The 57,671-nt window shown below is 52.3% G+C and carries 47 protein-coding genes and 1 tRNA gene (1 of these 48 only partly in view); 22 read left to right on the forward strand and 26 right to left on the reverse strand.

Annotation, left to right across the window (positions count from 1 at the left end; all coding sequences use genetic code 11):
• From ABSH60_RS13715 to ABSH60_RS13730, 4 genes are all read left to right on the forward strand, one after another.
• On the forward strand, positions 1-415 hold the end of the coding sequence (locus ABSH60_RS13715; RefSeq protein WP_390974388.1) for a mannose-1-phosphate guanylyltransferase/mannose-6-phosphate isomerase. It extends 1,007 nt beyond the left edge of the window; only the last 415 of its 1,422 coding nucleotides appear in the window; its start codon lies off the left edge, out of view; its stop codon occupies positions 413-415.
• A gap of 14 nt (positions 416-429) precedes the next feature.
• A complete protein-coding gene (gene cpsG, locus ABSH60_RS13720; RefSeq protein WP_056773333.1) occupies positions 430-1,809 on the forward strand; it encodes a phosphomannomutase CpsG in 1,380 nt (459 codons plus the stop codon).
• Positions 1,810-1,830: 21 nt separating this feature from the next.
• A complete protein-coding gene (locus ABSH60_RS13725; protein ID WP_390974390.1) occupies positions 1,831-2,985 on the forward strand; it encodes a glycosyltransferase in 1,155 nt (384 codons plus the stop codon).
• Positions 2,986-3,118: 133 nt separating this feature from the next.
• Entirely contained in the window at positions 3,119-4,213 is a 1,095-nt protein-coding gene (locus ABSH60_RS13730; protein WP_390974392.1) for a GDP-mannose 4,6-dehydratase, read from the forward strand.
• A gap of 101 nt (positions 4,214-4,314) precedes the next feature.
• Here the strand turns inward: ABSH60_RS13730 and ABSH60_RS13735 are convergent, their stop codons facing one another.
• From ABSH60_RS13735 to ABSH60_RS13745, 3 genes are read right to left on the reverse strand one after another with little or no spacing between them, the layout of a single operon-like run.
• Entirely contained in the window at positions 4,315-5,289 is a 975-nt protein-coding gene (locus ABSH60_RS13735; RefSeq protein ID WP_390974394.1) for an acyltransferase family protein, read from the reverse strand.
• The gene (locus tag ABSH60_RS13740; protein WP_390974396.1) at positions 5,286-8,351 is read right to left on the reverse strand and encodes an efflux RND transporter permease subunit; all 3,066 of its coding nucleotides are present in this window, start codon (positions 8,349-8,351) and stop codon (positions 5,286-5,288) included. Before ABSH60_RS13740 ends, ABSH60_RS13735 begins: the two co-directional genes overlap by 4 nt.
• Positions 8,351-9,436 carry an efflux RND transporter periplasmic adaptor subunit gene (locus ABSH60_RS13745; protein ID WP_122096358.1) on the reverse strand — a complete coding sequence of 362 codons (1,086 nt, stop codon included), beginning with the start codon at positions 9,434-9,436 and terminating at the stop codon, positions 8,351-8,353. Before ABSH60_RS13745 ends, ABSH60_RS13740 begins: the two co-directional genes overlap by 1 nt.
• A 281-nt stretch (positions 9,437-9,717) precedes the next feature.
• On the opposite strand from ABSH60_RS13745, the gene ABSH60_RS13750 reads away from it, so the two are divergent.
• Positions 9,718-12,429, forward strand: a complete 2,712-nt coding sequence (locus ABSH60_RS13750; RefSeq protein ID WP_056773314.1) for a cation-transporting P-type ATPase — start codon at positions 9,718-9,720, stop codon at positions 12,427-12,429.
• A 379-nt stretch (positions 12,430-12,808) separates the two neighbouring features.
• Here ABSH60_RS13750 and ABSH60_RS13755 read toward each other — a convergent pair.
• A tRNA-Phe gene (locus tag ABSH60_RS13755) sits at positions 12,809-12,884 on the reverse strand.
• Positions 12,885-13,571: 687 nt separating this feature from the next.
• Between ABSH60_RS13755 and speF the strand changes: the two genes are divergently transcribed.
• From speF to ABSH60_RS13780, 5 genes are all read left to right on the forward strand, one after another.
• A complete protein-coding gene (speF, locus tag ABSH60_RS13760; RefSeq protein WP_136377455.1) occupies positions 13,572-15,734 on the forward strand; it encodes an ornithine decarboxylase SpeF in 2,163 nt (720 codons plus the stop codon).
• Positions 15,735-16,335: 601 nt separating this feature from the next.
• Positions 16,336-17,484: a polysaccharide export protein gene (locus ABSH60_RS13765; RefSeq protein ID WP_136374744.1), complete on the forward strand. Its 1,149-nt coding sequence runs from the start codon at positions 16,336-16,338 to the stop codon at positions 17,482-17,484.
• Entirely contained in the window at positions 17,472-17,927 is a 456-nt protein-coding gene (locus ABSH60_RS13770; RefSeq protein ID WP_238485289.1) for a protein tyrosine phosphatase, read from the forward strand. Before ABSH60_RS13765 ends, ABSH60_RS13770 begins: the two co-directional genes overlap by 13 nt.
• Positions 17,928-17,946: 19 nt before the next feature.
• Positions 17,947-20,085, forward strand: coding sequence for a polysaccharide biosynthesis tyrosine autokinase (locus tag ABSH60_RS13775; RefSeq protein WP_390974399.1), 2,139 nt, complete (start codon positions 17,947-17,949; stop codon positions 20,083-20,085).
• A gap of 12 nt (positions 20,086-20,097) precedes the next feature.
• Positions 20,098-21,150, forward strand: a complete 1,053-nt coding sequence (locus ABSH60_RS13780) for a hypothetical protein (RefSeq protein WP_390974401.1) — start codon at positions 20,098-20,100, stop codon at positions 21,148-21,150.
• Here ABSH60_RS13780 and ABSH60_RS13785 read toward each other — a convergent pair.
• Positions 21,136-22,353, reverse strand: a complete 1,218-nt coding sequence (locus ABSH60_RS13785) for an oligosaccharide flippase family protein (RefSeq protein WP_390974403.1) — start codon at positions 22,351-22,353, stop codon at positions 21,136-21,138. The genes ABSH60_RS13780 and ABSH60_RS13785 overlap by 15 nt on opposite strands.
• 232 nt (positions 22,354-22,585) lie before the next feature.
• On the opposite strand from ABSH60_RS13785, the gene ABSH60_RS13790 reads away from it, so the two are divergent.
• Positions 22,586-23,815, forward strand: coding sequence for an asparagine synthase-related protein (locus ABSH60_RS13790; RefSeq protein ID WP_390974405.1), 1,230 nt, complete (start codon positions 22,586-22,588; stop codon positions 23,813-23,815).
• A gap of 22 nt (positions 23,816-23,837) precedes the next feature.
• Positions 23,838-24,995 (forward strand): glycosyltransferase, encoded by a 1,158-nt coding sequence (locus ABSH60_RS13795; protein WP_390974407.1) that lies wholly within the window; start codon positions 23,838-23,840, stop codon positions 24,993-24,995.
• A 51-nt stretch (positions 24,996-25,046) separates the two neighbouring features.
• On the opposite strand, the gene mltC is transcribed toward ABSH60_RS13795, so the two are convergent.
• The 3 genes from mltC to mutY all read right to left on the reverse strand — a co-directional run bounded on the left by mltC (position 25,047) and on the right by mutY (position 27,564).
• Positions 25,047-26,126 carry a membrane-bound lytic murein transglycosylase MltC gene (gene mltC, locus ABSH60_RS13800; protein WP_056773294.1) on the reverse strand — a complete coding sequence of 360 codons (1,080 nt, stop codon included), beginning with the start codon at positions 26,124-26,126 and terminating at the stop codon, positions 25,047-25,049.
• A gap of 74 nt (positions 26,127-26,200) precedes the next feature.
• Positions 26,201-26,473 (reverse strand): oxidative damage protection protein, encoded by a 273-nt coding sequence (locus ABSH60_RS13805; RefSeq protein WP_056773291.1) that lies wholly within the window; start codon positions 26,471-26,473, stop codon positions 26,201-26,203.
• On the reverse strand, positions 26,470-27,564 hold the full coding sequence (gene mutY, locus ABSH60_RS13810) for an A/G-specific adenine glycosylase (protein ID WP_390975768.1): 1,095 nt from the start codon (positions 27,562-27,564) through the stop codon (positions 26,470-26,472). The genes ABSH60_RS13805 and mutY overlap by 4 nt, the downstream gene beginning before the upstream one ends.
• A gap of 222 nt (positions 27,565-27,786) precedes the next feature.
• Between mutY and trmB the strand changes: the two genes are divergently transcribed.
• From trmB to ABSH60_RS13830, 4 genes are all read left to right on the forward strand, one after another.
• Positions 27,787-28,506, forward strand: coding sequence for a tRNA (guanosine(46)-N7)-methyltransferase TrmB (gene trmB / locus ABSH60_RS13815; RefSeq protein ID WP_390974409.1), 720 nt, complete (start codon positions 27,787-27,789; stop codon positions 28,504-28,506).
• The gene (locus ABSH60_RS13820) at positions 28,506-28,832 is read left to right on the forward strand and encodes a YggL family protein (protein ID WP_056773283.1); all 327 of its coding nucleotides are present in this window, start codon (positions 28,506-28,508) and stop codon (positions 28,830-28,832) included. The genes trmB and ABSH60_RS13820 overlap by 1 nt, the downstream gene beginning before the upstream one ends.
• Positions 28,833-28,906: 74 nt before the next feature.
• Entirely contained in the window at positions 28,907-29,833 is a 927-nt protein-coding gene (gene glsB, locus ABSH60_RS13825; RefSeq protein WP_056773280.1) for a glutaminase B, read from the forward strand.
• 23 nt (positions 29,834-29,856) lie between these two features.
• Positions 29,857-30,588: a DUF2884 domain-containing protein gene (locus tag ABSH60_RS13830; RefSeq protein ID WP_183848716.1), complete on the forward strand. Its 732-nt coding sequence runs from the start codon at positions 29,857-29,859 to the stop codon at positions 30,586-30,588.
• Positions 30,589-30,716: 128 nt separating this feature from the next.
• Here the strand turns inward: ABSH60_RS13830 and ABSH60_RS13835 are convergent, their stop codons facing one another.
• The 8 genes from ABSH60_RS13835 to ABSH60_RS13870 all read right to left on the reverse strand — a co-directional run bounded on the left by ABSH60_RS13835 (position 30,717) and on the right by ABSH60_RS13870 (position 38,410).
• Complete coding sequence (locus ABSH60_RS13835) at positions 30,717-31,628, reverse strand: transporter (RefSeq protein WP_183848718.1); 912 nt, start codon at positions 31,626-31,628, stop codon at positions 30,717-30,719.
• Between the two features lie 54 nt (positions 31,629-31,682).
• Positions 31,683-33,638 carry an alkyl sulfatase dimerization domain-containing protein gene (locus ABSH60_RS13840; RefSeq protein ID WP_390974411.1) on the reverse strand — a complete coding sequence of 652 codons (1,956 nt, stop codon included), beginning with the start codon at positions 33,636-33,638 and terminating at the stop codon, positions 31,683-31,685.
• Positions 33,639-34,131: 493 nt separating this feature from the next.
• Positions 34,132-35,268 carry a radical SAM family heme chaperone HemW gene (gene hemW / locus ABSH60_RS13845; protein WP_217205045.1) on the reverse strand — a complete coding sequence of 379 codons (1,137 nt, stop codon included), beginning with the start codon at positions 35,266-35,268 and terminating at the stop codon, positions 34,132-34,134.
• On the reverse strand, positions 35,261-35,869 hold the full coding sequence (locus tag ABSH60_RS13850; protein WP_390974413.1) for an XTP/dITP diphosphatase: 609 nt from the start codon (positions 35,867-35,869) through the stop codon (positions 35,261-35,263). The genes hemW and ABSH60_RS13850 overlap by 8 nt, the downstream gene beginning before the upstream one ends.
• Positions 35,870-35,890: 21 nt before the next feature.
• On the reverse strand, positions 35,891-36,196 hold the full coding sequence (gene yggU, locus ABSH60_RS13855) for a DUF167 family protein YggU (RefSeq protein ID WP_122096079.1): 306 nt from the start codon (positions 36,194-36,196) through the stop codon (positions 35,891-35,893).
• Positions 36,193-36,777, reverse strand: a complete 585-nt coding sequence (locus ABSH60_RS13860) for a YggT family protein (protein ID WP_390974415.1) — start codon at positions 36,775-36,777, stop codon at positions 36,193-36,195. Before ABSH60_RS13860 ends, yggU begins: the two co-directional genes overlap by 4 nt.
• 21 nt (positions 36,778-36,798) lie before the next feature.
• Entirely contained in the window at positions 36,799-37,620 is an 822-nt protein-coding gene (gene proC, locus ABSH60_RS13865; RefSeq protein ID WP_056773253.1) for a pyrroline-5-carboxylate reductase, read from the reverse strand.
• Between the two features lie 61 nt (positions 37,621-37,681).
• A complete protein-coding gene (locus ABSH60_RS13870) occupies positions 37,682-38,410 on the reverse strand; it encodes a YggS family pyridoxal phosphate-dependent enzyme (protein ID WP_390974417.1) in 729 nt (242 codons plus the stop codon).
• 22 nt (positions 38,411-38,432) lie between these two features.
• Here ABSH60_RS13870 and ABSH60_RS13875 point away from each other — a divergent pair, with 22 nt between their 5' ends.
• The gene (locus ABSH60_RS13875) at positions 38,433-39,455 is read left to right on the forward strand and encodes a PilT/PilU family type 4a pilus ATPase (protein ID WP_390974419.1); all 1,023 of its coding nucleotides are present in this window, start codon (positions 38,433-38,435) and stop codon (positions 39,453-39,455) included.
• On the opposite strand, the gene ruvX is transcribed toward ABSH60_RS13875, so the two are convergent.
• The 8 genes from ruvX to metK form a co-directional block, all read right to left on the reverse strand.
• On the reverse strand, positions 39,446-39,874 hold the full coding sequence (gene ruvX / locus ABSH60_RS13880; RefSeq protein WP_056773242.1) for a Holliday junction resolvase RuvX: 429 nt from the start codon (positions 39,872-39,874) through the stop codon (positions 39,446-39,448). The genes ABSH60_RS13875 and ruvX overlap by 10 nt on opposite strands.
• A complete protein-coding gene (locus ABSH60_RS13885; protein ID WP_056773239.1) occupies positions 39,874-40,437 on the reverse strand; it encodes a YqgE/AlgH family protein in 564 nt (187 codons plus the stop codon). Before ABSH60_RS13885 ends, ruvX begins: the two co-directional genes overlap by 1 nt.
• Positions 40,438-40,506: 69 nt before the next feature.
• Positions 40,507-41,457 (reverse strand): glutathione synthase, encoded by a 951-nt coding sequence (gshB, locus tag ABSH60_RS13890; protein ID WP_390974422.1) that lies wholly within the window; start codon positions 41,455-41,457, stop codon positions 40,507-40,509.
• Between the two features lie 11 nt (positions 41,458-41,468).
• Positions 41,469-42,200: a 16S rRNA (uracil(1498)-N(3))-methyltransferase gene (gene rsmE, locus ABSH60_RS13895; protein ID WP_056773235.1), complete on the reverse strand. Its 732-nt coding sequence runs from the start codon at positions 42,198-42,200 to the stop codon at positions 41,469-41,471.
• 100 nt (positions 42,201-42,300) lie between these two features.
• Complete coding sequence (endA, locus tag ABSH60_RS13900; protein ID WP_136376674.1) at positions 42,301-43,014, reverse strand: deoxyribonuclease I; 714 nt, start codon at positions 43,012-43,014, stop codon at positions 42,301-42,303.
• A gap of 93 nt (positions 43,015-43,107) precedes the next feature.
• Positions 43,108-43,629, reverse strand: coding sequence for a SprT family zinc-dependent metalloprotease (locus ABSH60_RS13905; RefSeq protein WP_056773229.1), 522 nt, complete (start codon positions 43,627-43,629; stop codon positions 43,108-43,110).
• A 75-nt stretch (positions 43,630-43,704) separates the two neighbouring features.
• Complete coding sequence (locus ABSH60_RS13910) at positions 43,705-45,099, reverse strand: sugar porter family MFS transporter (RefSeq protein WP_056773228.1); 1,395 nt, start codon at positions 45,097-45,099, stop codon at positions 43,705-43,707.
• A gap of 406 nt (positions 45,100-45,505) precedes the next feature.
• Complete coding sequence (metK, locus tag ABSH60_RS13915) at positions 45,506-46,657, reverse strand: methionine adenosyltransferase (protein ID WP_136375437.1); 1,152 nt, start codon at positions 46,655-46,657, stop codon at positions 45,506-45,508.
• Positions 46,658-47,567: 910 nt separating this feature from the next.
• Here metK and speA point away from each other — a divergent pair.
• Positions 47,568-49,550: a biosynthetic arginine decarboxylase gene (gene speA, locus ABSH60_RS13920; protein ID WP_056773221.1), complete on the forward strand. Its 1,983-nt coding sequence runs from the start codon at positions 47,568-47,570 to the stop codon at positions 49,548-49,550.
• 227 nt (positions 49,551-49,777) lie between these two features.
• The gene (speB, locus tag ABSH60_RS13925) at positions 49,778-50,701 is read left to right on the forward strand and encodes an agmatinase (protein WP_056773366.1); all 924 of its coding nucleotides are present in this window, start codon (positions 49,778-49,780) and stop codon (positions 50,699-50,701) included.
• A 246-nt stretch (positions 50,702-50,947) separates the two neighbouring features.
• On the opposite strand, the gene ABSH60_RS13930 is transcribed toward speB, so the two are convergent.
• Both ABSH60_RS13930 and ABSH60_RS13935 read right to left on the reverse strand, forming a co-directional pair.
• Positions 50,948-51,706: a M48 family metallopeptidase gene (locus ABSH60_RS13930; RefSeq protein WP_136375438.1), complete on the reverse strand. Its 759-nt coding sequence runs from the start codon at positions 51,704-51,706 to the stop codon at positions 50,948-50,950.
• Between the two features lie 208 nt (positions 51,707-51,914).
• Positions 51,915-52,667: a M48 family metallopeptidase gene (locus tag ABSH60_RS13935; protein ID WP_056773215.1), complete on the reverse strand. Its 753-nt coding sequence runs from the start codon at positions 52,665-52,667 to the stop codon at positions 51,915-51,917.
• A 248-nt stretch (positions 52,668-52,915) separates the two neighbouring features.
• Between ABSH60_RS13935 and tkt the strand changes: the two genes are divergently transcribed.
• The 3 genes from tkt to pgk all read left to right on the forward strand — a co-directional run bounded on the left by tkt (position 52,916) and on the right by pgk (position 57,661).
• Positions 52,916-54,910 (forward strand): transketolase, encoded by a 1,995-nt coding sequence (tkt, locus tag ABSH60_RS13940; RefSeq protein WP_056773212.1) that lies wholly within the window; start codon positions 52,916-52,918, stop codon positions 54,908-54,910.
• Between the two features lie 497 nt (positions 54,911-55,407).
• Entirely contained in the window at positions 55,408-56,424 is a 1,017-nt protein-coding gene (gene epd / locus ABSH60_RS13945; RefSeq protein WP_122096071.1) for an erythrose-4-phosphate dehydrogenase, read from the forward strand.
• A 73-nt stretch (positions 56,425-56,497) separates the two neighbouring features.
• Positions 56,498-57,661 carry a phosphoglycerate kinase gene (gene pgk / locus ABSH60_RS13950; protein ID WP_056773202.1) on the forward strand — a complete coding sequence of 388 codons (1,164 nt, stop codon included), beginning with the start codon at positions 56,498-56,500 and terminating at the stop codon, positions 57,659-57,661.
• Positions 57,662-57,671: the final 10 nt, after the last annotated feature.

Genomic DNA, 57,671 nt, shown 5'->3' on the forward strand with positions numbered 1-57,671 from the left:
TAAATCTCAGGTGCAGGACGTTAAAAAAGTCGTTGAGTTTTTAAAAAATCAGGAGCGCAGGGAATATCGTGTGCATCGCGAGTCATATCGCCCGTGGGGACGAAATGACAATGTGGTGAATACGGTTCGATATCACGTAAACCGTTTAACCGTAAAACCCGGCGGCAAATCCTCTTTGCAAATGCATCACCATCGCGCTGAACATTGGGTCATTCTTTCCGGAACAGCAAAAGTCTCGCTGGATGATAAAACATATTTACTGACCGAAAACCAGTCCACGTTTATTCCTATCGGTTCGCAACATATGCTGGAAAATCCCGGAAAGATCCCTCTGGAAATATTAGAAATACAGTCCGGCGCCTATCTGGAAGACGACGATATTATTCGTATCAAAGACCATTATGGCCGTTGTTAATTTGAGGGTTAATTATGTCTGGGAAATTGACGTGTTTTAAAGCGTATGACATCAGGGGCGAACTGGGTACTGAATTAAATGAAGATATCGCTTACCGCATCGGACGGGCTTACGGGCAATATTTAAAGCCGACCAAAATGGTAGTAGGGGGCGATGTCCGTTTAACCAGCGAAGCATTAAAACTGGCACTGGCAAGGGGATTACAAGATTCAGGCACGGACGTGGTGGATATTGGCGTCACGGGGACGGAAGAGATTTATTTCGCAACGTCATACCTCAGTCTTGATGGCGGCATTGAAGTGACCGCCAGCCATAATCCGATGAACTATAACGGCATGAAACTGGTGCGCGAAGAATCAAAACCCGTCAGCGGCGATACCGGGCTTCACGAAATACAGCGTCTTGCCGAGGTGAATCAGTTTACTGATATCGCCCCTGAAAAACGCGGCACTTATGAGCAGGCATCGGTACTTGATGCTTATGTCGATAAACTGATCGGCTACATCGATTTTTCACATTTTCGCCGCCCGCTCAAATTAGTGCTTAATTCAGGCAATGGTGCTGCCGGGCATGTGGTGGATGCGATTGAACAGCGTTTTATCGCGGCGGGTGTGCCGGTTGAGTTTATAAAGGTTCATCATAACCCTGATGGCAATTTCCCCAACGGCATTCCTAACCCGTTATTGCCGGAGTGCCGTCAGGATACCACGGATGCCATTATCAAATATCAGGCTGATATGGGCATCGCTTTTGATGGTGATTTTGACCGGTGTTTTTTGTTTGACCACACCGGCGAATTTATTGAAGGTTATTATATCGTCGGCCTGCTCGCCGATGCATTTTTGGAAAAACACCCGGGTTCGCGCATTATTCATGATCCGCGCTTAAGCTGGAATACCATTGATATTGTCACTCAGGCGGGCGGTGTGCCGGTGATGTCTAAAACCGGACATGCTTTTATTAAAGAGCGTATGCGCCTTGAAAATGCTGTCTACGGCGGTGAAATGAGTGCCCATCATTATTTCAGGGATTTTTATTACTGCGACAGCGGCATGGTTCCGTGGCTGCTGGTGGCTGAATTATTGTTAGTGAAAGGCCAGTCATTAAGAACCCTGATTCATGACCGGATCAAGGCCTATCCTGCCTCCGGGGAAATCAACAGCGTTATCCTTCAGCCGAAAGAAGCCATTGGCCGGGTACTGGCCGTGTATGAAAGCGACGCACTGCACGTCGATTATACCGACGGTATCAGCCTTGAATTTGAAGAGTGGCGTTTTAATCTTCGCAGTTCAAACACTGAACCCGTGGTGCGTCTGAATGTGGAGTCGCGCGGCAATATCGCCCTGATGCAAAAGCAGACACAAAGTATTCTGGCTATTTTGTGCAAAGAATAATAAAAATTCTGAGGTTTGATTATGTCAAATGATGTAAGTGTTGGAATTGTCGCCGACTGGCTGGTGACATTTGCCGGGGCAGAGAAAGTTATCGCGGAATTTATTAAAATATACCCGGAGTCTGAACTCTATTCCGTGGTGGATTTTTTATCAGATGAGTCGAGAAAGTTTTTTTATGGCAAAGACTCCACCACCTCTTTTATTCAGCGTCTACCCTTCGCCAAAACAAAGTATCAACACTATCTGCCCTTAATGCCTCTGGCCATTGAACAACTCGACGTGACTAAACATGACATTATTTTGTCCAGCAGCCATGCGGTGGCAAAAGGGGTATTAACCGGCCCTGACCAGTTGCACATCAGCTACGTGCATTCTCCGATACGTTACGCATGGGATTTTCAGCATCAGTATTTACGTGAGGCGGGATTAAACAAGGGGCTGAAAGGTAAACTGGCCCGCTGGTTTTTACACAAGATAAGGATCTGGGATTACCGCACGGCGAACGGCGTTGATCACTTTCTGGCGAACTCACAGTTCATTGCCCGCCGGATAAAAAAAGTCTACGGGCGTGATGCGGATGTTATTTATCCGCCGGTAGATGTGACGCGTTTTCTGTTGCAGGAAGAGAAAGAGGACTTTTATTTTACCGCGTCCCGCATGGTGCCTTATAAGCGTATTGATCTGATTGTTGAGGCGTTCAGCCAGATGCCGGATAAAAAGCTGGTGGTGATCGGTGATGGCCCGGAAATGGCAAAAATTAAGGCTAAGGCCGAAAAGAATGTCGAGATTTTAGGGTATCAGCCCGATGCCGTTATGCAGGATCATATGCGGCGCGCCAAGGCATTTGTCTTTGCTGCGGAAGAAGATTTTGGCATTACGCCGGTGGAAGCCCAGGCCTGTGGCACACCGGTTATTGCCTTTGGCAAAGGCGGCGTACTCGAAACCATCAGACCTTACGGCGAAACGAAGGCGACCGGGCTGTTTTATGCCGAACAGAGTGTGACCTCGGTGATACAGGCCGTGCGGCAGTTCGAGATGATTGGAAATTCTATTCTTGCGCAAGACTGCCGGGACAATGCAATGCGATTTTCTGCAGAACGTTTTCACCGCGAGCTGGAGGAATATATAAAAGGGAAATGGAATGAATTTAGCGAGAGCAAAAAAATAATCTACTAGGTTTTTTATTACGTTCACCTTGTCTTATTTCACCTCTTACGTCTGGTTTGTATTTGTTATTTTTAAGACCTTACAATTCTAATCGTGCATCCAAAAAGATGTGTTCTTTTTAATTGTAATCCAAGGATCCTGTATGTCTAAAGTTGCACTTATTACCAGTATAGCTGGACAAGATGGTTCTTATTTGGCTGAGCTTTTATTAAAAAAAGGCTATACAGTCCATGGTATTAATCGACATATTCCTGTAGTGGCGGGAGAGCAAAATGAATTTCCCGCTGACGGACTGATGCTTCAGTCCCCGGATTTTCATCTTCACGATGAAAATTTTTCTGATGATGCCAGTCTGAATGATTTGTTAGCCACCCTGCGGCCAGATGAAATTTATAATCTGGGCAGTCTGCGCCAGACCACCGCTGAATGCCTGCGCGCCTGTTATCCTCCCATGAGGGCGAATATCAGTGCGCTGCGCATGCTGGAAGGGATCCGTTCTCAGGGGCTGGCGAATAAAACCCGTTATTATCATGCCTCGCCCTCCGAACTGTGCGGCCTGGTTAACGCCATGACCATCAATGAAATGGTGACCTCCGGCCTTTGTGCGTCACAAACCATTGCGTTGATTTCTGATTTCTGGACCGTGGTGAATTACCGGGAAACGTTCGGTATGTATGCCTGCAACGGCATTCTTTTTAATCATGAATCCCCGCGCCGCAGCGAACATTTTGTCACCCGTAAAATCTCCATCGGGCTGGCGAACATTACGCAGGGGCTGGAGCAGTGTTTGTATCTCGGTAATCTCAATGCGTTGCGTGACTGGGGCCATGCCAGAGATTACGTCAAAATGCAGTGGTCGATGTTGCAGCAGGACAGCCCGGAGGACTTTGTGATCGCCACCGGCGTTCAGTATACGGTGCGTCAGTTCGTTACCTTCGCGGCGCTGGAGCTGGGTATTAAACTGCGTTTTGTCGGGAAAGGTACCGAGGAGAAAGGGGTGATTGCGGCCATTATCAGCCCGATTGCCGCGGCGTTAAAAGTCGGGGATGTGGTCGTGGCCGTTGACCCCCGTTATATCCGCCCGGCGGAAAAGTGCAAAGCTTCCGCCAACCCTGTGAAAGCGCGCCACAAGCTGGGCTGGGGGCCGGAAACCTCATTGCAGGATCTGGTGATTGAGATGGTACAGGCCGATCTGGCCTCTGCCAAAGCCACGGCCCGGCTTAAACTCTATGGATGAAGCACGCTGACTGCTCAGCGAATCGGGTCAAAAGCCGAAGAATGCACCTACATTCTTCGGCTTTTTTTATGCCCGTTCAGCCGGTTTCACGGCGGATATTGTCAGAAGGTAATCAGCTTTTTCGTCAGGCTATTTTTCAGCAGCAAGGTGGAAGACACTACCGAGAGCAGGAACGTCAGCAGGATGACGAAGAGTTTCGCGGTCAGTGAGTGAATCGGGATCCACTGGATCAGGATGTTGAAAAAGGTGTAGTGGAGGATATACACGCCGGTCATGGTTTTGCCGAGCGCGCCGACCATTTCGCCGACCGGCCTTTTCACCGCGTCTGCTTTCACGCCGTTGGCCGCAATGATGATCAGCACCACCAGCAGATACACCTGCGAGCCGGTCAGGATGAAGCTGTTGCGCTCGAGCCTGAACAGCGAGAAGAAAAAGTGCTTCTCATACAGCCAGGTGAAGATATACACGAAAGGAATGGCCATTGCGGCGAAGGTCGCCACGCGCGGGCGGCCATAAAGCCTGGAAACCGCCGGGTCGAAGAGCAGCTGGCCGGTCAGGTAATAAAGGATCCACGTCCAGATGCGGAACTGCGCGGGCACGGATAACGCCTGATGCGCCGGATAATAGAGCGCCAGCAGATCGTAAGCGAAAGAGAAAATCAGTAAGACGGCAATCACGCACGCCAGCACGCGCGTGCGCTGAGCCAGCCAGTCCACCAGCGTGTGGAAGGTGTAAATGATCACCAGCGAAAAGATAAACCATGGCTGGATCAGATACCCTTTCTGATACGGCTCCCACAGGTAATAGAGGGAGAACCAGAAAATAAACAGGGTTAATATCCCGCGGATCTTTCTCATCTGCCATTCAGAGGTGGTGTCCTCAGAGCAGGAACCGGCGTCCATGTAGCCGTTGACCACAAAAAATAACGGTGTGGCGATGGTGGAGATAAAGGTCAGAAAGGCCAATACGGTGTCGTAGTTATAGTTGTAATCGTCGTAAGTGTTGTACACGGTGAAAAAGGTGACGGCGGTCAGGCAGCCGAGGGTTTTAATAATGTTGAGTCCCGTGGTGTTCATTGTTGGCTGCGTTGTCCTTCACGATGAAAACAGTTGTAAATCACAGGCAGAACCAGAAGTGTCAGCACTGTAGCGAATCCCAGCCCGAACATGATAACAACTGCCATGCTTTGGAAAAATACATCAAGTAACAACGGCGCCAGCCCCAGCACGGTGGTAAAGGCGGTCAGCAGAATAGGGCGCAGGCGCGAGGTGGCTGCGTAAACAATGGCTTCGGCCTGACTCTTCACTTTTTTCTGCTGATTGATCTCCTCGACCAGCACGATCCCATTGCGGATCAACATGCCGCTCAGACTGAGCAAACCAATCAGCGCCATAAATCCAAACGGAATGCCGGTCAGCAGGAAACCAAAGGTGACGCCGATCAGCGCCAGCGGAACCGTAAGCCAGATAGCGATGGCGTTTTTCAGCGAGCTGAACATCAGTACGGTAATGATAAACATCATCAGGAAGCCGATCGGCAGCGTGGTGAATAACCCCTGTTGCGCCTCGGCGGAGTTCTCCGCATCACCTCCCCACTCAATGCTGTAGCCGTGCGGCAGTTTCAGGGCCTCGACGCTCGGTTTGATGCGCGCCAGCATGTCGCCGGAGGTTTCCCCGGTGGCCGCATCCGGGTCTGTCTGCACCGTCAGCATGCGCATACGGTCGCGGCGCATGATCAGCGGATCTTCCCACTCCACGCGGAACTCACTCACCACATTGCTCAGCGGAATAAACTGCTGACGCGTCTGGCTCCACACCATGATATTGGCCATGTGATCCACATCCAGCCGTTCATCCGCCGGCGGGCGTAACACCACGGGCATCAGCGTGGAGCCGTCGCGGTAAATCCCCGCCGTGCTGCCGCTGAAATTCAACTGCAACGCACTGTCGACTTCCGCTCTGTCAACGCCCAGCTCGCGGCCAAGGTACGGTGAGAACGTCGGGCGAACCATTTTGCTGCGATCCTGCCAGTCGTTACGCACGCCGTCGGCTGCGCCGTCATCCAGGATTATCTGATCCACCTGGCTGGCGATATTGCGCAAGGTGTCGGGATCAGAACCTTTGATCCGCACTTCTATCGCGCTGTCGCCGGAAGGGCCAAACATGATGCGTTTCAGACGGGCATTCACTTCAGGGAAATTCTGGTGGATCTCCTGCTCGGTGCGCTGGACAAGCCCGGCGATTTTGCGCTGATCGTCCATCCGCACCATGATTTGCGCGTAATTAGAGTACTGGCGCTGGCCGTTGTAGGTCAGAATAAACCGCATTCCTCCCTGGCCGACGGTGGTCACGGTGTTTTCTACGCCTTCCTGCCCGTTGATGTTTTTTTCGATTTCACCGGCGATTTTGGCGGTGTAGTTGATATCGGTGCCGTAAGGCAGCCAGAGGTCGACGAAGAAAATCGGCGTGTTCGAGGAAGGGAAGAAGTTCTGCCTGACGAAGCTAAAGCCCCAGACGGAAGCCACCAGCAGCGCCGCCAGCACCACCAGCGTCACGGTCTGGCGGATCAGCAACGCATTGAGCAGGCGGCGGTAAACGCGAAATATCCAGCCGCCGTAAGGGTCTGCCTGTTCATCGGGTTTTTTCTGCGCCACCGGCATATTGGCAAACGCCCATTTCACCAGCACCGGCGTGAGGGTCAGGGCGGTCACCCAGCTGAGCATCAGCGAAATGAGCAGCACCTGGAACAGCGATTTACAGTATTCGCCGGTGGAATCCTGCGAGAGCCCGATGGGCGCGAAGGCCAGAATGGCGATCACTGTCGCCCCGAGCAACGGCAGGGCGGAGCGCTTAATGATGTGTGAGATGGCGTTGAGCAGCGGATTGCCCTGCTGACGGGAAATCAGCACGCCTTCCACCACCACAATCGCATTATCCACCAGCATACTCAGCGCAATGATCAGCGCCCCGAGGGAAATACGCTGAAGTTCGATACCAAACAAATACATGATAAGTAAGGTGCCGAGCACATTGAGCGCCAGTGACACCGCAATAATTATCCCGCTGCGCAGCCCCATAAAAATCAGCAGCGTACCGACCACAATCGCCAGCGCCATCAGGAAGTTAATGATAAATCCGTCAACGGATTTTTTGACTTCGGCAGCCTGATCGTAGAAGACTTTCAGCTGGATCCCGGCGGGTTTTTCGGCCTGCAAAGCCTTCATTTTGGCTTCGATGGCGTGACCGATGTTCATGACATTGACGCCGGGAATGTAAGAGACGCCGAGGGTCAGCGCGTTACGGCCATTAGCATGATAAATATTGCCCGGATGATCGCTGACACCCTGAGAAATGACGGCGATATCGCGCAGATAAATGCTGTGCGTCGACCCCGCCGGGCTGATGAGGACATTATTCAGCTCATCAATGTTTTGAAATCCGCCGGTGGGATGCAGGCGTATCGACTCACTGCCGACGGTCATACTGCCGGCATCCGACACCCTGTTCTGCTGGTTAAGCACGGTCGAAAGGCGCGCCAGCGTGACGCCGTACGCCGCCATTTTTGCGCGGGAAATCTCAATCGTGACCTGTTCAGGAAGGATGCCACCGATGGCGACCTTGCCGACGCCCGGCACCAGCACCAGTTCCCTGCGCAGCTGTTCGGCATATTTGCGCAGCTCAGGATTGGTAAAACTGTCGCCGTAAATCGAGAAAAAATAGCCGTACACGTCGCCAAAATCATCATTCACAAAGGGCGCACTGACGCCCGGCGGAAATTGCAGCGTGGCGTCATTCACCCGGCGGCGCAGTTCATCCCAAATCTGCGGAAGTTCGGAGGAGTGATAGCGGGAGTCAATGTTGACGGTGATTTGCGATAAACCGACGGCGGAAATTGACGTGATGTTATCGACGTAAGGCAGGCGTTGCAGGGCGTTCTCCAGCGGCAAGGTCACTTCTTCTTCCACCTGCTGCGAGGAGGCGCCGGGATACTGCACCGAAACGACGGCGGTTTTGATGGTAAACGCCGGATCTTCCAGCCGCCCGATGTTGAATAATGCCATCAACCCGCCCACGCCGAGCAGCAGGATCACCAGCCATACGCGCGTCGGATTATTGATAAAGCTGTCGTTGATGCCCATTACAGACCCCGTTCCCGCGTCCAGATGCGTACCGGTTGCTGCGCGTGTAATTCACCCACGCCGGCGGCTACCACCCTGTCTCCTTTCTCAAGCCCGGCGGTGATTTCAATCCCCCGCGACGTCATCTCACCCACCGTCACTTTTCGGTCTTCGACGTGCAGTTTGTCGCCTTCTCCGGCAATCAGCCAGACGTGTGCCTGATTGCGCTGCTGGCTGTCCGGGTTAAAGACCGCCTCCACCGGAACAACCAGCGTGTTGTCAGGCGTTGCGGTGGCGAGGTTTGCCGGATTGACGGTCACCGTGCCGCTCAGCCCGGCCACCGCCGGGAAGTTTTCCGGGCGCGGCATGGTCAGCGTGACCTGCCACGTTAAAGTATTGGCCTCGCTGCTGGCGGTGTGTTCTTTGTAACTGGCGGTGAAATCGCGGCCGGGAAGGGTGTTGATGCGCACTAACGGGCGATACTGCGCGTTACGGATATCCAGACTGGTGAACAGGTTTTCCGGCACGCTGAAAATGACATCCAGCACATCGGCGCGGCTGAGCGTGGCGACCGGTTGCCCGGCCGCAATCACCTGATGATTACGTACGTTCAGCCGGGCGATAACGCCGCTGAACGGGGCGACCAGATTCAAATCGTTCAGTTCTTCCTGGGCAATTTTCAACGCGGCGAGGGCAGAATCCCGGCTGGCTTTGTGAACTTCCAGTTCGGCCTGTGACACCACGTGCCGGCGGGCCAGCGTCTGGTAACGTTCGAACTGGCGCTGGGCCAGCGTGGACGCACTCCGGCGATCGTTGAGCCGCTGGCGGGCATCATTATTGGAGAGACGGGCGAGAATTTGCCCCTGTTTTACCGCCTGGCCTTCGCGTACGTCTAAGGCATCGAGCTGGCCGGGGCGTTTGAAGGCGATGTCGGTGTTATCACCGGCCAGGATCCGTGCCGGAAAGACCCGCGTACTGGCCAGGCTTACGGCGTCTGCCGTTGCCACTTTGACCTGGCGCGGTAAGACCGGCGCATCCGGGGTTTTCTGATCGCAGGCGCTTATCAGTAAAGCGATGACCAGCGTGAGAGAAAAACGAGTTTTCAAAATACTTCCCCTCATTGAACAACGCGCGAAATAATAAATACAAACAATATATGCAGGGATTTACATGTAATCTTACTGACTTATTTCATCATGTCTGCATTCCCTTATGACGGGTGTGAGCTGTTGTTTTTATTTGTTTATTCGTTTTTCCGGGCAGGTAATTAACACTATTTAACACGGTATATTATAGTTTATACAGCTTTACGTATCTTGCCAGAAACCTGCACGATAATTCGTTTGTTATTCTCTTATTCGTGAACCATTTCAGGGGTCAAAGGATTATGGATAATACAACGCCACAGGCTGCACAACCGTCGTCATCGGATAAACTTTGGTATCAGCTGAGCGTAGAAGAAAGCCTCGCCGGCCTGCAATCCGGGCTCTCAGGGCTGACTGCCGAGGAAGCACAAAATAAACTCAGGCAATATGGCCCGAATGTGTTGCCTCAAAAAGAAGGTAAGTCTTTATTTATAAAGTTTATCTCTCACTTCAAAGATATCCTTATTTATATATTACTGGCCGCCGCCGTGGTGACCGGGATCATGGGACACTGGGTAGACACGCTGGTGATATTAGGCGTGGCAGTCATTAATGCCCTGATCGGTTTTATTCAGGAAAATAATGCTGAGAAATCATTGAAGAGCATTCAGAATATGCTTTCCAGTGAAGCGCTGGTATTACGCAGCGGACAACAAGTTACCGTGGGGACCGATGAAATTGTGCCGGGAGATATTGTTCTGCTGCGTCCCGGTGACAAAATCCCTGCCGATTTGCGCCTGATCGACGTCCATAACCTGCGTGTTGAAGAAGCCATTCTCACCGGTGAATCGACCGTGGTCTCGAAAAAAACCGATTCGCTGGAGGGGGAGAAATCCATCGGCGATCGCAAGAACCTCGCCTTCTCGGGCACCACGGTCAGCTCCGGTACCGCCAGCGGGGTGGTTTTTGCCACCGGCGGCCACACCGAACTCGGCCATATCAATGAGATGCTTTCCTCGATAGAAGACAACAAAACGCCGCTGCTGGTGCAGATCGACAAACTGGGGAAATCCATTTTCGTCATCATTTTGTTCATGATGGCGGCGTTGCTGATTTTCGGTTATTTGCTGCGCGATATTCCGTTCGGTGAACTGCTGCTTTCTGTCATCAGCCTGGCGGTGGCCGCGGTGCCGGAAGGGTTACCGGCCATCATCTCGATCATTCTTTCTCTGGGTGTGCAGGCGATGGCGCGTTCCAAAGCCATCATCCGGAAACTGCCGACGGTGGAAACGCTGGGCGCGATGTCTGTGATTTGTTCAGATAAAACCGGCACGCTGACCATGAACGAGATGACCGTCAAAGCGGTGATTCTGGCGGACAACGTCTGGACGGTGGAAGGCAGCAGTTATGAGCCGATGGGGAGTTTCACCCTTGCCGGGCAGGCCACTCCGCAGCCTGCGGACTCTTCGCCGCTGCTGACCCAGTTTCTGCGCACGGTGGATATGTGTAATGACAGCACGCTGTCGCAGGATGCGCAGGGGCACTGGAAAATTACCGGCGGCCCGACCGAAGGCGCGCTGAAAGTGCTGGCCGCCAAGGCACATCTGCCGGAGGTGGCGCATCAGATCAGCAGTAAAATCCCGTTTGATTCACTCTATAAATACATGGCGATTGCCTGCGAGCGAAACGGCCAGTCACAAGTGATGCTGACAGGCGCGCCGGATGTGCTGCTCAAACTCTGCCAGTTCCAGCAAACACCGGAAGGCGCACAACCGCTGGATCGCGCTTACTGGGAATCGGCGATCACGCAATATGCCAGCGAAGGGCTGCGTATGGTGGCGGCGGCCTGGAAGCCGGTCGATCAACCGGTCACCGCGCTCGATCACCCGGAGCTGAATCAGGGCATGGTGCTGATCGGCATTGCGGGCATGATGGATCCGCCACGGCCTGAGGCGATTGTCGCGATTGCTGAATGTCAGCAGGCCGGGATCCGCGTCAAGATGATCACCGGTGATCATCAGGAAACCGCCATGGCTATCGGCAAAATGCTGGGGATTGGCAACAGCGGCAACTCCATCACCGGCTATGAGCTGGAGCATATGGATGACACGCAGCTCAGAACGGCCGCCGTGCAGTTTGATATCTTTGCGCGCACCAGCCCTGAACATAAACTCCGGCTGGTGAAAGCCTTGCAGGAAACCGGTGAAATCGTCGGGATGACCGGCGACGGTGTAAACGACGCCCCCGCGCTGAAGCAGGCTAACGTCGGTATTGCGATGGGGATAAAAGGGACGGAGGTCACCAAAGAATCTGCCGATATGATCCTGGTAGACGACAACTTTGCCACCATCGCCAACGCGGTCAGGGAAGGTCGTCGGGTTTACGACAACCTGAAGAAAACCATTCTGTTCATCATGCCGACCAACCTTGCGCAAGGGTTGCTGATCATCATCGCGATCCTGATGGGCAATCTTTTGCCGCTGACGCCGGTACAAATCCTGTGGATGAACATGGCAACGTCCGCCACGCTCTCCTTCGGGCTGGCGTTTGAGAAAGCGGAAAGCCGCGTTATGCGTCGCCCGCCGCGTAACGTCAGCGCGCATGTGATGGATAAATACGCCATCTGGCGCGTGGCCTTCGTCGGTTTACTGATTTCCATCAGCGCATTTATCCTTGAGGCGTGGCTGCAACCCCGTGGCTATGAACCGGAATTCATCCGCACCGTGTTGTTGCAAACGCTGGTGACCGCGCAATGGGTTTACATGATCAACTGCCGCGATTCGGATAATTTCTCCCTCAGCCGTGGTCTGCTGCAAAACAAAGGGATCTGGATTGTCACTGTCGTGCTGTTCGCCCTGCAGGCGATCATCATCTACGTCCCGCTGATGAACACACTGTTCGGCACACGTCCGCTGCCGTTCATCTACTGGATCATCGGATTGCTGATCGGCGTCGCGCTGTTTGTGATTGTCGAGATAGAAAAGGTCCTGACACGGGGATGGCGGAAGGCGTGAGTTGTTGATTCCATCAGAAAGCAAGAAACCCGCCACAGGCGGGTTTCTTTAAACAGGGTGCCCGGACTCGGACAAAGGCGCGCAGCGTCTTTGAGCAGCGCTTGCGCTGACCCCGCAGGGGTGAGTCTCAGTATGAGACGAATAATCGAACGCAGTTCGATGGAGAGTCCGCAGCTCAGAAAGCAAAAAACCCGCCATAGGCGGGTTTCTTTAAACAGGGTGCCCGGACTCGGACAAAGGCGCGCAGCGTCTTTGAGCAGCGCTTGCGCTGACCCCGCAGGGGTGAGTCTCAGCATGAGACGAATAATCGAACGCAGTTCGATGGAGAGTCCGTATCTCAGAAAGCAAAAAACCCGCCAATGGCGGGTTTCTTTAAATATGGTGCCCGGACTCGGAATCGAACCAAGGACACAGGGATTTTCAATCCCTTGCTCTACCGACTGAGCTATCCGGGCAACGGGGCGCATTAAACCGTATTGGGCATGTGTCGTCAACGGGTTTTTGTGACAACCGCCGGGTTCGTCACCCGACTGATGTTTTTTACGACGATTTGCCGGTTTTCCCTTCATCTCTTTCAGGCACGCGTGAATGCCTTGCAAAAACACCACAATTGACCGCGGCGGGATGTCGCATTCTGAAAGAATTTCGCCCAATGTTCAGGGTTGAACAGGGATAAGAAAGATGACATTATTGCGCCGATTTATTAAACAACTCTGATCCCGTTTTCACGCGACAGCTCAAGAGGGTTGCGGCATGGCTGGTTTATCACATCGCGCGGCAGTGGCTTTATGTTCGTGCAGAAAAAATCTGATGATGATCTCCGGGTGCTGTCAACACCACGATGTCAGTTTTCCTCCTTTTGCAGATCCTTTCATGCGGTAAGCCTACCCTTTGCTCGCTGTCAGGCATGATTAAAAACAGAGAATGACACCCGCCACTCCTCTGATTTTACTGTTGTCTGTCAGACGCGGCTGAGCATGAAACGCGAACTGTCTCCCATTGCCCTCACGGCAACGTTCCGTCTCACTCAGGCCAGCGTCAATTGCCGGGCTGGACTCTGCGCATTTTCTCTTATGACGTAAGCACCAGCTCATTGCCGTGCCCTGTGGCACACCCTCTTACTTAACTGTTTGAGAGTCTGAATGAAACTTTTAAAACTTGCAGCAAGCACCTCCGTTTCCCCTTACCTCCAGACCGCCCGTCTGGTGGCTGACCTGCGTCGCGCCGATTTTGCCGACGTCGCGGCGATCATTATTTCTGTCGGGGATCTGAACCACGGCAGGCTGGCGGAGATCGAAAGCCTGGGGTTTGGCATCCCCGCGTTTGTTGCCGTGCAGGGAACTGAGCAGGTTTCACCTGAGTTTTTACCGGCGCTGAAAGGCGTGATTACGCTATCTGATGCGAATCAGGCGTTTTATGCCGCGCAGATTGAATCTGCGGCGCAGGCTTATGAAGAAGCGCTGTTCCCGCCGTTTTTCGATACGCTGAAAAAGTATGTCGAAATGGAGAACGCCACCTTTGCCTGTCCGGGGCATCAGGGCGGGGAATTTTTCCGTCGCCATCCGGCGGGGCGTCAGTTCTACGATTTTTATGGCCCGAACATTTTCCGCTCTGATATGTGTAATGCGGACGTCAAACTGGGCGATTTGCTGATCCATGAAGGATCAGCGAAAGATGCGCAAAAATATGCCGCCAAAGTGTTTAACGCGGACAAAACCTATTTCGTGCTCAACGGCACCTCGGCGGCCAACAAAGTGGTCACCAATGCCTTGCTGACCCGTGGCGATCTGGTGCTTTTCGATCGCAATAACCATAAATCCAACCATCATGGCGCGCTGTTACAGGCAGGCGCGACGCCGGTGTATCTGGAAACGGCGCGTAACCCGTTCGGCTTTATCGGCGGAATCGATGCCGCCTGTTTCGATGAAACCTATCTGCGTCAGCAAATCACGCGGGTGGCGCCAGAACGTGCCGGCGAAAAACGTCCGTTCCGTCTGGCCATCATTCAGCTCGGCACCTACGACGGCACGGTCTACAACGCGCGTCAGGTGGTCGATAAAATCGGCCATCTGTGTGATTACATCCTGTTTGACTCGGCATGGGTCGGTTACGAGCAGTTCATTCCGATGATGAAAGAGTGCTCGCCGCTGCTGCTGGAACTGAACGAAAACGATCCGGGCATCATCGTCACCCAGTCGGTGCATAAGCAGCAGGCCGGGTTCTCGCAGACGTCGCAAATCCACAAAAAAGACAATCACATCAAAGGCCAGAAACGCCATTGCAGCCATAAAAAGCTTAATAACGCCTTTATGATGCACGCTTCCACCAGCCCGTTTTATCCGCTGTTTGCCGCGCTGGACGTCAATGCGCGCATTCACGCCGGTGGCAGTGGTAAACACATGTGGATGGAGTGTGTGAAGCTCGGCATCGAAACCCGCAAGATGTTGCTCGAACAGTGCACGATGATTTTGCCGTTCGTGCCGCCGGTAGTCGACGGCGTGGCATGGCAGAACCATGACACGCAGCAAATGGCCAATGATGTGCGTTTCTTTGACTTTGTGCCGGGCGAGCGCTGGCATGCGTTTGAAGGTTATGCAGAGAAGCAGTATTTCGTCGATCCGTGCAAGCTGCTGCTGACCACGCCGGGTATTGATGCGACCACCGGTAAATACACCGGGTTCGGGATCCCGGCGACCATTCTGGCGAACTATCTGCGCGAAAACGGCATCGTGCCCGAGAAGTGCGATCTCAATTCCATTCTGTTCCTGCTGACCCCGGCGGAAACCCCGGCCAAAATGCAGCTGCTGGTTGAGGAGATCGCCCGCTTTGAGCAGTACATCGAAGAAGATGCGCCCCTGAGCGAAGTGTTGCCGACGGTTTACCGTAAAAACGAAGACCGCTACCGCAATTACACCATCCGCCAGCTGTGTCAGGAAATGCATAATCTGTACGTCAGTTTTGATGTGAAAGAGCTGCAAAAAGAGATGTTCCGCGAGAAGAGTTTCCCGCCCGTGGTGATGAATGCGCAGGACGCGCACAACGAGTTTATCCGCGACAATATCGAGCTGGTGCCGATTGGCGAAGCCGAAGGCCGCATCGCCGCAGAGGGTGCCTTACCTTATCCACCGGGTGTGCTGTGTGTGGTGCCCGGCGAACTGTGGGGCGGCGCGGTGCAACGTTACTTTATGGCGCTGGAAGAGGGCATCAACCTGCTGCCTGGTTTCTCACCGGAATTACAGGGTGTGTATATTGAGAAAAAACCGGTCGGCTGGAAGCGTGTGATGGGGTATGTGATTGCGGAGTAATTAACCAGGTGCCCGGATAATAAAGTCTGTTTTTATTCGGGCATGACTTTTAAGACTTTTAGATCATTATCTAAATAGAATTCTTATTTATATATTCTGGTACAATGTTGAATAAATTTGTGAACATCCTCACGTATCCTGCTTATTAACTCCTCTTTTTATAAGATTAAATGACATTAACTCATCATAAAACATCCAATGTTACTCCTTTCGATAACGATTTATTTTCATTTGTCATGATAAGTTTTAAATATTAAGGCGTGCTTCATCCGCGATGAAATTTCGAGGAGTTGCTTTCGTGAGATTTTTAATATAGCTTAATTGAAATGTAAGTGATTGAACTTAAGGTTTGTTTTTGTCTTTTGACAGAAGCTCATAATGTCATTTCTGCCATTGCAGTATCTAAAATGTTTATCAACAATCATTCCTTTGTATAGGTTTTCGGTTGCTCAGGCTTATTGTCTTTGCCTGTCCCAAAGGCGTAAAAAGAATTTATGCGTGTCGTTTTGTTCGCCATTATTAATGCCATGGTTTTTATTTATGACTCTGTAAGAATTAAATCAAAAGTAAAAGTGTCCTTTTCGATAAATAAGTCAGGTTGATGGAAATAATAAAATATAAAATTTCTTCTGCGCTGCTGTCGGCTGCGCTATTACTTTCTGGCTGCCAGTGGGCTCCCGGAAGTCATTTAACGACGTCAGGAAAACATATTATCAACGACCCGGAATATGGCGCGGAAATTAATGCATTGGTGGATGTCTATCCCATTACGCCGCAGTTGATTGACCGTCAGCGCGCAATACCCGTTGTCGCGAAAGCGAATCCGCAACTCGATCACGCTGTACAACATTATCAGTACCTGATCGGTGTCGGTGATGTTCTGAATATTACGCTCTGGGAGCACCCTGAATTGACTCAGCCAGACGGGCAACTGCGTAACAGTGGCGGCAGCGGAAACGCAGTCCACGCTGACGGCACAATATTCTATCCCTACGTGGGCAACGTGGTGGTGAAAGGTAAAACGGCCGCTGAAGTGCGAACGTTGATGAGCCGGCGGCTGGCCACGTTCATTACCTCCCCGCAGGTGGATGTCAGCGTGGCGGAGTACCGTTCGCAAAAAGTCTTTGTGACCGGTGCCGTGGCGCAGAGTGGCAATGTTTCGATTACCAATGTGCCGTTGACCGTGATGGATGCCATCAATCAGGCGGGCGGGATCAGCGAAAATGCGGACTGGAACCATGTGGTATTAACCCGCAACGGAAAAGAGTTGCCGCTTTCGCTGGCCGGGTTGCTGCAAGACGGCGATCTCACCCAAAACACTCTGCTGACCTCGGGCGATATTCTCTACATCCCGCGCAATGACGACTTAAAAGTGTTTGTGATGGGCGAAGTGAAAAAGCAGGCGACCCTGAAGATGGATCGCAGTGGCATGTCGCTGACGGAAGCGCTGGGCAATGCCGAAGGCCTGGATCAGATAAGCAGTGATGCCAGCGGGATATTTGTTATCCGTTCGCTGCGGGGTAAGAAGCCCGAAAACGCCAAAATAGCGAGTATTTATCAGCTGAACGCAAAAGATGCCACGGCGCTGATTTTAGGCACCGAATTCCGTTTGCAGCCCTATGACATCGTCTATGTCACCACCGCGCCGGTGACCCGCTGGAATCGCGTGATCAGTCAGCTGGTGCCCACTATCGCAGGTGTCCACAACATGACGGAATCGGCGCGCTGGACCCAAAATTGGGCAGACTGAGTTGTCAGCGCATCCTGGTGGTTTGCGTGGGCAATATTTGTCGTTCGCCGCTGGGGGAGCGCTTGTTGCGCCAGTATTTACCCGGGCACGACATCCGGTCTGCCGGGCTGATGGCGCTCAGAGGGCATGACATTGACCGGGATGCCGCCCTTGTCGCTGCGCGTTACGGGATTGATACCGGGGGGCACTGCGCCCGGCAGCTGGATGCGGCGTTATGCCGTCGTCAGGACTTAATTCTGGTGATGGAAAAACATCAGATCGCCATGCTGGCACGCATTGTCCCGGAGGCTGAAGGGAAAACCATGCTTTTTAGCTACTGGGATTCACAACAAGATATTACCGATCCTTTCAACCGCAGCCTTGCGGTGCATGAACACATCGCTCAGCAACTCATCACTTCTGCGCAAGGTTGGGGCCGGGCATTAGACATAAATGACAAATAGAAAAGAAACAGGATCCAGAATGCAGAAGTTGCAGGGAGTCGTAAAGCCGATCAGGGGGGAAGATTATCTGGTCGATGTCCGTTATCTGTGGGGCGTGTTGCTCGACAGTAAAGTGCTGATTGTCGTTTTGACCGCAGCGGGTATCGTGCTGGCATTGATGTGGGGCATCATCTCGCCCCCGGTTTTTCAGGCAGAGGCATTGATCCAGCTTGAAAAAGAAGGCACGGAGAATATTTTCAGTAAGTTGTATGGCCTTCAGCCTGATGACACTTCGTCGGCCAGTACGGAAATAGTGCTGATAAAATCACGTTCAGTCCTGGGTAAATCGGTGGAGGATATGGGGCTCGACATCGAGATCGAGCAAGAGAAATTCCTTAATCTCGCCAAAGCCGGTGCCCGGTTACTGGGGCAAAGAAACGTTCAGGTCACGGTTCCTGTGTTTAACGTACCCGAGGAAAGGTTGGATCAGCCTTTCACCCTGACGATTCTGGATGAGGGCCGGTTCAGTCTGGCAGGTGACAATGTCGCGATGCATGGCCGGTTCGGGGAAGCCCTGAATGCAGAGGGTATGACGATTGTCGTCAGCCAGGGTGATGCCTCGCCGGGTACCCGTTTCACGCTGACCAAAATCAATCCGTTTAAGGCAATAAAGAACCTCGAGAAAAACCTGAATGTGGTCGAATCGTCGAAGGATACCGGCATGCTGCGGCTCTCGCTGCTGGGCGAAGATCCCAAAACTATCCGGCGCATATTAAGTTCGATCAGTGATAACTATGTGCATAAAAGTATTGATAAAAAATCTGAATCAGCGCGTAAAAGCCTGACGTTTGTTCAGCATCAACTGCCGCTCATCAAGGCTCAGCTGGAAAAAGCAGAATCCCGGCTGAATCTTTTTCGCAAAGAGAGGGGGTCGATAGATTTACCGATGGAAGCCCGCACGATTCTGGATTCCGGTGTGGAAATCGATTCTCAGCTCAGTGCGCTGAAAGTGGAGCAGTCGGACCTCTCAAAACGCTATACCCCGGCACACCCGGCCTTCCGGGCACTGCTTGAGAAGAAGCAGGCACTGGAAAAAGCCAAAGCCGCGCTGGGCAATAAAATCAGCGCCATGCCGGAAACGCAGCAAAATGTGTTTCGCCTGACCCGCGATGTCCAGTCGGCGCAGGACATTTACATGTTGCTGCTCAATAAACAGCAGGAGCTGAATATTGACACGGTCAGCACGGTAGGGAATGTCCATATTGTTGATGCCGCAGAGGTTTTACCTCAGCCGATCTACCCTAAAAACCGCCAGCTGGTGCTGACGGGAGCGGTGCTCGGCCTGGTGCTTTCCATCGTGCTGGTCTTTATTCGTAATGTTTTCAGGCGCGGGATCAGCGGCTCGGACCAACTCCGGCAAATGGGGTTCAGCGTTTTCAGCAGCATCCCTTATTCGAAAAAGCAGCAGAGTGAACGCAGTGGCGTCAGTGAGCCCTTACTGGCCATTTCCGCGCCGGACGACAGCGCCATTGAAGCCATCCGCAGCCTGCGCACCAGCCTGTATTTCCAGCTTAAACAGGCTGAAAATAAAATCCTGATGCTGGCCGGTGCCACCAGCCATATTGGTAAAAGTTTTATCAGCAGTAATCTGGCCGTTGTGTTTGCGCAGTCTGATTTGCGGGTTTTGCTGGTGGATGCCGATATGCGACGCGGCTATCTGCACAACATCTTCAATGTGGGTTATGCGCCCGGATTGTCTGAGTTGTTGTCGTCGGGTTTGGCCTTCGGGCAGGCCATTCATCACACCCGGGTGAGCAATCTGGATGTGATGACGCGGGGAACGGCGCCATCCAATCCTTCTGAATTGCTGCTGACGCCGCGTTTTCCGGCTTTTTGCCAGTGGGCAAGCGAGCATTACGATGTGGTGATCTTCGATACGCCACCGGTGATGGCAGTGGGCGATGCCATGATCATTGCTAATTACTCCGGCGTGAACCTGATGGTGGCGCGTTTTGAAGTCACCACGCCAGATGAACTGGATATTTCCCTGACACAATTCGCCCAGGAAGGGTATGAGGTCAATGGCGTGGTGCTTAACGCCACGCACCGTCGTGCCGCGCAATTCTTCCGACACGGGCATTATGAGAATTACCAGTACGCCATGAATAAGAAAAGCTGAGCCGGGAAAGATATGTACACATCCAGACAGCAACTCAGCGGAATTTGCCTGATAAAAATTGCCTACGCGTTCTTCGCCGTACTGGTTTTTGCGCGTTTCACTTCGCTTGGCGATACCGGTGATTACCTGAATGGCGAATATCTGGAGCGGAATAATCTGGCCAGTACCGCTTACCTGATGTCACTTATCGGCGCTGCATTGGGGAATATCGGCAGTTATGTTTTTTCTCTGATTTTATCGGTGTGGGGAATGGTGTACCTGCTCGAGAAAGCGGAGTTTTCATCGGCAAATATCCGGCTGGTTTTTGTGCTGATGATGCTGCCTTCATTTGGCGTCTGGACGTCAATTCTGTCAAAAGAAGTGTTTGTGCTGTTTTCGTTCTGCCTGTGTACCGGCGGGCTGATTGATCTTCTCAGTCAGCGAAGGGTGTTTTTCTCGCTGTTTCAGTTGCTGGGTCTGGCGTTGCTGACCTTTATGAAACCGCATTATTCGGTGTGTATTTATCTTTCAGCGCTGGCTATCACCATTTTTCGGATGGGGTTCAGAAGGGAGATTCTTCTGGCGCTGTTAACCATAGCATTGCTGTGCACCGTGGCGGTGGCGATTCACTACGTGGATCTGATCTATGAGTACACCCAGATCATTCCGTTACATTTTTCAGCCAACAGCAGCAGCACCCGCACCAATGATTTTTGGCTGAACGAGTATGACTTTTTTACCTATTTACCCGCGGGATTGCCGGTGTCGTTTATCGGGCCGACGTTGTTTGAAGCTCTGGCCGCGCCGAAGATGCTGCCGTTCTTTCTTGAAGGTGTTTTTTTGGCGGGTTTTGTGGTGTTCCAGTGCGCGAGAGCGGCATTTCATCGCGGTTATATCAATGTGCTGAGTCTGACGCTGGTTTTCACCTTTACCTTTGCCCTGCTGATAGCACATTACCCGTTCGGTTTATTTAATCCGGGATCGGCGGTGCGATATCGCTCAGGTTTTATCTTCCCTATGTGCTTGTTTATTTTATATATAGCGGAAGAAAATCGCCGGTTATTGCACACTTCACCGGCGGGATAGACGCCGGTGAGTCAGCGCGTAACACATGACGAAAAGCATTCTGGCAAAAACAAACATGGCGATCGCGCCGGTGACAGAAAAGAGATAAATCAGCACATAGCCGGTCACGGCAGAAACCAGTGAGACGAACAGAGAGATGTTGCGGAACTCGCGGTCAAGGTGACGGGGAAGAAAATAGCCGTAGGAATACGCGGTCAGCATGCCGTTGAATAAAATTCCCGCGCTGAGAAGTTTGAGATAACCCGTGACGTCCGGGTAACCGGAGCCGAGAAAAAGCGTGACGCAACGATCGCCGAACATAAAGATCACCAGTACCGGCAGCGCTGAAAGCAACACGTTGAGCTGCAGCAGGCGGCCAAAACTGCCTTTGCCTTTCGCAATGATCGGGTAAGCGGCTTTAGAGAGCATAAGTTGCACCGAACCGGCAATGGCCACCAGACGCATCGCGATACTGAAACCGGCAAAAACGGCGGGGCTGACCAGCGATCCGATGATCAGTAGCGGAATATTGCTGTAGAGGTTTGGCGCAAAGTCACCGATAAAGCTGTCCCGGCCTGCACAGAGGCGTGACCACAATCCGGTGAATTCTACATTTTCTCTGAGGCCGTTTTGGGTATGACGACATCTGACGGCGTAAAGCCCGGTAAGCAAATAGGCCAGGGCATTGATGAAGACGGCCAGCAGCATGTCCGCCGGGGAGCGGACCCACAGTAAAAGCGCGACAATGTGTACCAGGCGGGAGAGAAGGGTCGCCACTGCCAGCGCGCTGAGCTGGGAAATACCCTGATGAAACCAGCTGGCCGTCAGGTAATGGCCGGAAACGACAATCAGATAATAGGCGGCAATGACCGGCAGTGAAATGCCCGGAATAACGCAGGCGGTATATACCGTAAAAATCAGGCAAGAAAATAAGCCAGCGACAAACCGTACAGCCTGATATTGCGCGTAGAGACGCGGCAACTGCCGGGGATCCTTGTTTTTCGCCACGTCACGCACGCCGGTTATTTGGGTGCTGTAGTCAGTCATAATGGTGGCGAAGAGAGAAGCGGATATAAAAATAAAATAGTAACCGTAGTGCTCCGGCCCCAGTACACGGGAAAGAAAGGGAATGGTGACTAATGTCACCAGTAAATTAAGTACATTTATTGAGGTGAGGTTGAGCAGATTTTTTGCCACCTCGTTAAGCCGAAGAATTTTTTTCATCCTGAATACCTTAAAGCTCACGTTCCATTTTGACGGGGATTTTATCTGGTTGTTACACCGGTGGACAGTTAAATGATTTTGAATAAGGACATCTATGCTATTAAAAATAAGTATTGGTGAGATATTGCAGGGCAGTGTGCTTAAAACTCTGGGACTGCGTTATGACAATGATGTGATTTATAATGAGCACATCAGGACGCGACGTTTTATTACGCGTTGTAATGATCATGTTGTGATATCTGATAATATCAGTGAAATAAATGCTGATTCAGAGCTGGAAGTTAATGCTGATGCACAAGATTTCTATCTGCGTTATGGGTTTATTGCACCGCCTTTTACGCTGTATAAAAACGTTTATTTACTGGCGCCTTATATTGGCGTAGTGATGTCCGATCCGCTGACATTTAAGACGCTTTATCCTGTCCGCCACTCTTTCGACAATGAAAATGCACAGCATCAGGTTGAGACAGGTGCGCAACTTCTGGCGGATCTGCAACATTCGCTCGCGCAAAATGAATCTGATTATCAGGTCTTATTTAGCGGCGGGCTGGATTCCTCGCTGTTACTGGGGATTTCTAATCAGCTGAATAAAACCCGCTGTGCCATCCATTGTTTTATGGCGTCTATGCCGCAAGAAACAACCAAAGCGAAAAAAATGTGTGCAGACACGGCGACAGTATTTAAACACGTTTCGATCGAAAGCGATCTGAGTGCCGTCGCCGGTGATTTTATTCGTCTGACCCTTGAACCTGTTGCCGACAAAATTGCACTGGTGATCCCGGCGCTGGTCACGGCGGCAAAAGCGGAAACCGGCCTTGCGGTCCTTGACGGGCAGGGGGCTGATTCCCTGTTCTGCGGGCTTCCGCACGATAAATTGTACGATCTCTATCGCCGCCGGGGAGTCCGGGCGCTGTCGACATTCGGCACGTTTTTGCCCGTATGGAAAAATAAGAGCAGTCATCTGGGCAGAAAAATCTACCGGGCCACGAAAGTACTGAAATGTCTGGCCGCCCCCACGCCTGCGGCGATGTTAATTCAGTCATTAGCAGAAGATACAGCGATAATATTGCCGGCGGATAATGAAGTTAAACAATATCTGGAGAGTGAACTCGCCGAACTCAGTAAAAACCTTGACGATTTCCATCTCGTGATTCGCTACCTTTTTATGTTCAGAATATTACCCGCCAGAGAAATGCAGAAATATTTACTGGCAGAGTCCCTGAATTATGCCTTTAAATTACCCTTCCTCGAGAAAACGATCGTGGATAAGTATTTTTATCTGGATGCGTCGTGCAGCATTAAACAAGGTATTTATAAATACCCGATAACCTGTCTGGCAAAGACTTTCTGGCCTGGTTTTTTAAACAGCAGCAGAACCAGCCCATTTCAGGTGGAATTTACCACCGAGAAACTGACAGTAAAACAATTCTCCCTGAATTGTATTTTGAAGAAAACCCAGTAATCATTGAAAACAAGGAATGTTTATGAAGAAAATCCCGGCTAAACGTATCGCCATTACCGCCAATAGCAGTTGGTATCTTTACAACTTCAGAAAGAACACCATTAAGGCGATGCTTGAACAAGGTTACGACGTCATCGCATTAGCACCAGAAGATGGCTATTCCGGTGTGCTTTCCTCGCTGGGATGCAAATTTATCCCTTTATCCATCGATTCGGGAGGAATAAATCCATTCAAGGATTCGCTGACAATAATGTCAATTTTCCTCATTTTTCTCAGGATGAAGTGTGATCTTGTTTTGAATTTCACCCCGAAAAATAATATCTATTTTTCTCTGGTGGCGTGGCTGTTTCGTAAACCGGTGATAAATAATGTCGCAGGTCTTGGAAATGTTTTCATCAACGGCGGGGCGGTCTGTGTTATTTGCCGTTTGCTGTATAAATTTAGTCAGCGTAGTGCGGCCAGAATATTCTTTCAGAATGAAGACGATCGTACCCTGTTTCTGACGGAAATCATTCCTGGCTATTCGCGAACCGAGCGCCTTCCGGGATCGGGGGTTGATCTGGCCCGCTTTGAGATGATGCCCGCGGCTGATGACGGCGTGGTGCGTTTCATCCTGATTGCGCGGATGCTCTATTCAAAGGGCGTGGAACATTATGTCGATGCAGCCCGCAGACTGAAAAGAATTTACGGCGACCGGTGCGAATTCCGTTTGCTGGGTTTTCTCGATGGCAACAATCCGGCGGCGGTGAAAACCGAGAGAATGACGTCGTGGATTGCCGAGGGCATGATTGATTATTTGGGTATTTCCGACAACGTCGAAAATGAGCTGAGACAGATTGACTGCGTGGTCCTGCCCTCGTTTTATCGTGAGGGGGTTCCGAAATCTTTGCTGGAAGCGGGGGCGGCCGGAAAACCGATTATTACCACAGATAATATCGGATGCCGCGAAACGGTGGACGAAGGGGTTAACGGGTATCTGTGTACACCGCAAAGTACGGACAGCCTGGTCGCCTGCATGGAAAAAATGATTAACCTTACGCATGCCGAGCGGCTCGATATGGGGGCGAAGAGCAGGCAGAAAATGGTGCGTGAGTTTGACGAGCACATCATTATCAGCCGTTATCTGAACGCAATAAATGAAGCGCTTTCGCCAAAGACTGAAAAGTGTTCGTTAAGCTAAAAAAAACGGAGACTCAAAGAATCTCCGTTTTCATGCTTCATGCTCTGAATTTTAATCAATACGACGATAACCGCGTTGCGTGTTGTTCACTTTGTAGAGATAACGGCGTGATTCCGCAGACGGGTGTTTGGTGGTCAGTGTGTCGTACACATCACCGGCTGACATATTGTTGATGATGTTAAAGGCCTGCGTTTTATCCCGGGAGAAGACGCGTAACACGCTGCCGGCTCCGCCGTTGTAGGCGGTGATCACCGCATAGCGGCGTGCCGTCGGGTCGTTAATGTTACTGAGATACACCTTCTGCAATATCGCCAGATAGGCAGTACCGGTATTGATATTATTTTGCGGATCAAACAGATAGCTGCGGCTAGGCTTGCCCCATTTTCCTTCGGACTTAAACACATCCACGCCCGCAGTGTGCTGCACAACCTGCATCAGCCCGAGCGCATCGGCATGGCTCACCGCATACGGGTTAAAGGCGGATTCGGTTTGCATGATCGCCAGAATCAGCGACTGATCAACGCCGTATTTGGCCGAAGCTTCGCGGATCATTGGCAGGTATTTATGCGCACGCTGATTCAGGTGGTTCGGCACCATCTGGATGGTGACGGAATAGATGACGTGCAGGCCGGACTGGCGGCGCATCAGTTTGTTTTGAATCAGATAATCGGCAAAGCTGGCGGCGCGGCCTTCCCAGCGGATCGGTTTACCGGTGTTGTCGAGCACCTGTCCGTACAGCATCGGTTCACGGCTGATCTCAATGTCGTTGACATCGGAATAGAGGTCGACGTTGCCCGGATCTTCACCCACCAGTAAGGTGCTGATGATCGCCTGACGCAGGCTGGCAGCCGGATCGGTGCCGGAAATCGTTTCAAGGGTGATGGTACCCGCATCAAAGTTGATGTGGCTGCGGGTGTAATACTGATCGCTATACTTCACGTAGTCTTTCGGGCCGGCGATCAGCACTTCATTCATGCCCCAGATGTTCTCGATATTGTGCGCAAACTGGCCCATCAAAATATCGAATCCATTGGTGTCTTTTACGTAAGCTTCGTTGAACTGGTCTTTCTTACTGCCGGAGCAGGAGATCAGCATTGGCGCGATAACCAGCAAAGCTAAAATTTTCTTCATCTTGAAACCATTTCTGGTGAAAGAAGCCGCCACCCGAAAGCGACGGCTTTATTGTTATTGATGATGCTCAGTGATCAGTTTGAAGGCGGCGTATAGCCTTCAATGTGCACATCCTGGCCCTCAAACAGGAAATTCACCATTTCCTGTTCCAGCAGTTTGCGGTCTTCCGGATTCATCATGCTGAGTTTTTTCTCATTGATCAGCATGGTCTGTTTGCTCATCCAGCGTGACCAGGCTTCTTTCGAAATCTCGTTATAAATGCGTTTACCAATCTCACCAGGGTACAGCTGGAAATCCTGCCCTTCGGCATCCTGCTTCAGGAAAGTGCAAAAAATGGTTCTGCTCATACTGATTCCTTATTGATCGTTTTTGGGGACGGTTCTTTTGCCAGCTGAGTCAGCAAACGCTCAACCGGCGCGGCCAGCCCGACGAATTGTGGTTGCGCTAAGTTATACCAGAGACCCGCACCTTCATCCATGCAACCCGCAGATGTTCGCAGATTTAACCACATCGGGACGATATCCAGATGGAAATGGCTGAACGTGTGGCGAAAAGAGGTTTGCTGCTGCAACTGATTTTGCGTCACGCCGTATTTTTTCAGCCCCTGCGCCAGTTCCTCTTGCGTGGCAAATTGCGGGAAGCAGAACAAGCCGCCCCACAGGCCAACGGGCGGACGTTGCTCCAGCCAGACTTTGTCTTCCTGCTGAATCATCAGCATAAACGCGGTTCTTTCCGGCAGGGTTTTCTTGGGTTTTTTGCCGGGATATTTTGCCCAGCTGTTGTGCGCGTAGGCTTCGCAGCCCGATTTCACCGGGCACAACTCACACTTCGGTTTGCTGCGCGTGCAGACCATCGCCCCGAGATCCATCATCGCCTGATTAAACTGGGCAACGTTTTTAGCCGGTGTGACGTCTTCACTTATCGCCCACAAACGGTTCTCGGTTTTCTTCTCGCTCGGCCAGCCGTCCACGGCGTAGCAACGGGCCAGCACGCGCTTCACATTACCGTCTAAAATGGGATAGTGCTGATTCAGCGCCAGCGATAACACTGCTCCTGCCGTTGAGCGGCCAATGCCGGGCAGGGCGAGGATCGCGTCGAAGGTCGTCGGGAACACGCCGTCGTGCTGGCTGGCGATGGTCTGCGCGGCCTTATGTAAGTTGCGCGCGCGGGCGTAATACCCGAGGCCGGTCCACAGATGCAGCACTTCATCCAGCGGCGCGGCCGCGAGATCGGAAACCGTCGGGAAACGCTGCATAAAGCGTTCAAAATAAGGGATCACCGTCGCAACCTGGGTTTGTTGCAACATCACTTCTGAAAGCCAGACTTTGTAAGGCGTTTTTTCGATTTGCCACGGCAGTGTTTTGCGGCCATAGCGCTGATACCAGTCGAGTACCAGGGGCGAGAAACGGTTGGCTTCCAGGAAACCAGGGGCTTTCATCATGGGTGAATTACAGTCCGGCAGGGTTAAAAGACGGGGCTGATCACATCACAGTTGCCGAGTGGCTGTAAACCGGAACTTTCCGGACTGTATTGACGTATTTCCTGTCCGCAAACCTTGCTTATCGGGAGTAAGTTTGGATAATGCGCCATTCTTCATAGTTAATGACCAAATTACCGCAGCGACCGAATACCCTGTCTTGCCTAACGGAGTGGAAACACCATGAAAAACGACGTCATTTCACCGGAGTTCGACGAGAACGGTCGCGCTATGCGCCGTATCCGTAGTTTTGTCCGCCGTCAGGGCCGCCTGACCAAAGGTCAGCAACACGCGCTGGACAACTTCTGGCCGGTGATGGGCGTGGAATATCAGGCAGAACCGCTGGACATCGATACCCTGTTTGGCCGCGCAGCGCCTGTTGTGCTGGAAATCGGTTTTGGCATGGGCACGTCGCTGGTGACCATGGCGCAGAACAACCCGCAGCAGAACTTTATCGGCATTGAAGTGCACTCGCCGGGCGTCGGTGCCTGCCTGGCTACCGCGCACGAAGAGGGCGTCAGCAACCTGCGCGTGATGTGTCACGATGCGGTGGAAGTGCTGGAAAAAATGATCCCGGATGGCTCGCTCGACATGGTGCAGCTATTCTTTCCTGACCCGTGGCACAAAGCGCGTCATAATAAGCGCCGGATTGTCCAGCCAGCATTCGTTGAACTGCTGCGCAGTAAACTGAAAGTGGGCGGCGTATTCCACATGGCAACCGACTGGGAGCCGTATGCCGAACACATGCTTGAGGTGATGACCAGCTTAGAAAACTGGAAAAACCTCTCGCAGGAAAACAACTATGTACCGCGCCCGGAATCGCGCCCGGTAACCAAGTTCGAAATGCGTGGCCAGCGTTTAGGCCACGGCGTATGGGATCTGATGTTTGAGAGGAAGCAATAATGGCTACAAATCGCAGTCGTCGTTTACGTAAGAAGTTACACATTGCCGAGTTCCAGGAACTGGGCTTCTCTGTAAAATGGCGTTTCCCGGAAGGTACCGCGGTAGAAACCATCGACGAATCACTGGATCAATTTATTGAAGGTGTGATCGAGCCAAACAAACTGGCCTTCGATGGCAGTGGTTATCTGCAGTGGGAAGGTCTGGTTTGCCGTCAGGACATCGGTCATTGCACTGATGAACACCGTGCGCAAATCAAAAAATGGTTAGAAGACCATAAAATGGAAGACGTGGAAGTTTCTGAGTTATTCGATATCTGGTGGGATTGATTCTGCCGGTCAGATGAATTCTGAATCTTTGAAAGGTGCCTTCCGGCACCTTTGTTACATCTGGAGGCAGGACGTTGGGCACCGAACTTGATAACAGTTTGCTGGACGATATTCTTCAGCAGGTCAGGCCGCTTATTGGCCGTGGCAAAGTCGCCGACTATATTCCTGCGCTGGCAGAAGTCAGCCCCGATCATTTAGGGATCGCCGTGTGTACCACGAAAGGAGAGATCTTTCGTGCCGGTGATGCCAATACCCGATTCTCTATTCAGTCGATCTCCAAAGTGCTCAGCCTGACGCTGGCGCTGACCCGTTATCAGGAAAGTGAAATCTGGCAGCGTGTCGGTAAAGAACCTTCCGGTCAGCCCTTCAATTCGCTGGTGCAGCTGGAGCTGGAGCAGGGTAAACCGCGCAATCCGTTCATCAATCCGGGCGCGCTGGTTGTCTGCGATATGCTGCAAACCCGCCTGACTGCGCCCAAGCAAAGAATGCTGGAAGTGGTGCGTCAGCTGGCCGGATCGGCAGATCTCAACTACGATCGGCACGTTGCACGTTCAGAATTCGATCATTCTGATCGCAACGCGGCGATTGCGTACCTGATGAAGTCTTTCGGCAATTTCGAGAATGACGTCATCACGGTGTTGCATACCTATTTTCATTACTGCGCGTTGCGTATGAGCTGTGAAGAACTGGCGCGAACCTTTGTGTATCTGGCGAACAAAGGTCATCCGCTGGGCAGCGAACAGCCGCTGATTGATGCCCGTCAGGCGCGGCAGATTAACGCCATGATGGTGACCAGCGGCATGTACGACGGTGCCGGTGAATTTGCCTATCGCGTAGGCATGCCGGGAAAATCCGGTGTTGGCGGCGGCATTCTGGCCGTGGTGCCAGGAGAGATGTGCATTGCGGTGTGGTCACCGGAACTTGACGCGGCAGGGAACTCTTTGGCCGGTATTGCTGCCTTAGAATTACTGGCGCAACGTATTGGCCGTTCAATTTTTTGAATTTGCTGTTTTAGGGAGAGTACATGTTTGTAAAAAGTGGAGTGGTAAAAACCGGACTTGCTGCCTTGCTGGCGCTGAGTGCGTGGAGCGCGCAGGCGGATTATCAGTGCGCGGTCCAGCCAAAAGATGACGTGATCATCAAGCCGCAAACCGTGCAGGTTGTGGGTAACAGCGGCGATTTGCTGATCACACCTAACGGCAATGTGACACTCAACGGCAAAGAGATCACCCTGAGCGCAAAACAGCGTCAGGAAGCCATTGATTATCAGGCCTCGCTGCGTCGCGATCTGCCCTGGATCGATCAGGGTGCCACCGCGCATCTGGAAAAAGGCCGGGTGGCCGTTGACCGCGTGATCGTCGATAAACTGGGCAGCAGCAGCAACGTGCGCAACCGTCTGGTCACCCTCGACAAGCAGCTCAAGCAGCAGATGAATCTGATTATCGAACACCGCACCGATGGTCTGACGTTCCATCACAAAGCAGTTGATCAGGTGAAGCAGAATGGTCAGAAGCTGATGGAACAAACCATGGGCGGCGTGATGCAAGACAGCATCAATGAAATGGGCCTGAAACAGGCGGCCAGTGGCGGCAATCCGTTGCAGGCGATGATGGGCAATCTGGGCGGTCTGCAACAGGCGGTTCAGGATGAGTGGAGCAAACAGGAAAAAGAGTTCAAAGCCTTTGGCGATGATGTCTGTAAACGTGTAACTGCGCTCGACACTCAGCACAAAACATTGCTGGCGGATTTGAAGTAAGCTCTGACAATCATCGCCTTTTCGGATCCCCGGAGAGGCGATTGAGAGTGCAATCATTGATACATCGGGAGCATATGATAACAAAGGGAGCTAAGCTCCCTTTGTGAGTAAACAGCAATTACTCTGTATTACCAGGCATATTGCATTCTGAACATCCAGGTTGAAATATCAGGTGAGCCGGACTCCTCGTGGGTGGTATCGGTATAAGCGACAGCCCCGCCAAATTGTGGCGTTAACATAAATCCCAGCGAAGCCCCCAGAACAACGTTCTGTTGCTTATTATCTTGCAGACTGCCATCAATACGCGTCTCGCCGCCTTGACTGAAGGTGCTGTCCAGCGATATCCACAACGCCGGATTGAACGTAAAGCTGAAATGTCCTTCGGCAGCATAAAGCGGTCTTTGTGCCAGATGATGGCTACCGAGATAGTCATCATTGTCCTGATAGAATGTCACCATCGGGTTAACTTCAACCCAGAAAGGGCCGACAGGGTAACCGAAAGCTAATTCCGGTTTTATCACCCAACGGTTTCCCCCGATATTGAGCGCTTTCGTTTTATCGTAATCCCCGGTGGGCGCAGTGACCCATATCGCCGAGGTCAAAAACATCTCCGGTGTCCAGAGCCGGAAATCCTGAGAATTAAGCGCGGGTGCGCCAAACAGGTTATAGATCAGCGCGAGTTGTGAATCGCCCATCCCCTGATTCGTATGCGTCTCATCCAGCACAGGCGAACCATCCAGTGATGCCCGCAGGTGCGCGACGGGCTGAATCAACTGAATACCTGCAGTGCGCCCGCCGAGATCAAAAGACCGCGCATAACGTATGATATAAAGATCGGCATCCACTGACGCATTATCGACAGGCATGGAAGAGTCGAGAGATGTATTACTGTTTATGTTCTCGTAATAACCGAATAAAATATTAATATCATCAGGAACGTTTTGCCAGTCACGGGCGTTATCCGCGTAACTGCTGCAAGGTAAGGCAATAGAGAAAATTAAAAAAATCCCTTTGATATTTAACTGCCATTTATATCGCATTTTTATTCCCCTCTGTGCGATGAAATTAACCAGAAAAATTTATTTCACAGAGAGTTATGGCGTGACAATATTGAACATTCCCGGGAACACATCCAGCATATCCTGAAGTTCTTTGATTTTTTCCGGGTCACCGGAAATTTTCATTGCTGAACCGGCCATCACATTTTTCAGTGGCTCACCCTGCATGAATAACCGTGAAAAACTCATTTTATCTGCCATTAATACAGCGTCCGCAGGTGACGTCGATTTATTAATGTTATAGATGATCACTGAGTTTCTCAGTTCTATGCCATATTCAGTACCATTTGGCAGTTTCCAGTTTATATGTATGTTTTTATTGAGCGCTTTATCCGTGTTCAGGCGGACACCCATATAATCTAAAATAAGTTCAGGATCCATTGCCTCCACCATATCTACGCTGGCCGTACTGATCGGAGGATTATTGGGAATGCCATGACGCAATTCATAGGCCCCCATCAGATACTCATTTCTCCATGTTGCATTTTCTGACTGATAACCCAACTGCTCGAAAGCATCTGCCTGCAGGTCACGTGCGGTTTGATTTTTCGGATCGGCAAAGACCACGAGTTTTAAAACTTCAGCAGCCCAGCGATATTCTCCGGCGGCGATCGACTTTTTGGCGTGGGTCAGTACCTGTTTTTCTCCGCCCATGAATTCGACATATTTTTTCGCCGCTTCAACGGGAGGTAAAGGATTAAGGTCAGCCGGATTACTGTCATACCACCCCATATATCGCTGGTACACAGCCTTAGAATTGTGGCTGACGGAGCCATAGTAACCCCGGTTATACCATTCCTGTGACAAGCCGGGTGGCAGGGTCAGCGTCTCAGCAATTTCATTCATCGTCAGACCTTTATTCACCAGATTGAGCGTCCGGTCATGAATGAATTTAAACAGATCCCGCTGATCAGACAGGTATTTTATGATGTTTTGATTTCCCCAGGTCGGCCACTGGTGTTGAGCAATGACGATCTCAACGTCAGTCCTGTGTTCATTAATGGCAAAATTCAGAACCTTCCACCAGGCACTTGCATCCCGTACCTGCGCCCCGCGTAACGTGTAGAGATTATGCAAGGTATGGGTGGCATCTTCGGCGGTATCCAGCATCTTGAATTGCGGGAACCAGATGAGCATTTCCGTGGGTGCCTCGGTATCTTCGGCCATCTGGAATTGCAGCTTAATCCCGCCAATGTCCCGCGTTTCCCCGGTTTTACTGATGGTGTCGGTGGGAGGGATCAGCGTAAATGTTCCAATTGACGTGGTTTTTCCTAAACCGGCATCAACCTGACCGTGAGCACTGCGGGGTAACATCGCCCCATATTGATACAGCGTTCTTCTGCTCATGGCATTTCCCGCCAGGACATTCTCACTGACGGCTTCTTTCATGAATCCTTCCGGGGCAATAATACTGACTTTACCCGCAGCGAGATCTTTTTCATCCACCACACCACGTACGCCGCCATAATGATCCGCGTGGCTGTGTGTATAAATGACCGCGATGACGGGTTTAAAAGGACGGTGCGCGTAGTAGAGTTTTAATCCGGCACGGGCAACCTCGGTGGTGACCAGAGGATCAATGATAATAATGCCTTTTTCAGCCTCAATAATGGTCATATCCGAAAGATCAAATCCTCTGATCTGATATACGAAGTCGGTAACTTTAAATAAACCGTTGAGTAAGTTTAATTTAGCAATACGCCACAGGCTGGGGTTAACCGTGTCAGGTGCATCACCTTTAATAAAACCATAGTTTTCCATATTCCACGATATTCCTCCCGCAGAATCTTTAATCACTGTTGGTGTCAGTGTTGCTATAAAACCTTTACTGGCGTTCTGAAAATCCGTCTGGTCAGAAAAAGGTAAGCCCTTATAGACTGCCTGATTTAAGGCTTTGGTATATGAGCTGGCATCCTTTGGTAATTCAACAGAAAAGACAGAGTAACTGCTGATTGTCAGCGCCAGTGCCAGCGCAGTTTTTGATATTTTCATTTGATTCCTTAACAAAAGTGATAATTGTATTTATTGCGGCACTTAAATTAATTGAAGCTGTTTTATTTGTTAAGGATCTAAAACCTCTAACAAGGTTAGCTGACTACTAATGCTGATTATAATAATAACAATTGAAATTAGTACCAAGCACATTTGTTATTTGCATTAGTAAATTGGCGGTAATTTTTATCAAAGATGAATTTCATGAGGTTAATATTTAAATATTGAATTTTTTATTTTTACACTGTTTCACTGATTGCCCGTCAGGCGGCATTTCTTTTAAATAAACGAGTGGAAATATCAGAGAAAGGAAAATTTCAATATAAACAGAGGGTGGTGACAAAATGCTTCTGAATGTATGGAGGTATTAATGAAATGTGCCCCTTATCAGCGGATACAGGCTTATTTTTATTTGTACCTGAACATAAAAAAAGGTGAAGTCAGATCAGTGACTTCACCTTTTTTAATGTTAATCATAAATATTCGGAATCAATTACCCGGCCAAAAACAGCTCAAGCAGCGAATTCAGGAACAGTTTGCCTTTGCGGGTGATCTGCCAGTGCGTGTCGGTTTCCACCAGATATTCTTTGGCGATCGCTTCGTCCAGCTGCGCGCGGATCACCGATTCATCAAGGCCGGTATAAAACCCAAATTCCTCACGCGGAGCCGCTTCCAGCAGGCGAAAGCGGTTCATGAAAAATTCAAACGGCAAATCGTCGGTTTCAACCTGATGCTGTTTGTCCATGTAACGCCCCTGCATGTAACCGCGCGGGTGTTTCGTTTTCACGGTTCGCAGGATTTGCCCGTCAGGCTGCGTCAGTTTGCCGTGCGCGCCACAACCGATGCCGAGGTAATCCCCGAAACGCCAGTAGTTGAGGTTGTGCTGGCACTGATAGCCCGGTTTGGCATACGCCGAGGTTTCATACTGCTGATAACCGGCTGCGGTGAGCAGCTTGTCGCCTTGCTCGAAAATGTCCCACAGCGCGTCGTCATCCGGCAGTTTTGGCGGACGCGAGGCGTACAGGGTGTTGGGCTCGATAGTCAGCTGATACCACGACAAATGCGGTGGGTTGAGCGCGATGGCCTGGCGTAAATCATCCAGCGCCTCTTCCAGGGTCTGATCCGGCAAGCCGTGCATCAGATCCAGATTGAAACTGCGCAGATTCAGGCCGGTGGCGAGATGCGCCGCGCGCCGCGCTTCTTCCGGGCCATGAATGCGCCCCAGACGCTCCAGCTTGAGGGCATCGAAACTTTGCACACCAATCGAGATACGGTTCACCCCGGCGCGCTGATACGCGCTGAAACGGTCTGCTTCAACGGTACCCGGGTTGGCTTCCATGGTGATTTCGGCATCGGCATCGAGGGGTAAACGCGCCCGCACGCCGTCGAGCAGGTTTTGCATCGCTTCGCTGCTCAGCAGGCTTGGTGTTCCGCCGCCGATAAAAATTGTCCCTACGCTGCGATCGCCCACCAGAGGCAGATCGGCATCCAGATCGGCCAGCAGATGTGCGACATAATCGTCGTGCGGCACTTCGCCCTTTAACGCGTGCGAGTTGAAATCGCAGTAAGGGCACTTTTGCACGCACCACGGGATATGAATGTAGAGACTCAGCGGCGGTAACTTACGCATTCTTTTGGACAGCCTCTTTCATCGCGGCAAGCAGCAGTTTCAGCGCCTGACCACGGTGAGATACCGCGCTCTTTTCTTCGCGCGTCAGCTCCGCTGCGGTTTTACCCAGCTCAGGAACGTAGAAAATCGGATCATAACCAAAACCGCCCGCGCCTGCTTCGGCAAAAGTAATCTCACCAGCCCAACTGCCGTGGCACACCAGCGGCGTGGGGTCTTCTGCGTGGAGCATGTAAACCAGTACGCAGTGGAACTGCGCATTGCGCTGGCCCTGCGGCACGTCTTTGAGCGCCACTAACAGCTTGTCGAGGTTTTGCTGATCGCTGGCATCGATTCCTGCGTAGCGGGCGGAGTAAATCCCCGGCGCGCCTCCCAGAAAATCCACGGCCAGACCGGAGTCATCGGCAATCGCCGGTAAACCGGTTTCGGCTGCGGCGTGACGGGCTTTCAGGATGGCGTTCTCAATGAACGTCAGACCGGTTTCTTCTGCCGATTCAACACCGAGTTCAGTTTGTGCGACCACGTCCAGCCCGAAATCGGCCAGAAGGTGTGCGAGCTCACGCACTTTACCGGCGTTGCCGGTAGCTAATACGACTTTCTGCATGGGAGAGTCCTGACGTAAACGTTATTCTGCGAGCAGTACCGCGACCTCAGTCGGGATATTTTGCGGATGGATAATGCGGACTTGTTTATGGCGGCCCAGCTCGCCCTTTTCAATACTGACCTGACTTTTGGCGACTTTAAACTGTTTGGCGAGAAATTTCACCAGGTGCGTATTCGCCTGACCGTCAACCGGCGGTGCGGTGATGGCGACTTTAAGTTCGTCGCCATGCAAACCGACCAGGCTGTCACGGCTGGCTTTGGGCTGGATAACCAGCCGCAAAACCAGGTCGTCAGACTGCCAGTAAACCGGGGAGGGTCCTGATGTCATTGAGCGAGCAGGGCATTCGAGGTGAAGAAATCCTGCGTCCAAAGCCCGCCGAGCAGATCCATACCGAGATAGTTCAGCATGTAGAGAATCAAAATCACAATCATCGCTGAGAAATCAATCCCGCCCATGGCCGGCAAAACGCGGCGAATGGGTGCCATCAGGGGTTCAGTAAGCTGCATCAGCAGAAAATCCATTGGCCCGCGCCCCTGGCTTACCCAACTCATCAGTGAACGGATAATAATCAACCAGAAGACCAATAACCCGGCAGCCTTCACCAGGCTAATCAGACCCACAAGTAACATGATGGGTTCTAACGGGAAAACCCCGTACTTGATCAGGAAAAATAACGGCAATTTTAGCGTGGTAATGACGAAAGCCAGCAACAAGCTCGCGCTGTCAATCGGCCCAAGCGGTGGAAGAATCCGACGCAATGGCCGGATGACCGGTTGAGTAATCTTCACCACAAACTGAGAAAACGGATTATAAAAATCAGTACGAGCCCACTGCATCCAGATGCGTAGCAGTAAAACCATGACGTAGAGGTCAATCAATGTGTTGACCAGGAAAGTCAGCGTTAACATGCGTTACCTTTGATATGTAAATTAAAACAGTTTTTCCATTTCCTGCGCGCGGGTAATGGCGGCCTGCATGGCCACGGAGACAATCTCCGGTAATTTGCGATCGGTGAAAACTTTCAGTGCTTCAAAGGTGGTGCCGCCTTTGGAGGTCACATTCTCACGCAGTTGTGACAATGGCGTGTCCGGGCTGGCAGCCACTAACGCGGTCGCACCGCTGGCGGCCTGTTCAACCAGCATCCGTGCGGCATCTGCGCTGAAACCTAAACGCTGCGCTTCAGCCTGCATCGCTTCCATAAACAGGAAGAAATAGGCCGGGGCGCTGCCTGCGGCGGCAATAATGTGGTTGATACCTTCTTCGGTATCGACCCAGCAGATTTTGCCGACCGCGGTCATCAGTTCACCGCTGTAATCGCGGTCTGCCTGTGAAACCTGTTCCGGTGCGTAAAGCCCGCTCATGCCTTTCCCGACAAGGGATGGCGTGTTCGGCATGATACGCACAATGTTCAGATCCTCACCCAGCAACTCACAAAAACGAGCGACGCTGACGCCTGCGGCAATCGACAGTACCAGTTTGCCGCCAAAATCCACGTCTTTTTGCAGTGCTTTACACACGTCAGCCATCATTTGTGGTTTGACTGAGAGCACAATGACATCCGCTTCTTTGGCGCAGCCACTGTTATCGCTGCTGCTCTTCACGCCGTACTTTTCAGCCAGCGCATCGCGATGCGTGGTCGACGGGGCACAGACGCTGATAAGCGTCGCCGGATAACCACTTTCGACCAGACCCGAAATGATCGCACCAGCCATGTTACCTGCGCCGATGAAACAGAGTTTACGGTGTTGCATAAGTGCTCCTCGTTTTATGGGGACTTCATTGAGCCATTCAAGAGTAAAGCAGTAAACCGCCTCAGGCCGGTGATTGCTTTTCGCTGTAATCACGGGCCCCAAAAATGGCGGTACCGATACGAACCAGGGTGCTGCCTGCGGCAATCGCGGCGGGCATATCATCGGTCATGCCCATGGACAGCGTATCGGCCTGCGGGCAGACAGCCTGTAAGGTGTTCAGCGCGTCGCGCATCTGACCGAAGACTTCGGTTTGCCGTGCATAATCGGTTTCTGCGGCAGGGATCGCCATCAGACCGCGCAGCGTCAGGTTGGGCATCGCCATGATTTGCGTCGCCAGTTCGGTGATTTCACCCACGCGAATGCCGGATTTACTGGCCTCATCGCTGATGTTCACCTGAATCAATACCTGTAACGGCGGCAAGCCCGCCGGGCGCTGATCGTTGAGGCGCTGGGCGATTTTCAGACGGTCAATGGTGTGGCACCAGTCGAAGTTTTCCGCCACTAAACGGCTTTTGTTCGACTGCAGAGGGCCAATAAAGTGCCAGGTCAGCGCAGGCTGATGCCCGGCGAAGTGGGCGATTTTATCCCCCCCTTCCTGCACGTAGTTTTCACCAAACACGTACTGACCGGCAGCGATCGCTTCTTCGACAGCGCTCGCAGGTTTGGTTTTGCTCACTGCAAGCAAGGTAATTTCTTCTGAAGGCCTGCCGCAAAGCTGTGCAGCGGCTGCGATTTTCTCGCGGACATTCTGTAAGTTCTGCGCAATAGCGTTTTGCTGACTAAGGCTCATAGGGACTCAGGAGGATTTCAACATGGATATTGATGGATTAGTGGTGCGTAGTGTAAAGCAAAATGCCTCCGATCTGCACCTTTGTACCGGCTATCCGCCGATGTTGCGCATTGATGGCGAATTATGTAGCTGCGACGACATGCCGGTGCTTAAGGCTTCGCAGATGCAGGCGCTCAGTGGCCAGTGGCTGGACGACGCGCAACAGGAGACGCTGCAACAGGCCGGACAGGTCGATAAAGCCCTGACGCTGGGCGGTGGCGTACGGATGCGGCTCAACGTTTTCCGCCAATGGCACGGGCTGTCTGCCGCGCTGCGGCCAATCCCCGCCCGTTGCCCCGATCTGCACATGCTGCTGGCGCCCGAAATCTTGCAGCAAATCATCTTGCAGGAGGATGGCCTGATTCTGGTCACCGGTGCCACGGGAAGCGGTAAATCCACCACGCTGGCGGCGCTGATTGATCATCTGAACAGCCATGTAAAGCGCCATATCATTACGCTGGAAGATCCTATCGAGCTTATTCACACCAGCAGGCAATGTCTGATCCAGCAGCGCGAACTCGGGCTGCATACGCGTTCCTTCGGAGAAGCCGTGCGGGGTGCGCTGCGTGAGGATCCGGATGTGCTGTTACTCGGCGAACTGCGGGACAGCGACAGTATCCGGCTGGCGCTGACGGCGGCGGAAACCGGGCATCTGGTACTGGCGACCTTACATACGCGCAATGCGACGCAGGCTATCGACCGGATGGTTGACGTGTTCCCGGCAGAAGAAAAAGCGTTTGTGCGGGCGCAGCTGTCGGGCAGTTTGCGGGCGGTGGTTGCGCAGAAACTGGTGCTGACAAAGGGCGGCGAAGATAAAAAAGCGGGCAGGGTGGCGTTGTTTGAGGTGCTGACATCGACGCCAGCGGTGTGCAATTTGATCCGGGAGGGGAAAACGCATCAGCTGGCCGACATCCTGCAAACCGGCGCACAGGCCGGAATGCAGACTTTTGCACAAAGCCGCCAGCAGCGGCAGAGTGCCGGATTACTGGCGCAAGATCAGGACTGACTCCATTGCTTTTCAAACCAGCTTTCCAGAATGATCACCGCAGAAGCGGCATCGACGCTGCCTTTGTCGAGTGCGCGAAAACCGCCACGGTCGAACAAATCGGCGCGTGCTTCCACGGTGCTCAGGCGTTCGTCGTGCAGCTCTACCTGCACGCCAAACCGGCCATGCAGACGGTTAGCAAATTTGCGCGCGCGGGCGGTCAGCGGCTGTTCGGTGCCGTCCATATTCAGCGGCAGGCCAACCACCACGACATCCGGCAGCCACTCTTTCAGCAGTTTTTCAATCTTCTGCCAGTCGGGTGTGCCGTCCTGCGCTTTAAACGAGGTCAGCGGACGTGCGGTGCCCGTGACTTCCTGACCAATGGCTAGGCCGATGCTTTTGGTGCCAAAGTCGAAGGCAAAAACCGTGCGGTTAGCCATTATGCGTGCCCTGCGTGGGTGGCGAGCTGGCTCACATCAATGCCGATCATTTTTGCGGCTTCACGCCAGCGGTCGGCAATCGGTGTGCGAAACAGAATATCGCTGCTGGCTTCAATGGTCAGCCAGGCATTATCCAGCAGTTCTTTTTCCAGCTGTCCCTGTTCCCATGCGGCGTAACCGAGCGCCACCAGCACATCTTTTGGCTGGTCCGGCGTGCCCAGTGTTTCCAGCACGTCTTTGGAGGTGGTGATCATGGTGCTGTCAGAGATGCGAATGCTGGAGCCAAAACCTTCGCGCGGCGTATGCAGGATAAAACCGCGATCGTCGGCCAGCGGGCCGCCGGAAAACACCGGACGATCGAGGCGGATAGTCGGGTCGCGGGGTTCCGGGCTGATATCCAGCTTATCGAGGACATTTTCAATGGTGAAATCATCGACCAGCTTGTTGATCACCAGACCCATTGCGCCATCTTCATTATGTTCGCAGATATAGACAACAGAACGTTTGAACTGGGGTTCATCCAGCCCGGGCATCGCAATAAGAAAGTGATGTTGTAGATTCATGGTATGCAGGATGGTTAACCTCAGGAAAATGATGGCGCAGCCAGCCGCGCCATCGTGTAGCAAAGAACGTTAGCGCGCAGCCAGACGCTTTTCAATGGCATCCATCAGCATGCCGGTCACCGAGATCGGGAAGGCGGCTTCGATTTCACGCGCACAGGTTGGGCTGGTGACGTTAATCTCGGTCAGACGATCGCCGATGATATCCAGACCGACAAAGATCAGGCCTTTTTGCTTAAGGATTGGCGCGACGGTGCGGGCAATCGCCCAGTCACTTTCGCTCAGCGGACGCGCTTCACCACGGCCACCGGCGGCCAGATTGCCACGGGTTTCGCCCTGCGCAGGAATACGTGCCAGACAGTAAGGCACCGGTTCGCCATCGACCACCAGCACGCGTTTGTCACCGTCTTTGATCGCTGGCAGGTAGTTTTGCGCCATACAGAAACGGCTGCCGTGTTCGGTCAGAGTTTCGATTACCACAGAGACGTTCGCGTCTTCCGGTTTCAGACGGAAAATAGACGCGCCGCCCATGCCGTCGAGCGGCTTGAGGATCACATCAGTGTGTTCTTTGTGGAAGGCTTTCAGCTGAGCCGAGTTGCGGGTCACCAGCGTATCCGGCGTCAGTTCCGGGAACCATGCGGTGAACAGCTTTTCGTTACAGTCGCGCAGGCTCTGCGGTTTGTTGACGATGAGCGTGCCTTTTTCTTCCGCGCGTTCGAGGATATAAGTCGCATAAATGAATTCGGTATCGAATGGCGGATCCTTACGCATCAGGATCACGTCCAGTTCCTGCAGGGCGATATCCTGCTCAGTACCAAACTCATACCAGCCGTCGTAATCCTGCTTCACGCTAAGCTTTTTAGTAGTCGCACGGCCTTCGCCGCCGCGCATATACAGGGAATTCATTTCCATGTAGTGCAGTTCGTAACCACGACTCTGCGCGTCCAGCAACATAGCGAAACTGGTGTCTTTTTTGATGTTGATGGATGAAATCGGGTCCATCACGATGCCAAGCTTAATCATTTGGTCTCCTCTTAACCCAGATCGCCGAAACGAACCTGTAAGGCCGTTATCGCGGTGAGTGCTGTGGTTTCTGTACGCAGAACGCGGGGTCCCAGCAGGATATCAGTAAATCCGTAGCCGGAGGTCATTGCAATTTCGTCGGCGGATAAACCGCCTTCCGGGCCAATCAGCAGGCGAACATGTTTCACCGGCAGCGGCAGGGTATTAATGCTGTGACTGGCGCGCGGATGCAGGTTCAGCTTCAGGCTGTCATCCTGCTCGGCACACCAGGCTTCGAGCTGCATCGCCGGGCGAATTTCCGGGATGCGGTTGCGACCACATTGCTCGCAGGCGGCAATGGCGATTTTCTGCCACTGCTGCAATTTTTTCTCCAGACGCTCGCCGTCCAGTTTGACGCCGCAACGCTCAGAGAACAGCGGCGTAATGGTGTTCGCCCCCAGCTCAATGGATTTCTGAATGGTGAACTCCATTTTGTCGCCGCGCGAAATCACCTGTCCGAGATGCAGATTCAGCGGTGATTCGTTGTCCGACAACACACCTTCACTCAGGCTGACGCGCACACTCTTCTTATCCACCTGCGTAATGCTGGCCTCGAAGACCTGATTGCTGCCGTCAAATAATTGAATCGCCTGACCGGGCTGCATACGCAGAACGCGTCCGACGTGGTTAGCGGCGTCTTCGCACAGCGCAATGTCGCTGTGGGCGGTCAATGTTTCCGGGTGATAAATGCGGGGGATGCGCATGTGTGGCAGCTGTCCTTAACGTGTTTGAGCGGGCTATTTTGTCGTGATTAGCCCGCATTGTCGCGAGCTAATGTGCCCTGATGATGTGTTTAATACTAAGTTAGCCTTTTCGCTCAGCGCAAGCCTGCTGAACGTACGGGTTATGATTTCCCTGCACACTGGCGATACGGTTATCGCGCTCACATTCCCAGGCCGTCACCGGATACTGACGGTTCCACGCGGTGAACAGCTGGGTTTGCTGGCGGGAAAGATTCAGTTTGTACTGATCACGCATATAGAAATAGGTGCGGGCGATGGCGCCACGGGCGCGGGCTGGCGGCTCAGCGGCTTTGGCTTTGAAATCGACTTTCATCTCGCAGCGCCCGTACTGGCCTTCGCCGCCGTTCCACTGGCTGTACATGAAGTTATTGCGGTCGCCGTTCACTTCGCCGATCGCCGGTTCCAGGTTGTGCAGGTCAGTTTCTATCTGACGGTAACCGGCGTTTTTCGCACAATTTTTACGACCGCCATCCTGCCAGCATTGCATCTGGTGGCCAAACTGCCACGCGGGCATCACGTGCTCCCACTCGATCCGGCTGGCGCGTTGTTCGCTTTTGCGCACCGCGTACCCGCAGGATTTGAGATCAGGCGTGCCTTTTTTGCCCTGCCAGCTGATGTCACAGCCGCAATAAAAAGAGGGGGCACCCTGATTGATTTTCACCGCAGCGGCTTTGGCCTGGCTGAAATTATTGATGGCGTTGCCGGACTGGCTGAAGGCGCTGACCGGTGCGAGTACTGCGATAAACAGAAAGGCTGAAAGTGTTTTGCGAAACATGTTTCTGAATGACCTGATGTGAAAAGGTCGGAAGGGTAACGGATGCGGCGCGGCGTGACAATCGGACATTGATGCTATTGAGTGATTGAAATTTCAGCCATTAGTGGTGCCTTTAGCATTGAAATGTAACAGCTCGCCGCAATGACGGCAGCGATATTCCGACTCTTTGCGCATCACTTTATTGTGGCGGCGCACGGTCAGATGGTGATCGCGACAGGCGCATAAATACGGATAGGTTTTACTCTGTACGGACGCCACTTCGAATTTGTGCGTGCGGCTGGCGCTGACGCCAAGCACATGCTCCATCATCCAGCGCCACTCCTTGCCATGCGGGGCCGGTGCGCGGCCAAACCGGCGGTAAACCAGAAGGTGCGCCAGTTCGTGCGGCACCACTTCGTCAATAAAAGGCTGTTGATTTTCCTGTAATAACACCGGATTCAGCCGGATTTGCCAGTGTTGCAGGTACGCGCTGCCCGCGCTGGTGCCGCGTTGCTGGTAGGTGATTTCCGGTTCCGTATAGTCGGTGCCAAAAAACTGATTTGCCATCAGGAGTTTTTCCCGCAGGCAGCGCATAACCGCTTGTTGCAGGGCGATGGGGAGACGTGAGGTTTTCATCTGGCGAAGGATAAATCTGCAGGGGGAGAGATGCAATATGGAATTCCTCCCCTTTGCAGGGGAGGAATTTGACGCTTACTTACCGATGTCGCGCAGTGCTTCGCCTTTCATCAGATTGCGTTCGATGTGTTCCAGAGACACGTTCTTCGTCTCAGGGATCAACGCAATGGTGATGAAGATGAAGACCACGTTCAGCGCGGCGTACACCCAGAAGGTGTTGGCGTTGCCCAGGCTTTCCAGCATGGTCAGGAAGGTGGCACCGACGATCATATTGGCAATCCAGTTGGTCGCAGTAGAGACAGTGATACCAAAATCACGGCCTTTCAGCGGCTGAATTTCAGAACACAGTACCCAGATCAACGGACCGGCACTCATGGCGAAGCCCACGATGAACATCAGCAGCATCGCGATGGAGAAATATTTCGCAAAGTCTGATTCCACGCCGATATGCAGCATTGTCCCCAGAATACCCATGCCCACAGCCATCACCAGGAAGCCCAGTTTCAGCGTAGGTTTACGACCCCAGCGGTCAACCAGACCAATGGCAATGAAGGTCGCCAGAACGTTGACCAGACCGACGATCACCGTGCCCCACATCTGCTGCGAGGTGCTGGCGAAACCGGCAATGCCGAAGATTTTCGGAGCGTAATACATGATGACGTTCATACCGGTGAACTGCTGCATCACCTGCAACAAAATCCCGAGGTAGACCGCACGACGGAAGTTCTTGTTATTGATGAACAAACCCCAGCCGCTCTGTTTAACTTTCAGGCTTTCACGGATTTCATCCAGTTCGCTTTTCGCCTGCGCCGTGGAGTCACGCAGTTTTTCCAGTACGCGGCGGGCTTTGTCGTCATTACCACGTGCGGCGAGCCAGCGCGGGCTGTCCGGCAGGAAGAACACGCCGACCAGCAACAGCAGGGCAGGGATGGTGATCACGCCCAGCATCCAGCGCCATGCACCGGTGTAGCTGAAGGCGGTATCGGACAGGTACGCCGCCAGAATACCGATGGTAATCATCAGCTGATACATGGAAATCATGCTGCCACGGATTTTCTCCGGAGCGATTTCTGACAGATAAATAGGCGCGGTGTAAGACGCAACACCCACCGCCAGACCCAGCAGCACGCGGGCGACGATCAGCACTTCAGTGTTTGGCGCAAAGGCGGAACACAGTGAACCGACAACGAACAGCACTGCGCCGATCATCAGGCTGTATTTACGTCCCAGACGGAAGTTGAGCCAGCCACTGCCGACTGCACCGACCGCAGCACCAAACATCATTGAGCTGACCACCCACTCCTGCTGATGGTTAGTGATCTGAAAATCATGGCTGATAAAGGGCAGTGCGCCAGCGATGACACCAATATCCAGACCGAACAAAAGCCCGGCCAGTGCAGCGAGAAAACAGACAAAGAAAGTCACGCTTTTGTTTGAGCGTTTTCCTTTGGTCGACGTTGAGTTGTTCATCCGGTCTCCAAAATAGTGCAATCGTTTAGTGTTTGTAATATTGCTTAGGCTGTTATGTTATTAACCCTGCTCCCAGCTTAACGTGAACCCGGTCACACTGTTGTAATCGTTTACACTAATAGCGATGTTCAGGATTGTTGTTTTGGAAGGGATTCAAAGAGATGCAAAGCAGGAAGGAGTTAAACAGACCAATTAATAGTGCATAAATTGATATATATCAATCAAAATTCTGTTTCAAACTTTTACCTATTGAAATAATGCATTGGTTAATAACGAATTATTATCTGTAACCGTTTTCATTGAACAAGGCGCGGATGATTTTTTCAGACTTTTTACCGAAAAAAGAGCAATAAAAAACCCTGCCACAAGGGCAGGGTCAGGCAGGCAGAATTGTCTGAAAAGGGGATTACAGACCTGCAGCGTCACGCAACTGAGCGGCACGGTCGGTTTTTTCCCAAGGGAAATGTTCGCGACCAAAGTGACCGTATGCAGCGGTTTCTTTGTAGATCGGGTGCAGCAGATCCATCATCTGGATCAGACCGTATGGACGCAGATCGAAGAACTCGCGCACCAGTAAGGTCAGTTGCTCGTTGGAAATTTTACCGGTACCGAAGGTTTCCACCATGATGGAAGTCGGTTCCGCCACGCCGATGGCGTAAGACACCTGGATTTCACAACGATCGGCCAGACCCGCAGCCACGATGTTTTTCGCAACGTAACGCGCAGCGTAAGCCGCTGAACGGTCAACTTTAGACGGATCTTTACCTGAGAACGCACCGCCACCGTGACGGGCCATACCGCCGTAGGTATCAACGATGATTTTACGACCGGTCAGACCGCAGTCACCCATAGGGCCGCCGATAACGAAACGGCCAGTCGGGTTGATGTGGTATTTGGTGCCCGCGTTCAGCCATTCTGCCGGAAGAACAGGTTTGATGATTTCTTCCATCACCGCTTCCTGCAAATCTTTCAGCGCGATGTCTTCAGAGTGCTGAGTGGACAGCACAACCGCATCGATACCGACAATTTTTCCTTCGTCATACTGGAAAGTGACCTGGCTTTTCGCATCAGGGCGCAGCCATGGCAAGGTGCCGGATTTACGGACTTCAGCCTGACGCTGCACCAGACGGTGTGCGTAAGTGATCGGTGCTGGCATCAGCACGTCGGTTTCGTTGGTGGCATAACCAAACATCAGACCCTGGTCGCCCGCGCCTTGTTCCAGCGGATCCTGACGGTCAACGCCCTGGTTGATGTCCGGCGATTGCTTACCGATAGCACTCAGTACGGCACAGGAATTGGCATCGAAGCCCATCTGAGAATTGACGTAGCCAATTTCACGGATGGTCTGACGGGTGATTTCCTCTACGTCGACCCAGGCGGAAGTGGTGATTTCACCGCCCACCAGGACCATGCCGGTCTTAACATAAGTTTCACATGCAACACGTGCTTTCGGGTCTTGTTCTAAAATCGCGTCCAGTACGGCATCGGAAATCTGGTCAGCAATTTTATCTGGATGTCCTTCGGAAACTGATTCGGACGTGAAGAGGTGTTTAGCCATTATGTTCTTTACCTTCATACGACGGGTTAGATATCACTGCATAGCACTGGGGAGACTGGCAGATGAGGAGCTATGCTCGCCATTGTCGCAATGCGTCCTGCATGTCCCCATAAGGCAAAGCCTTGAAGCAGTTTGACGGTCAATCCTTGATCCCCTGTAATGCGAATGGTCGGGGGGTGTTACGGACGGATTAACATCTGGACGGCTATTTTAGGATAGCAGGTGTTCTGAAAGCCAGTCATTTTTGTGATGAAGATGGCGTTTTTGTGCGCCATGGCAGTGATATTCACGTGCTGAAACCATCCCGGCCGCATTTTCATTTTGCATTTACAGCAGGTTGCCGGTATAAACGGCGCGCGCCCGGCACTTTCTCGACGCCAGCGTATCCCAGTAATTACTGTTTTCTCAGCTCGAATGCCCGCGGGTGATGCGTGGCACGTGTGGAGGTGGTTAGGTTAATGACCCACTTTTTACCGATTGTTACATTTCAACAGCATCCCCGGCAGACACTGTTCATTGCTGCTGCACGCCTTTCTGAAAAATTTCTGTCATCAATCCGATGTTATAAACACTCTGTCCGCCGGACGGCCGCGTTTATGCAGCCTGACTATAGACAGCTCAGTTTGCGACATCCGGACGCTACTCAGCCAAATCGGGCCGGTTAACAGCCGCTTCCCCCATAAAAACTGACGTAGCCTGCAACCTTAGGGGCATTATTCCTATTGGTTTCTTCTGACCCGTTCCACGGAGTCTAATGATGAATTCTATAATCACATGAGTGAAAAACAGTTTGCGAACCCTGGCGCGCAGGTTTTTATCCTGTCTGAAAGCCAGCCTTGCGGGTTGTTCTCACCTGTTGTTACTGCGATAGTGGCTGGCCATGTTGTCAGTGTAGAAAGAGGATTTACCTATGTCTGATGACATCCAGTCCCACCGTCCGTCACATGCGGGCGATACCGTTTCTTTGCGCTCCATGCAGGAGGTTGCCGTGAACGATCGTGATGCCAGCAAGATGCTGCGCACTTACAACGTTGCCTATTGGGGTAACAATTATTATGACGTCAACGAACTGGGCCACATCAGTGTTTGCCCGGATCCGGACGTCCCTTCCGCACGCGTGGATTTGGCGCAACTGGTGAAAGACATGCGCGAGCAGGACGGCCAACGTCTGCCAGCGCTGTTCTGTTTCCCACAAATTTTGCAGCACCGTCTGCGTTCGATTAACGCGGCGTTTAAACGCGCCCGTGAATCGTTCGGCTATGAGGGTGACTATTTCCTGGTGTACCCGATCAAGGTTAACCAGCATCGCCGCGTGATCGAATCTCTGGTGGAATCCGGCGAACCGCTGGGTCTGGAAGCCGGTTCGAAAGCTGAACTGATGGCGGTTCTGGCCCATGCGGGCATGACCCGTTCGGTGATTGTTTGTAACGGCTATAAAGACCGTGAATACATTCGTCTGGCGCTGATCGGCGAGAAGCTCGGCCACAAGGTGTATCTGGTTATCGAGAAGATGACTGAGATTAAGCTGGTGCTGGAGGAAGCTGAACGTCTGAACGTCATCCCGCGTCTGGGCGTGCGTGCACGTCTGTCTTCGCAAGGTTCGGGCAAATGGCAGTCCAGCGGCGGCGAGAAATCCAAATTCGGTCTGGCGGCTTCTCAGGTTCTGCAACTGGTTGAAATGTTGCGTGACGCAGGGCGTCTGGAAAGCCTGCAACTGCTGCACTTCCACCTGGGTTCTCAGCTGGCGAATATCCGTGATATTTCCACCGGCGTGCGTGAATCTGCGCGTTTCTATGTGGAACTGCACAAACTGGGCGTCAACATTCAGTGCTTCGACGTTGGCGGCGGTTTGGGTGTGGATTACGAAGGGACCCGCTCGCAGTCTGACTGCTCGGTGAACTACGGCCTGAACGAATATGCCAACAACGTGATCTGGGGGATCGGCGATGCCTGTAATGAACATGGCCTGCCGCATCCGACGGTCATCACCGAGTCTGGCCGTGCCGTCACCGCGCATCACACCGTGCTGGTGTCGAACATCATCGGCGTTGAGCGCAACGAGTTTAAAGATCCGGTTCAGCCTGAAGCTGATGCGCCACGTGCGCTCAGCAGCATGTGGGATACCTGGAATGAAATGCACGATCCGGAAAACCGCCGCTCGCTGCGTGAATGGCTGCATGACAGCCAGATGGATCTGCACGATGTTCATTCGCAATATGCGCACGGGATTTTGGATCTGACGCAGCGCGCCTGGGCGGAAGACATCTACCTGAATATCTGCAACAAAATTCAGGATCAGCTGGATCCGAGCAACCGTGCACACCGTCCGATCATCGACGAATTGCAGGAACGTATGGCGGACAAACTGTACGTCAACTTCTCGCTGTTCCAGTCAATGCCGGATGCGTGGGGTATCGATCAGCTGTTCCCGGTTCTGCCGCTGGAAGGTCTGGATAAACCGCCGGTGGGTCGCGCTGTGCTGCTCGACATCACCTGTGACTCCGACGGGACTATCGATCACTACATCGATGGCGACGGCGTGGCGACCACCATGCCGATGCCTCCATATGACCCGGAAAATCCGCCAGTGCTGGGCTTCTTTATGGTCGGTGCTTATCAGGAAATTCTCGGCAACATGCACAACCTGTTCGGTGATACCGCCGCGGTGGACGTGTTCGTCTTCCCTGACGGCAGCATTGAGGTGCAGCAGTCCGATGAGGGCGATACCGTTGCCGACATGCTGGAATACGTTCAGCTGGATCCGAACGTTCTGCTGGCTCGTTTCCGCGATCAGGTGAAAGAAACCGATCTGGATGCCGATTTGCAGGCACAGTTTGTTGAAGAGTTTGAGGCCGGTTTATACGGTTACACGTATCTGGAAGAAGACGAGTAAGCGTGCGCACTCATCAGGTTTGAAAGTAAGCCGGCTTGAAGCTAAGCCGGATTAAGGTAAAATTGGCGCCAACGGGCGTCTTTTGCTGCGCAGCATGAATTCCATAAATCCCTTTCTCGTCGGGCTAACGACGCGATGGGGATTTTTTTTCATCTATACTTCATCACGTTGTGTCGCAGCAGGCGGCACAACGATGTTAAAAGAGGACATTGTTTATGAGCAAATTAGTGAGCACCTTAGGCAATCAGCCTGATAACTCTCTGGTTTCCAACGCATTTGGTTTTCTGCGTTTTCCGCTGAACTTCCAGCCGTACACCGCGGAAGCTGACTGGGTCATCACCGGTATTCCTTTCGACATGGCCACATCTGGTCGGTCAGGCGCACGCCTTGGCCCTGCGGCTATCCGTCAGGTTTCTGTGAATCTGGCCTGGGAAGGTCAGCGCTGGCCGTGGGATTTCGATCTGCGCGATCGTCTGAATGTCATCGACTGTGGTGATCTGGTGTTTAACTTCGGTGATGCACAGGATCTGACAGACAAACTGCAACAGCATGCAGAAAAAGTGCTGGCATCCGGCAAGCGTATGCTCTCTTTCGGCGGCGACCACTTCGTGACCCTGCCACTGCTGCGCGCACACGCCAAACACTTTGGCAAAATGGCGCTGGTGCATTTCGATGCGCACACCGACACCTATTCTAACGGCAGCAAATTCGACCACGGCACGATGTTCTTCCATGCGCCGAACGAAGGCCTGATCGATGCTGACCACTCTGTGCAGATCGGCATCCGTACTGAATTCGATAAAAATCTGGGCTTCACCGTTCTGGATGCTGCACAAGTTAACGACCGCACCGTGGATGATATTCTGGCGCAGGTGAAGCAGATCGTCGGCGATCTGCCGGTTTACCTGAGCTTCGACATTGACTGTCTGGATCCGGCGCACGCACCGGGCACGGGCACACCGGTTATCGGCGGCCTGACTTCTGATCGCGCGCTGAAACTGGTTCGTGGCCTGAAAGATCTGGATCTGGATATCGTGGGTATGGATATCGTGGAAGTGGCTCCGGCTTACGACCAGTCAGAAATCACCGCTCTGGCCGCTGCGACACTGGCGCTGGAAATGCTGCACGTGCAGGCTTCTAAAAAAGGCTGATTGTCAGACGCTGTCATCTCGTTTATAGGCACCTTTCTGGTGCCTTTTTTATTTTTATCATGAATGTTTAAATTGAAATCAATTCATGAGTTTTATAAAAAAGTCATCTTCCCGGTTATTTTATTGCCTTTGTTCATCTCCCGTTCCGCGAGTCCGGACAGGTTACACCACGGCTGAACATTCTTTGGCTCATAAAAAACGCAGAGCTTACTCCGCTCTGCGCGGCAATTCATTTTGCCACAGGCGTTATTTATCCTGAGCCATGCGCTCTTTCATATGATCGGCACGTTCCTGTGAAGGCGGATGTGAGCTGAATAAACTCTTCTCACTGCCAGCGCTCATTTTCGCCAGCTTCTCAAATGCTGTTACCAGCCCTTTTGTCGGCAGGTTGCGCTTTTTCAGCAAGTCATAAGAATAATCATCCGCGTCAGATTCCTGTTTCTGTGAGAACTGCGCGTTGATAAGTTCCTCACCCAGATCTGCCAGCTGGGTACTGGAAAGTTGCCCGGCGACACCTCCGGCGGCGCCCGCAGCATTGTGCGCGGCAGAGGCGCTGTAGGCGACCTGCATGGCTTTTCTGGTATGGCCCAGTGCAACGTGGCCCATTTCGTGGCCCAGTACGCCTTCGACTTCGTCGTCGGTCATCATGTCCATCAGCCCGCTGTATACGCGGATACAGCCGTTCGCCATTGCCCACGCGTTCACGTCGCTGGTGAGGTAAACTTTATAATTCGCGGGTGTGCCGTTGATGTTGTCGCCGAGATTTTTGGCGATTTTATTCAGGCGTTTGGTGTATTTGCTTTTTGTTGAAGCAATTTTTGATTCAGAATCCATGGCTTTACAGGCGCCGTCGGTCATATTCCTGACATCCTGATCGGTCAGCGTGGCCGCCTTATAAGCATCCGAACCGGACTTCATTAATGCGTCTGTATTGACTGATCCGTTCTGGCAGCCACTTAATAATAAAGCCACGCCTAATGCGACTGAGGTAATACGAAATTTCATAATCCATCTTCCTTTGACAGTTAAATAAAAATAATGCGCAGGAAGAATAACCAAACAAAGTCACTAAGCGAGAAAAACAGACGGAAGGGAATTATTTTCAGATTCTGTGCAGAGTACTTTTATTTAATTGGAAAATTAAGGAATTTTCAGAAAGTATTTTATGAAGTAATAAAAGAGATGCACCTGATCATGCATCTCTTTTTTTATATTATTTGCCAGCGGCAATACGCTCGCGAATATGTTTTGCACGGGCTTCTGAAGAAGGGTGATCGTCAAACCAGCCAATACTGCTGCCCTGATCGAGTTTTGCCAGTTTCTCAAAGCTGGTCGCCAGACCCGTTGGATCGATGCCGCGTTTTTTCAGCAGATCGAACGAGTAATCATCGGCTTCGGATTCCTGCTTCTGGGAGAACTGTGCGTTAACGTATTTCTCGCCCAGATCCGCCAGTTGCGATTGCGACAGGGTGGCACTGACGCCGCCCAGCGAGGAAATCGCGGAACGCGCAGCGGTAGCGCTGTACGCCACCTGCATGGCTTTACGGGTGTGGCCGAGTGCGACGTGGCCCATTTCGTGGCCGAGCACGCCCTCAACTTCGTTATCGTTCATCATGTCCATCAGACCGCTGTAAACGCGAATACAGCCGTTGGCCATCGCCCAGGCATTGACGTCTTTCGTCAGGTACACCTTGTAGTTGGCCGGCGTGCCGTTGATGTTATCACCCAGTGCCGCCGAGATTTTTTTCAGGCGCTGAGCATATTCGCTGCTGTCTGGCGCGATTTGCGCTTTTTTATCCATTTCTTCACAGGACTGGACGCTGAGGGTTTTCACATCAGCATCGCTCAGGGTATAAGCCTGATACGCCTGTGCGCCGGATTGCATTAAGGTATCGGTATTCACTGTCGCACAACCGCTCATCAGCGAGGTGGCCAACAGGCTCAACATAACAGGACGAAATTTCATCAATTCAGATTCCCAGAAAAAGTGAAAAAAACAGGTAATGCAGCCCGAAACAGGCTCTCATTGTAAGAATAGCGTTAAGGTAGGATTTTCGCAGTGCCCGATCTATAGTGTAAGTCCGAAAAAACGCACTGATTTAAAAGCGTATTCTGTGAACTTCATCACGTGAGTGATTAGAGATTGCCGATTTAATGCCGAGTCTGAGAAAATGACTTCCTTGACTGCTTTATTAATCCGACCTGGAGTAGAACATGTCCTCTCGTAAAGAGCTTGCGAACGCAATCCGCGCACTTAGTATGGATGCCGTGCAGAAAGCGAATTCCGGCCACCCTGGCGCCCCTATGGGCATGGCTGACATTGCCGAAGTCCTCTGGCGTGACTACCTGAACCATAACCCGACCAACCCAAACTGGGCTGACCGCGACCGCTTCGTGCTGTCCAATGGTCACGGTTCAATGCTGATTTACAGCCTGCTGCATCTCACAGGTTATGATCTGCCAATCAGCGAACTGGCGAACTTCCGTCAGTTGCATTCCAAAACCCCAGGCCACCCTGAGTACGGTTACACCGCGGGCGTAGAAACCACGACCGGCCCGCTGGGTCAGGGCATCGCCAATGCCGTCGGTTTTGCCATTGCAGAACGCACGCTGGCTGCGCAATTCAATAAACCAGGCCACGACATTGTTAACCACCAGACCTATGCGTTCCTGGGTGATGGTTGCATGATGGAAGGTATTTCTCACGAAGTATGTTCACTGGCCGGCACCATGAAACTCGGGAAACTGACCGCGTTTTATGATGACAACGGTATTTCCATCGATGGCCACGTTGAAGGCTGGTTCACCGATGATACCGCAGCGCGTTTCGAAGCTTACGGCTGGCACGTCGTGCGTGGCGTGGATGGTCACAACCCTGATGCCATCAAAGCGGCTATCGAAGAAGCACACAACGTCACCGATAAACCTTCCCTGCTGATGTGCAAAACCGTGATCGGTTTCGGTTCGCCGAACAAAGCCGGTACGCATGATGTGCACGGCGCGGCGCTGGGTGCTGCTGAAGTGGCAGCAACCCGTGAAGCATTGGGCTGGAAATACGCTGCCTTTGAAATTCCACAGGATATCTACGCGCAGTGGGATGCTAAAGAAGTCGGTAAGGCTAAAGAAGCCGCATGGGATGAGAAATTCGCAGCCTATGCCAAAGCCCATCCTGAACTGGCAAAAGAGTTCAAACGCCGCGTGAACGGCGAGCTGCCAGCAAACTGGGAAGCTGACGCGCAGAAATTTATCGAAGAGTTGCAGGCTAATCCTGCCAACATCGCCAGCCGTAAAGCGTCTCAGAATGCGCTGGAAGCTTTCGGTAAAGTGTTGCCTGAATTCCTGGGTGGCTCTGCTGACCTGGCACCTAGCAACCTGACTATGTGGTCTGGTTCCAAGTCTATCGGCGACGATCAGGCGGGTAACTACATCCATTACGGTGTGCGTGAATTCGGTATGACCGCCATCACCAACGGTATCGCGCTGCACGGCGGTTTCCTGCCGTACTCTGCGACCTTCCTGATGTTTGTCGAATATGCGCGTAACGCCGTGCGTATGGCTGCGCTGATGAAAATCCGCAACGTGTTCGTTTACACCCATGACTCTATCGGTCTGGGCGAAGACGGCCCGACGCACCAGCCGGTTGAACAAATCGCCAGCCTGCGCGTGACGCCAAACATGAGCACCTGGCGTCCGGCGGATCAGGTTGAATCTGCCGTGGCATGGAAATACGCGATTGAGCGTAACGACGGCCCGGTTACCTTGATCTTCTCCCGTCAGAACCTGACCCAGCAACCACGTACCGCTGAGCAACTGGCAAACGTGGCACGCGGCGGTTATATCCTGAAAGATTGCGACGGTACGCCGGAAGTGATCCTGATTGCGACCGGTTCTGAAGTCGGTATCACCGTGGAAGCGGCTGATAAGCTGGCGGCAGCGGGCACTAAAGTACGCGTTGTGTCCATGCCATCTACTGATGCCTTCGACAAACAGGATGCGGCTTACCGTGAATCTGTCTTGCCGAAAGCCGTTTCTGCACGTGTTGCGGTTGAAGCAGGTATCGCTGACTACTGGTTCAAATACGTGGGCCTGAATGGCGCAATCATCGGTATGCACAGCTTCGGCGAATCTGCTCCGGCAGACCTGCTGTTCAAAGAGTTCGGTTTCACTGTAGACAACGTCGTTGCTCAGGCACAGGCGCTGTTGAAGTAATTCTGCTCATAACGATTTCTTAAAAGCACCTTCGGGTGCTTTTTTTACGTCAAAATGCATGGGTGGCACGCCGTTTTCCCGCCAAATGACACAGGTCAAACCCTTCTGGCGCAAACCCCGGTAAACTTGCACCCTTCTGAAAGTGTTTCAATCTGTCGGTTTTTGAGAATAATCACTGTTCGAAAGGTGATGAAAAAGTAAAATCACTGTGAATACGCGGATTTGCATGACGTTTTTTTAAGCGATTGACGCGATTCGCACAGCGAAATTCGGGGAATTATTCCTTTTGGACAGGGTTTGGTTTATTCTCAGCTGAACCGTTTCAGTCAGGCTAATTAAGCTTAACGTCGTGACCACGCTGTTAACGTGTCGGAAACCGATATTTTTCTGCTGTACCTATCGTGCGGGCAGATGATGATGGTGATTCACCGTAAACGCACGCTGCATTACTATAGGTGTTACTGATATTGAGTAACAACCGTGTAACAGGGAGAAGTATGCCAATACGTATTGCAATTAATGGCTTTGGTCGCATTGGCCGTAGCGTATTGCGCGCGTTATACGAATCCGGGCGTCGGGCGGAAATCTCCGTTATCGCTATCAATGAACTTGCCAGCCCTGAAGGGATGGCCCATCTGCTCAAATACGACTCCAGCCACGGGCGCTTCGCCTGGGATGTCCGCCAGGAAGGTGAAAACCTTTACGTCGGCGATGACTCTATCCGTCTTTTCCATCAGCCAGATGCCAGCCAGTTGCCATGGGGCGAACTGAGCATTGACGTGGTGCTTGATTGCACCGGCGTTTACGGCAGCCGCGAAGACGGCGAAACCCAGCTTGCGGCCGGGGCCAAAAAAATTCTGTTCGCGCATCCGGGCGGTCATGATCTTGACGCCACCGTCGTTTACGGTGTGAACCACCAGTTGCTCGAACGTCAGCACCGCATTGTCTCCAATGCGTCCTGCACCACCAACTGTATTATCCCTGTGATCAAGCTGCTTGATGATGCCTACGGCATTGAGTCCGGCACGGTGACAACCATCCACTCCTCCATGAATGACCAGCCGGTTATTGATGCGTACCATGCGGATTTACGCCGTACGCGCGCTGCCAGCCAGTCCATTATTCCGGTGGATACCAAGCTTGCCGCAGGGATCACGCGCATCATGCCGAAGTTCTGCGATCGCTTTGAAGCGATCTCCGTGCGCGTGCCGACCATCAATGTCACAGCCATTGATCTGAGCGTATTTGTCGAGGGTTCTGTGACGGTAGCGGAGGTGAACCAGCTGCTGCAAAAGGCCGCAACAGGTGCTTTTCGTGGTATAGTTGACTATACCGAACTACCATTAGTCTCGACAGATTTTAACCACGATCCCCACAGCGCCATCGTAGATGGAACGCAAACGCGGGTAAGTGGAAAGCACCTGATAAAAACATTGGTCTGGTGCGATAACGAGTGGGGTTTTGCTAACCGAATGTTGGATACAACATTGGCAATGTCCGCTAGCGGTTTCTAGTACGGTTGTTCCGGCCTCTCTGGCCGAAACCGCCTTCAAGCAACTTTAAAGAGAATCAACGAGAGGATTCACCATGTCTGTTATTAAGATGAGCGATCTGGATTTAGCAGGTAAGCGCGTATTGATCCGTGCGGATCTGAACGTGCCGGTTAAAGATGGCAAAGTAACGTCAGATGCACGTATCCGCGCTTCTTTACCTACCATCGAAATTGCCCTGAAACAAGGCGCACGCGTGATGGTTACCTCGCATCTGGGTCGTCCGACTGAAGGCGAATATAACGAAGAGTTTTCTCTGCTGCCGGTTGTTAACTACCTGAAAGAACATCTGAAATCACCAGTTCGTCTGGCGAAAGATTATCTGGATGGCGTGGAAGTTGCCGAAGGCGAGCTGGTTGTTCTGGAAAACGTTCGCTTTAACAAAGGCGAAAAGAAAGACGACGAAGCACTGTCTAAAAAATATGCTGCACTGTGTGACATCTATGTGATGGATGCATTCGGTACCGCGCACCGCGCGCAAGCTTCTACCCACGGCGTGGGCAAATTTGCTCCAATCGCCTGTGCGGGCCCTCTGCTGTCTGCAGAGCTGGAAGCACTGGGTAAAGCGCTGGGTAACCCGGCACGCCCGATGGTGGCTATCGTTGGTGGTTCTAAAGTCTCCACCAAACTGACCGTTCTGGATTCCCTGTCCAAAATCGCTGACCAGCTGATCGTTGGCGGTGGTATCGCTAACACCTTCGTTGCCGCACAAGGCAACAACGTCGGCAAATCCCTGTACGAAGCTGACCTGGTGGATACCGCAAGCAAACTGCTGGAAACCTGCGACATTCCGGTTCCTACGGATGTTCGTGTAGCTACTGAGTTCTCTGAAACTGCCGTTGCTACCGTGAAGTCTGTCAAAGACATCAAAGATGACGAACAAATTCTCGACATGGGCGACGAGTCTGCTTACCGCCTGGCTGAGATCATCAAAAACGCTAAAACCATTCTGTGGAATGGTCCTGTAGGCGTGTTCGAGTTCCCTAACTTCCGCAGAGGAACCGAAATTGTGGCGCAGGCCATTGCTGATAGCGAAGGTTTCTCTATCGCAGGCGGCGGCGACACCTTGGCGGCTATCGACCTGTTCGGTATCGCTGACAAAATTTCCTATATCTCCACTGGCGGTGGCGCATTCCTGGAGTTCGTTGAAGGGAAAGCACTGCCAGCGGTTGTGATGCTGGAAGAGCGTGCTAAGAAGTAATGAACCCTGA

The organism is Rahnella sp. R3(2024) (genome assembly GCF_042920125.1).
Taxonomy (GTDB): domain Bacteria; phylum Pseudomonadota; class Gammaproteobacteria; order Enterobacterales; family Enterobacteriaceae; genus Rahnella; species Rahnella rivi.

Coding starts and splice junctions, on each gene's coding strand:
- speF (WP_136377455.1), top strand. CDS start 13,572: ATGAAACTTTTAAAACTTGCAGCAAGCACCTCCGTTTCCCCTTACCTC.
- ABSH60_RS13725 (WP_390974390.1), top strand. CDS start 1,831: ATGTCAAATGATGTAAGTGTTGGAATTGTCGCCGACTGGCTGGTGACA.
- ABSH60_RS13765 (WP_136374744.1), top strand. CDS start 16,336: ATGGAAATAATAAAATATAAAATTTCTTCTGCGCTGCTGTCGGCTGCG.
- ABSH60_RS13905 (WP_056773229.1), bottom strand. CDS start 43,629: ATGAAAACCTCACGTCTCCCCATCGCCCTGCAACAAGCGGTTATGCGC.
- ABSH60_RS13795 (WP_390974407.1), top strand. CDS start 23,838: ATGAAGAAAATCCCGGCTAAACGTATCGCCATTACCGCCAATAGCAGT.
- rsmE (WP_056773235.1), bottom strand. CDS start 42,200: ATGCGCATCCCCCGCATTTATCACCCGGAAACATTGACCGCCCACAGC.
- endA (WP_136376674.1), bottom strand. CDS start 43,014: ATGTTTCGCAAAACACTTTCAGCCTTTCTGTTTATCGCAGTACTCGCA.
- hemW (WP_217205045.1), bottom strand. CDS start 35,268: ATGCGTAAGTTACCGCCGCTGAGTCTCTACATTCATATCCCGTGGTGC.
- ABSH60_RS13820 (WP_056773283.1), top strand. CDS start 28,506: ATGGCTACAAATCGCAGTCGTCGTTTACGTAAGAAGTTACACATTGCC.
- ABSH60_RS13885 (WP_056773239.1), bottom strand. CDS start 40,437: ATGAATCTACAACATCACTTTCTTATTGCGATGCCCGGGCTGGATGAA.
- ruvX (WP_056773242.1), bottom strand. CDS start 39,874: ATGGCTAACCGCACGGTTTTTGCCTTCGACTTTGGCACCAAAAGCATC.
- ABSH60_RS13835 (WP_183848718.1), bottom strand. CDS start 31,628: ATGCGATATAAATGGCAGTTAAATATCAAAGGGATTTTTTTAATTTTC.
- gshB (WP_390974422.1), bottom strand. CDS start 41,457: ATGATTAAGCTTGGCATCGTGATGGACCCGATTTCATCCATCAACATC.
- metK (WP_136375437.1), bottom strand. CDS start 46,657: ATGGCTAAACACCTCTTCACGTCCGAATCAGTTTCCGAAGGACATCCA.
- proC (WP_056773253.1), bottom strand. CDS start 37,620: ATGCAACACCGTAAACTCTGTTTCATCGGCGCAGGTAACATGGCTGGT.
- ABSH60_RS13805 (WP_056773291.1), bottom strand. CDS start 26,473: ATGAGCAGAACCATTTTTTGCACTTTCCTGAAGCAGGATGCCGAAGGG.
- yggU (WP_122096079.1), bottom strand. CDS start 36,196: ATGACATCAGGACCCTCCCCGGTTTACTGGCAGTCTGACGACCTGGTT.
- ABSH60_RS13930 (WP_136375438.1), bottom strand. CDS start 51,706: ATGAAATTTCGTATTACCTCAGTCGCATTAGGCGTGGCTTTATTATTA.
- ABSH60_RS13735 (WP_390974394.1), bottom strand. CDS start 5,289: ATGAACACCACGGGACTCAACATTATTAAAACCCTCGGCTGCCTGACC.
- ABSH60_RS13775 (WP_390974399.1), top strand. CDS start 17,947: ATGCAGAAGTTGCAGGGAGTCGTAAAGCCGATCAGGGGGGAAGATTAT.
- ABSH60_RS13830 (WP_183848716.1), top strand. CDS start 29,857: ATGTTTGTAAAAAGTGGAGTGGTAAAAACCGGACTTGCTGCCTTGCTG.
- mltC (WP_056773294.1), bottom strand. CDS start 26,126: ATGAAGAAAATTTTAGCTTTGCTGGTTATCGCGCCAATGCTGATCTCC.
- ABSH60_RS13910 (WP_056773228.1), bottom strand. CDS start 45,099: ATGAACAACTCAACGTCGACCAAAGGAAAACGCTCAAACAAAAGCGTG.
- tkt (WP_056773212.1), top strand. CDS start 52,916: ATGTCCTCTCGTAAAGAGCTTGCGAACGCAATCCGCGCACTTAGTATG.
- mutY (WP_390975768.1), bottom strand. CDS start 27,564: ATGAAAGCCCCTGGTTTCCTGGAAGCCAACCGTTTCTCGCCCCTGGTA.
- ABSH60_RS13780 (WP_390974401.1), top strand. CDS start 20,098: ATGTACACATCCAGACAGCAACTCAGCGGAATTTGCCTGATAAAAATT.
- ABSH60_RS13850 (WP_390974413.1), bottom strand. CDS start 35,869: ATGCAGAAAGTCGTATTAGCTACCGGCAACGCCGGTAAAGTGCGTGAG.
- speA (WP_056773221.1), top strand. CDS start 47,568: ATGTCTGATGACATCCAGTCCCACCGTCCGTCACATGCGGGCGATACC.
- trmB (WP_390974409.1), top strand. CDS start 27,787: ATGAAAAACGACGTCATTTCACCGGAGTTCGACGAGAACGGTCGCGCT.
- ABSH60_RS13840 (WP_390974411.1), bottom strand. CDS start 33,638: ATGAAAATATCAAAAACTGCGCTGGCACTGGCGCTGACAATCAGCAGT.
- ABSH60_RS13750 (WP_056773314.1), top strand. CDS start 9,718: ATGGATAATACAACGCCACAGGCTGCACAACCGTCGTCATCGGATAAA.
- ABSH60_RS13875 (WP_390974419.1), top strand. CDS start 38,433: ATGGATATTGATGGATTAGTGGTGCGTAGTGTAAAGCAAAATGCCTCC.
- cpsG (WP_056773333.1), top strand. CDS start 430: ATGTCTGGGAAATTGACGTGTTTTAAAGCGTATGACATCAGGGGCGAA.
- ABSH60_RS13935 (WP_056773215.1), bottom strand. CDS start 52,667: ATGAAATTTCGTCCTGTTATGTTGAGCCTGTTGGCCACCTCGCTGATG.
- epd (WP_122096071.1), top strand. CDS start 55,408: ATGCCAATACGTATTGCAATTAATGGCTTTGGTCGCATTGGCCGTAGC.
- ABSH60_RS13860 (WP_390974415.1), bottom strand. CDS start 36,777: ATGTTAACGCTGACTTTCCTGGTCAACACATTGATTGACCTCTACGTC.
- ABSH60_RS13870 (WP_390974417.1), bottom strand. CDS start 38,410: ATGAGCCTTAGTCAGCAAAACGCTATTGCGCAGAACTTACAGAATGTC.
- pgk (WP_056773202.1), top strand. CDS start 56,498: ATGTCTGTTATTAAGATGAGCGATCTGGATTTAGCAGGTAAGCGCGTA.
- ABSH60_RS13740 (WP_390974396.1), bottom strand. CDS start 8,351: ATGGGCATCAACGACAGCTTTATCAATAATCCGACGCGCGTATGGCTG.
- ABSH60_RS13785 (WP_390974403.1), bottom strand. CDS start 22,353: ATGAAAAAAATTCTTCGGCTTAACGAGGTGGCAAAAAATCTGCTCAAC.
- ABSH60_RS13730 (WP_390974392.1), top strand. CDS start 3,119: ATGTCTAAAGTTGCACTTATTACCAGTATAGCTGGACAAGATGGTTCT.